At 69.1% G+C, this 46,811-nt stretch carries 46 protein-coding genes and 1 riboswitch (1 of these 47 only partly in view); of the genes, 9 read left to right on the top strand and 37 right to left on the bottom strand.

All coding sequences use genetic code 11. The annotated features are described in order from the left end of the window. The first annotated feature begins 436 nt into the window (after positions 1-436). Positions 437-1,744, top strand: coding sequence for a CoA transferase (locus tag V7Z82_RS12530; protein ID WP_334151878.1), 1,308 nt, complete (start codon positions 437-439; stop codon positions 1,742-1,744). On the opposite strand, the gene V7Z82_RS12525 is transcribed toward V7Z82_RS12530, so the two are convergent. The 4 genes from V7Z82_RS12525 to V7Z82_RS12510 are packed head-to-tail and all read right to left on the bottom strand — an operon-like array spanning position 1,729 to position 5,442. Next, a complete protein-coding gene (locus tag V7Z82_RS12525; RefSeq protein WP_334151877.1) occupies positions 1,729-2,547 on the bottom strand; it encodes a DUF4184 family protein in 819 nt (272 codons plus the stop codon). The two genes, V7Z82_RS12530 and V7Z82_RS12525, sit on opposite strands and share 16 nt — an antisense overlap. Positions 2,548-2,607: 60 nt before the next feature. After that, a complete protein-coding gene (tyrS, locus tag V7Z82_RS12520) occupies positions 2,608-3,909 on the bottom strand; it encodes a tyrosine--tRNA ligase (protein WP_334151876.1) in 1,302 nt (433 codons plus the stop codon). A 28-nt stretch (positions 3,910-3,937) separates the two neighbouring features. Further along, on the bottom strand, positions 3,938-4,801 hold the full coding sequence (locus V7Z82_RS12515; RefSeq protein ID WP_334151875.1) for a hypothetical protein: 864 nt from the start codon (positions 4,799-4,801) through the stop codon (positions 3,938-3,940). Beyond that, positions 4,798-5,442 (bottom strand): SatD family protein, encoded by a 645-nt coding sequence (locus V7Z82_RS12510; RefSeq protein WP_334151874.1) that lies wholly within the window; start codon positions 5,440-5,442, stop codon positions 4,798-4,800. The genes V7Z82_RS12515 and V7Z82_RS12510 overlap by 4 nt, the downstream gene beginning before the upstream one ends. A 59-nt stretch (positions 5,443-5,501) precedes the next feature. Here V7Z82_RS12510 and V7Z82_RS12505 point away from each other — a divergent pair, with 59 nt between their 5' ends. Beyond that, entirely contained in the window at positions 5,502-6,092 is a 591-nt protein-coding gene (locus tag V7Z82_RS12505; protein WP_334151873.1) for a DUF1349 domain-containing protein, read from the top strand. Between the two features lie 201 nt (positions 6,093-6,293). On the opposite strand, the gene argH is transcribed toward V7Z82_RS12505, so the two are convergent. The 22 genes from argH to infC all read right to left on the bottom strand — a co-directional run bounded on the left by argH (position 6,294) and on the right by infC (position 30,040). Beyond that, positions 6,294-7,724 (bottom strand): argininosuccinate lyase, encoded by a 1,431-nt coding sequence (gene argH, locus V7Z82_RS12500; protein ID WP_334151872.1) that lies wholly within the window; start codon positions 7,722-7,724, stop codon positions 6,294-6,296. Beyond that, on the bottom strand, positions 7,724-8,656 hold the full coding sequence (argF, locus tag V7Z82_RS12495; RefSeq protein ID WP_334151871.1) for an ornithine carbamoyltransferase: 933 nt from the start codon (positions 8,654-8,656) through the stop codon (positions 7,724-7,726). Before argF ends, argH begins: the two co-directional genes overlap by 1 nt. Then, the gene (locus tag V7Z82_RS12490; protein ID WP_334151870.1) at positions 8,653-9,858 is read right to left on the bottom strand and encodes an acetylornithine transaminase; all 1,206 of its coding nucleotides are present in this window, start codon (positions 9,856-9,858) and stop codon (positions 8,653-8,655) included. The genes argF and V7Z82_RS12490 overlap by 4 nt, the downstream gene beginning before the upstream one ends. After that, the gene (gene argB, locus V7Z82_RS12485; RefSeq protein ID WP_334151869.1) at positions 9,855-10,754 is read right to left on the bottom strand and encodes an acetylglutamate kinase; all 900 of its coding nucleotides are present in this window, start codon (positions 10,752-10,754) and stop codon (positions 9,855-9,857) included. The genes V7Z82_RS12490 and argB overlap by 4 nt, the downstream gene beginning before the upstream one ends. Then, complete coding sequence (gene argJ / locus V7Z82_RS12480) at positions 10,751-11,908, bottom strand: bifunctional glutamate N-acetyltransferase/amino-acid acetyltransferase ArgJ (RefSeq protein ID WP_334151868.1); 1,158 nt, start codon at positions 11,906-11,908, stop codon at positions 10,751-10,753. Before argJ ends, argB begins: the two co-directional genes overlap by 4 nt. Next, on the bottom strand, positions 11,905-13,017 hold the full coding sequence (locus V7Z82_RS12475) for an N-acetyl-gamma-glutamyl-phosphate reductase (RefSeq protein ID WP_334151867.1): 1,113 nt from the start codon (positions 13,015-13,017) through the stop codon (positions 11,905-11,907). The genes argJ and V7Z82_RS12475 overlap by 4 nt, the downstream gene beginning before the upstream one ends. 214 nt (positions 13,018-13,231) lie before the next feature. Beyond that, complete coding sequence (locus tag V7Z82_RS12470; protein ID WP_334151866.1) at positions 13,232-15,382, bottom strand: bifunctional hydroxymethylpyrimidine kinase/phosphomethylpyrimidine kinase; 2,151 nt, start codon at positions 15,380-15,382, stop codon at positions 13,232-13,234. Continuing rightward, entirely contained in the window at positions 15,379-16,224 is an 846-nt protein-coding gene (gene thiM / locus V7Z82_RS12465; protein ID WP_334151865.1) for a hydroxyethylthiazole kinase, read from the bottom strand. Before thiM ends, V7Z82_RS12470 begins: the two co-directional genes overlap by 4 nt. Next, positions 16,215-16,308, bottom strand: a riboswitch (TPP riboswitch). It overlaps the preceding gene by 10 nt. Before the next feature lie 37 nt (positions 16,309-16,345). Then, positions 16,346-17,308 (bottom strand): NAD-dependent epimerase/dehydratase family protein, encoded by a 963-nt coding sequence (locus V7Z82_RS12460; RefSeq protein WP_334151864.1) that lies wholly within the window; start codon positions 17,306-17,308, stop codon positions 16,346-16,348. A 102-nt stretch (positions 17,309-17,410) separates the two neighbouring features. Further along, the gene (pheT, locus tag V7Z82_RS12455) at positions 17,411-19,948 is read right to left on the bottom strand and encodes a phenylalanine--tRNA ligase subunit beta (RefSeq protein ID WP_334151863.1); all 2,538 of its coding nucleotides are present in this window, start codon (positions 19,946-19,948) and stop codon (positions 17,411-17,413) included. Beyond that, a complete protein-coding gene (gene pheS, locus V7Z82_RS12450; protein ID WP_334151862.1) occupies positions 19,948-20,988 on the bottom strand; it encodes a phenylalanine--tRNA ligase subunit alpha in 1,041 nt (346 codons plus the stop codon). Before pheS ends, pheT begins: the two co-directional genes overlap by 1 nt. 39 nt (positions 20,989-21,027) lie before the next feature. Beyond that, complete coding sequence (locus tag V7Z82_RS12445) at positions 21,028-21,957, bottom strand: amino acid ABC transporter permease (RefSeq protein WP_334151861.1); 930 nt, start codon at positions 21,955-21,957, stop codon at positions 21,028-21,030. Continuing rightward, a complete protein-coding gene (locus V7Z82_RS12440) occupies positions 21,954-22,601 on the bottom strand; it encodes an amino acid ABC transporter permease (protein WP_334151860.1) in 648 nt (215 codons plus the stop codon). The genes V7Z82_RS12445 and V7Z82_RS12440 overlap by 4 nt, the downstream gene beginning before the upstream one ends. A 62-nt stretch (positions 22,602-22,663) precedes the next feature. Next, positions 22,664-23,572: a glutamate ABC transporter substrate-binding protein gene (locus V7Z82_RS12435; RefSeq protein WP_334151859.1), complete on the bottom strand. Its 909-nt coding sequence runs from the start codon at positions 23,570-23,572 to the stop codon at positions 22,664-22,666. A 73-nt stretch (positions 23,573-23,645) separates the two neighbouring features. After that, the gene (locus tag V7Z82_RS12430) at positions 23,646-24,395 is read right to left on the bottom strand and encodes an amino acid ABC transporter ATP-binding protein (protein ID WP_442927632.1); all 750 of its coding nucleotides are present in this window, start codon (positions 24,393-24,395) and stop codon (positions 23,646-23,648) included. A gap of 363 nt (positions 24,396-24,758) precedes the next feature. Then, positions 24,759-25,721 (bottom strand): TAXI family TRAP transporter solute-binding subunit, encoded by a 963-nt coding sequence (locus tag V7Z82_RS12425; RefSeq protein WP_334151858.1) that lies wholly within the window; start codon positions 25,719-25,721, stop codon positions 24,759-24,761. Beyond that, entirely contained in the window at positions 25,718-27,094 is a 1,377-nt protein-coding gene (locus V7Z82_RS12420; protein WP_334151857.1) for a HAMP domain-containing sensor histidine kinase, read from the bottom strand. The genes V7Z82_RS12425 and V7Z82_RS12420 overlap by 4 nt, the downstream gene beginning before the upstream one ends. A 3-nt stretch (positions 27,095-27,097) precedes the next feature. Further along, entirely contained in the window at positions 27,098-27,754 is a 657-nt protein-coding gene (locus tag V7Z82_RS12415; protein WP_334151856.1) for a response regulator transcription factor, read from the bottom strand. Between the two features lie 39 nt (positions 27,755-27,793). Then, positions 27,794-28,603: a TrmH family RNA methyltransferase gene (locus V7Z82_RS12410; protein ID WP_334151855.1), complete on the bottom strand. Its 810-nt coding sequence runs from the start codon at positions 28,601-28,603 to the stop codon at positions 27,794-27,796. 127 nt (positions 28,604-28,730) lie between these two features. Continuing rightward, positions 28,731-29,117: a 50S ribosomal protein L20 gene (gene rplT, locus V7Z82_RS12405; RefSeq protein WP_045279802.1), complete on the bottom strand. Its 387-nt coding sequence runs from the start codon at positions 29,115-29,117 to the stop codon at positions 28,731-28,733. 32 nt (positions 29,118-29,149) lie between these two features. Beyond that, positions 29,150-29,344 (bottom strand): 50S ribosomal protein L35, encoded by a 195-nt coding sequence (gene rpmI, locus V7Z82_RS12400; RefSeq protein WP_017828564.1) that lies wholly within the window; start codon positions 29,342-29,344, stop codon positions 29,150-29,152. Between the two features lie 69 nt (positions 29,345-29,413). Continuing rightward, a complete protein-coding gene (infC, locus tag V7Z82_RS12395) occupies positions 29,414-30,040 on the bottom strand; it encodes a translation initiation factor IF-3 (RefSeq protein WP_282217461.1) in 627 nt (208 codons plus the stop codon). A 257-nt stretch (positions 30,041-30,297) separates the two neighbouring features. Between infC and V7Z82_RS12390 the strand changes: the two genes are divergently transcribed. Further along, positions 30,298-30,696, top strand: a complete 399-nt coding sequence (locus V7Z82_RS12390) for a DUF1844 domain-containing protein (protein WP_334151854.1) — start codon at positions 30,298-30,300, stop codon at positions 30,694-30,696. A 34-nt stretch (positions 30,697-30,730) separates the two neighbouring features. On the opposite strand, the gene V7Z82_RS12385 is transcribed toward V7Z82_RS12390, so the two are convergent. From V7Z82_RS12385 to V7Z82_RS12375, 3 genes are all read right to left on the bottom strand, one after another. After that, positions 30,731-31,558 (bottom strand): SseB family protein, encoded by an 828-nt coding sequence (locus V7Z82_RS12385; protein ID WP_334151853.1) that lies wholly within the window; start codon positions 31,556-31,558, stop codon positions 30,731-30,733. Continuing rightward, on the bottom strand, positions 31,539-32,288 hold the full coding sequence (gene priA, locus V7Z82_RS12380; RefSeq protein WP_045279798.1) for a bifunctional 1-(5-phosphoribosyl)-5-((5-phosphoribosylamino)methylideneamino)imidazole-4-carboxamide isomerase/phosphoribosylanthranilate isomerase PriA: 750 nt from the start codon (positions 32,286-32,288) through the stop codon (positions 31,539-31,541). The genes V7Z82_RS12385 and priA overlap by 20 nt, the downstream gene beginning before the upstream one ends. Positions 32,289-32,622: 334 nt before the next feature. Beyond that, positions 32,623-32,985, bottom strand: coding sequence for a hypothetical protein (locus V7Z82_RS12375; RefSeq protein ID WP_334151852.1), 363 nt, complete (start codon positions 32,983-32,985; stop codon positions 32,623-32,625). On the opposite strand from V7Z82_RS12375, the gene V7Z82_RS12370 reads away from it, so the two are divergent. Next, the gene (locus V7Z82_RS12370) at positions 32,972-33,928 is read left to right on the top strand and encodes a MinD/ParA family ATP-binding protein (RefSeq protein WP_334151851.1); all 957 of its coding nucleotides are present in this window, start codon (positions 32,972-32,974) and stop codon (positions 33,926-33,928) included. The genes V7Z82_RS12375 and V7Z82_RS12370 overlap by 14 nt on opposite strands. Before the next feature lie 66 nt (positions 33,929-33,994). Here the strand turns inward: V7Z82_RS12370 and hisH are convergent, their stop codons facing one another. From hisH to V7Z82_RS12350, 4 genes are read right to left on the bottom strand one after another with little or no spacing between them, the layout of a single operon-like run. Continuing rightward, positions 33,995-34,633, bottom strand: a complete 639-nt coding sequence (gene hisH, locus V7Z82_RS12365) for an imidazole glycerol phosphate synthase subunit HisH (protein WP_334151850.1) — start codon at positions 34,631-34,633, stop codon at positions 33,995-33,997. Beyond that, positions 34,630-35,247, bottom strand: coding sequence for an imidazoleglycerol-phosphate dehydratase HisB (hisB, locus tag V7Z82_RS12360; RefSeq protein ID WP_334151849.1), 618 nt, complete (start codon positions 35,245-35,247; stop codon positions 34,630-34,632). Before hisB ends, hisH begins: the two co-directional genes overlap by 4 nt. Beyond that, positions 35,244-36,338, bottom strand: a complete 1,095-nt coding sequence (locus V7Z82_RS12355) for a histidinol-phosphate transaminase (protein ID WP_334151848.1) — start codon at positions 36,336-36,338, stop codon at positions 35,244-35,246. The genes hisB and V7Z82_RS12355 overlap by 4 nt, the downstream gene beginning before the upstream one ends. Positions 36,339-36,388: 50 nt before the next feature. Then, complete coding sequence (locus V7Z82_RS12350) at positions 36,389-36,751, bottom strand: LysM peptidoglycan-binding domain-containing protein (RefSeq protein WP_334151847.1); 363 nt, start codon at positions 36,749-36,751, stop codon at positions 36,389-36,391. Positions 36,752-37,063: 312 nt separating this feature from the next. Here V7Z82_RS12350 and lexA point away from each other — a divergent pair, with 312 nt between their 5' ends. Continuing rightward, complete coding sequence (gene lexA, locus V7Z82_RS12345; protein WP_334151846.1) at positions 37,064-37,750, top strand: transcriptional repressor LexA; 687 nt, start codon at positions 37,064-37,066, stop codon at positions 37,748-37,750. 99 nt (positions 37,751-37,849) lie between these two features. Further along, complete coding sequence (locus V7Z82_RS12340) at positions 37,850-39,715, top strand: S9 family peptidase (RefSeq protein ID WP_334151845.1); 1,866 nt, start codon at positions 37,850-37,852, stop codon at positions 39,713-39,715. Positions 39,716-39,770: 55 nt separating this feature from the next. Here V7Z82_RS12340 and smpB read toward each other — a convergent pair whose 3' ends face one another. The 3 genes from smpB to ftsE all read right to left on the bottom strand — a co-directional run bounded on the left by smpB (position 39,771) and on the right by ftsE (position 42,342). Then, the gene (gene smpB, locus V7Z82_RS12335; RefSeq protein WP_045279791.1) at positions 39,771-40,247 is read right to left on the bottom strand and encodes an SsrA-binding protein SmpB; all 477 of its coding nucleotides are present in this window, start codon (positions 40,245-40,247) and stop codon (positions 39,771-39,773) included. Between the two features lie 92 nt (positions 40,248-40,339). Further along, entirely contained in the window at positions 40,340-41,254 is a 915-nt protein-coding gene (gene ftsX, locus V7Z82_RS12330) for a permease-like cell division protein FtsX (RefSeq protein ID WP_045279790.1), read from the bottom strand. Next, entirely contained in the window at positions 41,251-42,342 is a 1,092-nt protein-coding gene (ftsE, locus tag V7Z82_RS12325) for a cell division ATP-binding protein FtsE (RefSeq protein ID WP_334151844.1), read from the bottom strand. Before ftsE ends, ftsX begins: the two co-directional genes overlap by 4 nt. Before the next feature lie 186 nt (positions 42,343-42,528). Here ftsE and V7Z82_RS12320 point away from each other — a divergent pair, with 186 nt between their 5' ends. Together V7Z82_RS12320 and V7Z82_RS12315 are read left to right on the top strand one after the other, a co-directional pair. Next, the gene (locus V7Z82_RS12320) at positions 42,529-43,554 is read left to right on the top strand and encodes a DUF2510 domain-containing protein (protein ID WP_334151843.1); all 1,026 of its coding nucleotides are present in this window, start codon (positions 42,529-42,531) and stop codon (positions 43,552-43,554) included. Between the two features lie 198 nt (positions 43,555-43,752). Beyond that, positions 43,753-44,790: a DUF2510 domain-containing protein gene (locus V7Z82_RS12315; protein WP_334151842.1), complete on the top strand. Its 1,038-nt coding sequence runs from the start codon at positions 43,753-43,755 to the stop codon at positions 44,788-44,790. 64 nt (positions 44,791-44,854) lie between these two features. Here the strand turns inward: V7Z82_RS12315 and prfB are convergent, their stop codons facing one another. After that, positions 44,855-45,964, bottom strand: coding sequence for a peptide chain release factor 2 (gene prfB, locus V7Z82_RS12310; RefSeq protein ID WP_334151841.1), 1,110 nt, complete (start codon positions 45,962-45,964; stop codon positions 44,855-44,857). 143 nt (positions 45,965-46,107) lie between these two features. Here prfB and V7Z82_RS12305 point away from each other — a divergent pair, with 143 nt between their 5' ends. Next, positions 46,108-46,811, top strand: the 5' portion of a protein-coding gene (locus V7Z82_RS12305; RefSeq protein ID WP_334151886.1) for an MFS transporter. It continues 535 nt past the right edge of the window; only the first 704 of its 1,239 coding nucleotides appear in the window; it begins with the start codon at positions 46,108-46,110; its stop codon lies off the right edge, out of view.

Here is a 46,811-nt window from a genome sequence, read left to right as displayed (position 1 = left end):
CACGACCCAGTCATCACAACCAGGCCCGCAGGGCAACTTCTCTATCTTACCCACCTCCCACGCTTTGTCAAATCAACGCCGACCGGGTGAAGAACCCGGAGACGCAGTCGAACGACCGCAGAAGAGGTGGAAACTCCCATCCTAGACCCGAAGGCCCGAACACTCAACCGAGTGAAGATGAAGGAGGTGGTTCTCCGCTTGAGGGGGGTGAAGCTCTCGGCTCCTCCGCGTCCCTGTGGGGCGAACAAGTAATAAGTTACGTGGGTTCTGGGGTTCTGGCAAATCGGGCCCTACCCCCCGGGCGTGTCGTCGCGCCTCTCCAACGGACTTCCGCCGGGTCAGCACGTGTTTTCGCCCGTGATCGCCGCCAGGAGTACGATCTCGCCATGGTGACCCGCCTCGATTCCAGCCCCAGCACCGACCGCGCGTGCCTCGGATGACGTCGCCCGCTTCCGCCCTCCTGGGCCGCATCCTCACCGAGATCGGCATCCCCTCCCACACCGCCGACATGTCCACCTCCGCATCACGTGTGCCGCTCCCCTCCCGACTCGCCACCGGAGATCTGGCGTGGGCGAGCGTCAGCGCCGCGACGCTCGCGGCCCATCGTGATCCCGGCGCCCTCGACGGCGACCGCATCGCCACCGCCTACCGGAGTGACCGCTTCCTCACGATCGACGGCGCCGCCCCCTCGGTCTGGTCGCCCTACTCCGGGTTCTGGCGCACCGCCGACGGATGGATCCGCACCCACGGGAACTACGCGCACCATGCCGAACGGCTGCGCGCCGGGCTCGGATTCGACGACGTCGCCGACGCGGATGCCGTGGCTCACGCCCTCGCGCGCATGTCAGCGACCGATGCAGTCACGGCGATCACGGCATCCGGCGGTCTCGCCGTGCGCGTCTCCCCCGAACGACCGGAGGTCGATGCGGCACTCCGCGCGACCCCGCTCCTCGACATCCGTCGCCTCGGCGATGCGCCGCACTCCCCCGGACGCAACAGCACCACCGCGGCCGCACCGCTCGCCGGCATCCGCGTCCTGGATCTGACCCGCGTGATCGCGGGGCCCGTCTGCACGCGTACCCTCGCGTTCCTCGGCGCCGACGTGCTGCGGATCGATCCTCCACAGCTCGCCGAACCGGCGTGGCAGCACCTCGACACCGGGCACGGCAAGCGATCCGCACGGCTGGATGCCCGATCTTCCGAGTTCGGCGAGCTGCTCGCCGTGGCCGACGTGATCGTCCTCGGCTATCGGCCGGCGTCGCTCGCTCGGCTCGGGCTGTCTTCTGAGGCACTCATCGAACGGCATCCTGGTCTGATCGTTGCCCAGCTCAGCGCCTGGGGCATGGATCACCCCGATCGGGCGGGCTTCGACAGCCTGGTGCAGGCCGAGTCGGGGATCGCGCTCGTCGAATCGTCGGACGGCGAACGACCAGGCGCACTCCCGGCGCAGGCCCTCGACCACAGCGCCGGCTACCTTCTCGCGGCAGCGATCTCGGCACTCGTCGAGCGCCGCGCGGCGGAAGGCGGCTCCTGGCTGGTCCGCACCTCGTTGCGTCGTGTCGCGGCAGAACTCCTCTGTCTGCCGCGACAGGCCGAAGCGGCCGCCGAGTCCGCTGCCGATCCTGCCGCGCATCTGCGGCGCTTCGACGTCGGCGGCATCGAGCTGATCACCGCAGGACCCGCCCTTCCGGGCGGCGACTTCGCGGCACCCCACCCGTGGGGATCGGATCAGCCCGACTGGTGAACTCGGTCGGCGTGCCCGTTCGCGCGACCGGTCAGTGACAGCACGAGGCAGAGCAGCACGGTGATCGCTCCCCACAGCCCGCACGCGGCAGGCAGCACCCGATATGCCAGGTGCTGCACCGTGAACTCCGTCGTGAACGGGCCGTACAGTGCGTACCCGAGCACGACGGCGGCGATCAGGATCACCGGCAACGACAGCCACCACACGATGCGCACCCAGCGCGGCAGACGCTGAGTCACTGCGGCGCGAGGGTCGGCTGAGCGGAGTCGGAGCAGCGCCCAGACACCGATGCCGACCAGACCGAGCACGCTCGATCCGTGCTGCAGCCACTTGAACCCCTGCAGCGGTCCCCACATCGCGTCGAGCGCTGGGAACAGGCTCACACCCCAGCGACCATCGTGTGTGAAGAGGTCCCAGAGGATGTGCGAGATCACTCCGATGATCAACGACGCGGCGAGCAGCACGGGATACAGCGGGCGTCGCAGCCCGACCCCGACGGCCTCGCCTGCCGCAGCGATGCCGCTGGTCGACCATGCATCGGGCAGGCGGCGGGCCAGCCACGCCGGCGACAGCTCCCCGACCGCCGGGCGCAGCACGACCCGCCAGACGAGGAACAGCACGAACGCGAGCAGCGCCGTCCACACGATGTTCCCGAAGGTGTGGGTGAACGAGTAGTTCAGCCCGACGCCGCGCAGGAACAGCGGCAGGTCCGGCGTCATCGCGCCGATCGCGATCGCCGCCGGAACCAGCGGGGTGCGCACGAACGGCAGCGCGATGATCGCGTGACTCGGGGTGAACGGCATCCGCTCTCCTCAGGGGTCAGCGCGCCGGAGCGCTCAGTGCCGGTGGATCAGGACGGATGCTCAGGCGATGAAGACGCCGGCAAGGGTCTTCTTGCCGCGACGGAGCACGGAGACCCCACCAGGGAGCCCGCCCTGCACCGTCGCCGACTCGTCGTCGACACGTTCGCCGTCGAGCGAGACGCCACCCTGTCCGATCGCACGCCGTGCCTCACCGAGGCTCGACACGAGACCGGTCGAGACGAGCGCCTCGACCACCGGGGTGCCGGCAGCCACCGTCGTGTTCGGCAGCTCCTCGAGCGCGGTCCGCAGCGTCGCCGCGTCGAGCGCGGTCAGATCGCCCTGCCCGAACAGTGCATCGGATGCCGCGATCACCGCAGCGGTCGCATCGATGCCGTGCACCGTCGCCGTCACCTCGAGCGCGAGACGCTTCTGCGCCGCTCGCCGGAAGGGCTCGGACTCGACCAGCGCCGCGTACTCATCGATCTCGGCGCGGCTCAGGAAGGTGAACACCTTGAGCCGGTCGATCACGTCGGAGTCGGCGGTGCTGAGCCAGAACTGGTACATCCGGTACGGGCTGCACATCTCGGCGTCGAGCCAGATCGCGTTGCCCTCGCTCTTGCCGAACTTCGTGCCATCGCTGTTCGTGATCAGCGGGGTGCCGATCGCGTGCGCGGCCACGCCCTCGGCGCGACGGATGAGGTCGGTGCCGCTGGTGAGGTTGCCCCACTGGTCGGACCCCCCGGTCTGCAGCACGCAGCCGTACTGGCGGTACAGCTCGAGGTAGTCCATGCCCTGCAGGATCTGGTAGCTGAACTCCGTGTAGCTGATGCCCTCGTCGGAGTTCAGCCGCGCGGCGACCGCATCCTTCTTGAGCATCGTGCCGACCCGGTAGTGCTTGCCGATCTCGCGCAGGAAGTCGATCGCCGACATCGGCGCCGTCCAGTCGAGGTTGTTCACCATGCGCGCGGCGTTGTCGCCGTCGAAGCTCAGGTAGCGCTCGACCTGGGTGCGCAGACGGTCGACCCACTCCGCGACGGTCTCACGCGTGTTCAGGGTGCGCTCGGCCGTGGGGCGGGGGTCGCCGATGAGTCCTGTCGATCCGCCGACGAGCCCGAGGGGCTTGTGCCCGGCGAGCTGGAGGCGACGCATCGTGAGCAGCTGCACGAGGTTTCCCAGGTGCAGGCTCGGTGCTGTCGGATCGAAGCCGCAGTAATACGTGATCGGGTCTCCGGCGAGAAGGGCGCGCAGCGCCTCCTGGTCGGTGGACACGTGGACGAGGCCGCGCCACAGCAGTTCGTCCCAGACGTTCTCGAACGTGGGATCGATCGCCGGTGCGGCAGTCGTCAGAGCGGTTTCAGACACGCGCTCCAGGCTATCAGCGTGGGGCGGCTCAGCTGTGCGCCGACCACCACACCAGGAAGGCGGCGCCGAGTGCGATGACCCAGCTCACCAGACTGCCGACCAAGAAGTACTCGGCACGTGCGCCGGTCTCGCCGTCGCGCGAGATCTCCGGGAAGCGCACGATGCCCTTCGCCGCCAGCATCGCGGCCAGGATCGGGTACGCGGCGGCGAGCGTGAGGATGAGCACCAGCATCCGCTCGAGCGGACCGATCAGACGACCGCCCTGGAAGGCGTCGCGGCGATCGCGGGCCGGCGCTGGATCCGGCGCGGACGTCGCCGGCTCGAGGATGGACGCTTCGCTGACGGATGCTTCGGGCGCGGATTCTGCAGTCTCGGATTCCGCGGCGACGGACGACGCAGGCTCCGGCCGGGCGGCGACTGCGGGAAGATCCTCCAGCGTCTGGGCTCGCTCGACCGGTCGCCAGGTGTGCTCACCGTCGAGCGCGGCCCGAACCACCAGGTTCGCCGACTCGAGGAGGAAGGCGGTGAGGCCGAGCGTGAGGATCGCGAGGTCGAAGGAGACCTCGCCGAACGGCGAGCGCAGCTGCCACACCTCGCCGATCAGGCCCGCACTGCCGCGGTCTCCGATCCAGATCACCGCCCCGACGCTGATGAGGGCGAGCACCACGGCAGGCCAGAATCCGGCGGGTGACGGACGCCCGTCAGGCATGCACCACACCCATGCGGCACCGGCGACGAGCGCCGCGATCATCGGCAGCACGGCGTCGCTGACACTGCCGAGCAGCAGCAGGAGCACGGCTGTCGCGAGATAGCCGATCCAGCGGATCGGCGCGAACTGACGCACGAGATCGGCCGCGCCGACGGCGAGCAGGATGAATCCGGCGACGATCATGACGTCTCCCCTCGGATCGTCGACAGCCCCTCGATCAGGGCTGCCGCGCCCGCGCTGCGCAGGGACTTCGAGACGCTCGGTTGCGTGATGCCCTCCTGTTCGGCGAGTTCGCTCTGCGAACGGCCGATGAGTCGTCCATAGGTGAGGCGGCGCTCGCGTCCGCTCATCGCTCCGACCAGCTCATCGCGTGCCAGCAGGTACGCGTTGGTGGCGGCGATGACGGTCGGCATGACCTCATCCTGCCCGGGGGCTCCGACAATCCAGGTGCGGGTGCGCGGCACGGCGCGGCCTTCGCGCGCGTGCACGGTCTCGATCGCGGAACGGGCCGCCCACCATCCTGGGCCGTCGGTCAGCGCGCCGTGGGCCGAGTCGACTGCCCTGATCTCCCCCACGCCGACACCGAAGCGGAAGGAGAGCCCGTCCGGAAGCGCCAACTGGATCATGAGCAGCCCGGTGACGGCATCCTCGATGGTGCTGTAGACGCCCTGCTGCTCGTCCCCGACCGTCGGCGTGAGCGACTGCGCGGCGAGCGGGCGATCGGCTTCGACCCGTACGATCGTCTCGTCGAGGATCCCCTGCGCTGCAGTGCGATCGTCGAGCTTGCGAGAGCCCACGATGTCTGCGATCACGGCGACGACCATGACATAACCGTAACACGAATACTTCCGTTTCATGCGTTATTTGGTTATAGTTCTGGATTATGCCTGAATCAGACATCATCCCCTGGACCCAGGGCACCTGGACCACTGCCCCGCAGCACACCTCGGAGACGGACGAGCGCCATCTCGACGTCACCGCCGTCGAAGGCAGCGACGCCTGGCGGCACACCGCGTACGGCTTCGTGCACGACACCGAGCACGCGCTGCTCTCCCCGCTGGCCGTGGGCGAGGCGATGGAGGTGTCGTTCAGGGCGCCGTGGGACGACCAGTTCGATCAGGCCGGCGTCTTCGTGCGCGCCGACCACGAGCACTGGGTGAAGAGCGGCATCGAGTTCGCAGACGGACACCTCGGACTCGGCGCGGTCGTCACCGCTGTGCGCTCCGACTGGTCGGTCGGCTACGTCGACGAGTGGCTCGAGAGCGAGATCACGGTGCGCATCAGCCGGTGGGCGGATGCGCTCATCATCCGCGCGCGAGCCGATGACGGCGAGTGGCGGCTGGTCAGGGTCGCACCGTTCGACGGTGCGGCCGCAGCATCCGCCGGTCCGTTCCTCGCCGCACCGACCCACGCCGGATTCACCGTCCGCTTCACGCGCTGGGCACGCTCAGCAGCCGACGTCGACCTGCACTGACAGGCACCAACCCGGCCCCGACCCCGGCCCCGGCTCCGGTCGACCCGCGAATCGTCAGTGCAGCGAGCCACCAGTCACCCCCGGATCATCCTCGAGGCCGACGGGGATGAGAATCATTGGAGGGGATGACGATTCATGGATGCATCGTCGCGACTTCTTCCGCTGAACGTCGCTGCTTCCGCGAATCGTCCGCGCCCGCCCCTACAGCCCGAGGGCGTGAGCGGCGGCCTGGGCTCGGGTCACGAGCTCGGCCCGCTGCTCGGCCACGCGCACCGGAGCGGTGCCGCCGGCACCGGTTCGGGATGCCACTGATCCCTCGATCGTCAGCACCTCGCGCACTTCGGGCACCAGGTGCGCGGAGACCGACAGCAACAGCTCGTCGGAGGCGTCCTCCAGGCCGATGCCCTGCTCCTCGCACGCGCGGACCAGCGCGCCGGAGATCTCGTGCGCATCGCGGAACGGCACTCGACGCTTCACGAGCCACTCGGCCACATCGGTCGCAAGCGAGAAGCCCTCCGGCGCGAGCGACGCCATCCGCTCGGTGTCGAAGCGCAGGGTCGCGATCATGCCGGCGAATGCCGGAAGCACGACCTCGAGCGTCTGCACCGAGTCGAACACCGGCTCCTTGTCCTCCTGCAGGTCGCGGTTGTACGCGAGCGGCAGTCCCTTGAGCGTGGCCATGAGTCCTGACAGGTTGCCGATCAGGCGACCGGACTTCCCACGGGCGAGCTCGGCGATGTCGGGGTTCTTCTTCTGCGGCATGATGCTCGACCCGGTCGAGTAGCCGTCGTCGAGGGTGACGAAGCCGAATTCACGCGTGTTCCAGAGGATGATCTCCTCCGACAGGCGCGAGAGATCGACGCCGGTCATGGCGGTGATGAAGGCGAATTCGGCTACCACGTCGCGGGCGGCGGTGCCGTCGAGCGAGTTCTCCGCCGGGCGGTCGAGCCCAAGCTCCGAGGCCACGAGCGCTGGGTCGAGGCCGAGCGTGGATCCGGCCAGCGCTCCCCCGCCGTACGGCGAGACACCGGCGCGGCGGCGCCAGTCGACGAGACGCTCGAGCTCGCGCACGAGCGGCCAGCCGTGCGCCTGCAGGTGGTGGGCGAGCAGGACCGGCTGCGCGTGCTGCAGGTGCGTGCGTCCGGGGAGGATGGCCTCGGGATGCGCCTCGGCCTGCGCGACCAAGGCGTCGATGACCCGGAGGATGTCGCGCGCGATCACTCGCGCGTGGTCGATCAGGTACATCCGTACGAGCGTGGCGATCTGATCGTTGCGGCTCCGACCGGCACGGAGGCGTCCGCCCAGCTCCGGTCCGAGCTCGGCGATCAGCGCCTGCTCGAGTGCACCGTGCACGTCTTCATCGCTCGGCTGCGGCAGCAGGGTGCCATCGGCGACCTTGCGCGCCACGGCGTCGAGCCCGGCGTGCATCTGCTGGGCCTCGTCCGGCTCGAGGTAGCCGGCGGCCGCCAGCGCGGTGGCGTGGGCGTGCGAGCCCGCGATGTCGTACGGCGCGAGGATCCAGTCGAAATGCGTCGAGCGGCTGAGCTCGACGAGCTCCGGCGACGGTCCGGTGGCGAACCGAGCACCCCAGAGCGCGCCCTCGTTCGTGCCTTCGTGCTTGTCCGAGGTCATCACGCGTCCTTCTTGCCGAGCAGCCAGACCAGCAGCGCCTTCTGGGCGTGCAGCCGGTTCTCCGCCTCGTCCCAGACCACGCTCTGCGGGCCGTCGATGACGGTGGAGTCGACCTCGTAGCCGCGGTCGGCCGGCAGGCAGTGGATGAAGATCGCCTCGGAGTCGGCCAGCGCCATGGTCTCCGGCGTCACCTTGTAGCCGCCGAGGTCGCGGATCCGCGCGAGCTTCTCCTCCTCCTTGCCCATCGACACCCACGTGTCGGTGACGACGACGTCGGCGCCGGCTGCAGCCTCGACCGGGTCGGTGTAGAGCGTGATCGAACCGCCGGTCTCGGCAGCACGGCGGTCGGCCGCCTCGATCACGTCGGCGCGCGGTGCGTAGTCGGCGGGCGAGGCGATGCGCACGTGCATGCCGGCGGTGACGCAGGCCAGTGCGTACGAGTGCGCCATGTTGCTCTGGCCGTCGCCGAAGAAGGTCAGCGTGAGGCCCTGCAGCTCGCCCTTGTGCTCGCGGATCGTGAGCAGGTCGGCGAGCAGCTGGCAGGGGTGGAAGTCGTCGGAGAGCGCGTTGATCACCGGCACGCGGGTGCCTGCGGCCATCTCCTCGAGTCCGGACTGGGCGTAGGTGCGCCACACGATCGCCGCGACCTGGCGCTCGAGCACGCGAGCGGTGTCGGAGGGGGTCTCCTTGCCGCCGAGCTGGCTGTTGGCGGTCGAGATGATCAGCGGCGTGCCGCCGAGGTCGGCGATGCCCACCGCGAACGACACGCGCGTGCGGGTCGACGACTTGTCGAAGATCACCGCGACGGTCTGGGGACCGGCCAGGCTCTTGTTCGCCCACCGGTCCTTCTTCAGCTCGAGGGCGAGGTCGATGATCTCCGCCTGCTCTGCAGGGGTCAGGTCGTCGTCACGCAGGAGGTGGCGGGTGGTCATGCGGAAACCTTTCCGGGGAGGGATGCCTGGACGTCGGCGAGTGCGGCGGTGAACAGCTCGCGGAACTCGGCCAGCTCGGCGTCGCCGATGGTGAGGGCCGGCGCGATCCGCACCGTGTCGGGGTTCGCTGCGTTCACGATGAGGCCCCGCTCCTGGGCTGCGGCGACGACCTCGCCCGCGACGGGCTCGGCGAGCGCGACGCCGATCAGCAGGCCGCGTCCGCGCACTGCGGTGATCAGCGGGGAGTCGATGTCGAGCAGGATCTCACGCAGCTCGGTGCCACGACGTGCGGCGTTCTCGACCAGTCCGGCGTTCTCGATCTCGGTGAGCACCGCATCGGCGACGGCAGTCGCGAGCGGGTTGCCGCCGAAGGTCGAGCCGTGCGAGCCGGGGGTGAACAGGTCGCTTGCGTCGCCGTAGGTGACGAGCGCCCCGATCGGGAATCCGCCGCCGATGCCCTTGGCGAGCGTGATCGCGTCCGGGGTGATGCCTTCGTGGCTGAACCCGAACCACTCGCCGGTGCGGCCGGCGCCGGTCTGGATCTCGTCGACGATCAGCAGCGCACCGTGCTTCAGCGTGAGCGAGCGCGCCGCGGCGAGATACCCCTCCGGAAGCTCGACCACGCCTGCCTCGCCCTGGATGGGCTCGACGATCACTGCGGCGACGCGGTCGTCGATCGCGGCCTCGAGTGCCTCGATCGTCGCGGGGATGTGCTCGACGCCGCCGGGCATCGGCTCGAACGGTGCACGCATTGCCGCCTTCGCGGTCAGCGCGAGTGAGCCCATCGTGCGACCGTGGAAGCCGTTCTCGAGTGCCAGGATGCGGGGGCGCTCGGTGCCGCCGTGCAGACGGGCGAGCTTGAACGCGGCTTCATTCGCCTCCGCACCCGAGTTCGAGAAGTACACCCGTCCTCCGACCCCGGCACCGGCGAGGCGCTTCAGGCGAGCAGCGAGCGCGAGCTGCGGCGGTGTCGCGAAGTAGTTCGAGACGTGCGAGAGCGTGGCTGCCTGGCGGGAGACCGCTTCGACGAACACCGGGTGCGCGTGACCGAGGGAGGTGACGGCGATGCCGGCGAGGAAGTCGAGATGGCGTCGCCCCTCGGAGTCCCACAGGTAGGAGCCCTCGCCGCGGGTGATCAGCGCGAGGCGAGGCCCCGCGTTGAGCACCAGGTCGCGGCCTGCGTCGTCCTGCCAGATGGTCATCCTGCCACCACTTCCGTTCCGATTCCTTTGTTGGTGAAGAGTTCGACGAGCACCGAGTGCGGCACCCGTCCGTCGATGATCGCGGCAGCGTCCACGCCACCCTCGACCGCCTCGAGGCACGCGCGCATCTTCGGGATCATGCCTGTCTCGAGCTTCGGCAGCATCTCGATGAGCGCCGTCGACGTGAGGTGCGAGACCAGCGAGTCGCGGTTCGGCCAGTCGGCGTACAGCCCTGGCACGTCGGTGAGGATCACGAGCTTGCGCGCATTCAGCGCGACGGCGAGCGCGGACGCAGCGGCATCCGCGTTCACGTTCAGGGAGTGACCGGGGTGGTCGAGGTCCGGCGCGATGCTGGAGACCACCGGGATGCGTCCGGCGGCCAGGTGATCGAGCACCGGGGTCGGGTCGACCTCCACGACGTCGCCGACGCGGCCGAGGTCGACCTCTTCGCCGTCGATCATGACACCGCGGCGGCGTCCGCCGAACAGACCGGCATCCTCACCGCTCAGACCGGTCGCGATGGGGCCGTGCGAGTTGATCTTCGTGACCAGCTGCGGGTTCACCTGGCCGGTGAGCACCATCCGCACGACGCTGATCGCCTCGGTGTTCGTGACGCGGTAGCCGCCCTTGAACTCGCTGGGGATGTCGAGGCGCTGCAGCATGTCGGAGATCTGCGGACCGCCGCCGTGCACGACGACCGGCTGCACGCCGACATAGCGCAGGTACGCGATGTCCTGCGCGAACGCGTCCTGCAGCTCCTCGGAGACCATGGCGTTGCCGCCGTACTTGATGACCACGATCTGATCGCGGAACTTCTTCAGCCACGGCAGCGACTCGATGAGCGTGGTGGCCTTCTGCGCCGCGACCTCGGCGGGCGTGTCCTGGATGTCGGTCATGACGCGTACGCGCTGTTCTCGTGCACGTAGTCGTGCGTGAGGTCGTTCGTCAGGATCGTCGCGGTGTCGTCGCCGACCCGCAGGTCGATCACGAGGTGCGTCGCACGCGGGGTGAGGTCGACCTCCTCACGAGGACGATCAGGTCCGCCGGCCGTGCACACGCGCACGCCGTTCATCCAGACATCGACGTCGTACGGATCGAAGCGGGCTCCCGTTGTGCCGATCGCCGCAAGCACTCGGCCCCAGTTCGGGTCGTTGCCGAAGATCGCGGCCTTGAAGAGGTTGTTCCGCGCAACGGAGCGACCGACCTCGACCGCGTCCTGCTCGGATGCGGCACCGCGGACCTCGATCGTGATGTCGTGGCTCGCACCCTCGGCGTCGCCCTGCAGCTTGACCGCGAGGGCCTGCGAGAGCTCGATCAGCGCGGCCGTGAACTCCTCGAGATCGGGCGCGATGCCGCTCGCGCCGTTGGCGAGCAGCGTCACCTGGTCGTTGGTCGACATACAGCCGTCGGAGTCGAGCCGGTCGAACGTGCGACCGGTGGCCGCACGGAGCGCGGCATCGGCGTCGAGCGGTTCGAGGTCGGCATCCGTCGTGATCACGACGAGCATCGTCGCGAGGCCGGGCGCCAGCATGCCGGCGCCCTTCGCCATCCCGCCGATCGACCAGCCGTCGCGCTGCACCACGGCCGTCTTCGACACCGAGTCGGTGGTCATGATCGCCTGCGCGGCGATGTCGCCGCCGTCGGCGCTGAGCTCGGCGATCGCCTGCGCAGTGCCCTCGAGCACCTTGCCGCGGAAGACCTCGTCGCCGGTGCCGATCAGCCCGGTGGAGCACACGAGCACATCGCCGGCGCTGATGCCGAGGAGCTCGGCGGCCTTCTCCGCGGTCTGGTGCGTGGTCTGGAATCCGAAGCTGCCGGTGAAGCAGTTCGCTCCACCGGAGTTCAGCACGACCGCTTCGACCACCCGGTCGGCGACGGCCTGCTGCGACCAGATGATCGGGTTGGCCTTGGCGCGGTTGCTGGTGAACACCGCGGCGCCGACCTTGCGGGGGCCGCGGTTGACGACCACGGCGACATCGGGCTTGCCGGTGGACTTCAGGCCGACCGCGACTCCTGCCGCCTCGAAACCTGCGGGGGCAGTGACGCTCATGGTGCGACTCCGTTGATCGAGAGGGCGCGGTCCTCGGGAAGCCCGAGCGCGATGTTCATGGATTGGATGGCGGCGCCTGCCGTGCCCTTGACGAGGTTGTCGACGGCGGCGACGACCGTGACGCGGTTCGCGGCCCGGTCGATCGCGAGGCCGATCAGCGCGGTGTTGGCGCCCAGCACATCTGCAGTGCGCGGGAAGCTGCCCTCGGGGAGCAGATGCACGAAGGTCTCGTCGGCATAGGCGCTCTCCCACGCCTCGCGGATCTGCGCATCGGTCACACCGTCGACGATCGGCGCGCTCGACGTGGCAAGGATCCCGCGGGACATCGGTACGAGGACCGGCGTGAAGGAGATGCGGATGCCTGCACCCTGGATCCCTGAGCCTGCACCCTGGGTCCCTGAGCCTGCACCCTGGGTCCCTGAGCCTGTCGAAGGGCCGGATGCCGCGGCGAGCGCCTGACGGATCTCGGGGATGTGCCGGTGCGTGCCGCCGACGGCGTAGGGGTTGGCGCTGCCGAGGATCTCGCTCGCGAGCAGGTTGGTCTTCAAGCTCTTGCCTGCACCGGACGGGCCGACGGCGAGCACCGAGACGATGTCGTCCGCGACGATCACGCCGGCAGCGACGCCTGGCACGAGGCTGAGGCTGACGGTGGAGGCGTTGCAGCCGGGGGCCGCGATCCGGGTGGCGCCGCGAAGGTGCTCTCGCTGCTTGACCCCGCCGGCGAGCAGCTCGGGCACACCGTAGGTCCACGGCTCGTGGAATGCTCCGCCGTAGAACGCGTCCCACGCGCTCTCGGAGGTCAGGCGGTGGTCGGCGCCAGCGTCGATCACGAGCGGGGTGGAGCCGAGCGCGTCGGTGTACTGCCCCGACTGCCCGTGCGGGAGTGCGAGGAAGACGATGTCGTGACCGGCGAGGATCTCCGGCGTGGTGTCCTGCAGCGTCAGTCCGGCGAGCGAGCGAAGGTGCGGCTGGTGCTGGATGAGGGGCTGCCCTGCGTTCGAGTGCGCGGTGACCGTGCGGATCTCGATGTCTGGGTGACCGGCGAGGAGGCGCAGGATCTCGCCGCCCGCATAGCCGGATGCGCCGGAAACGGCGACGGTGTACGTCATGGTTCTACCTTAACGGTCGGGGGTCGGATGGCCGAGGCGGCGACACCGGCACTCGACCGCCGTCAGGCAGGAGCGCAGGGTCGCCTAGAGTCGGCGGTCGGTCCGGCGTCGGCGCACCACGAGGACGCTCGGAGCGAGCGTCGAGGAAGCGGATGCAGCCGAAGGCATGTCGCGACGATAGCGCGCTGTCGGCGGCATCCGCAAATCCGTGACGTCACCCGGCGACGTGCACTTCCCAGGGTGCGCGGAAGAAGTCCCGCTCGAGTGTGCTCGACGCCTCGAAGGCGCGTCGCATCCGTCCACGGGTCTCCTCGTCTGCGACGGCTGCAGCCTGCGTGACGTAGGCGACTGCCTGCACCGTGGCGGCGGAGAATGCCGGGTCGGCGTAGGTGGCGAGCCAGGACGCGTACGGATGCTCGGCATCCCGCGCGTACGCGCCGAACTCCCCCGCGTGCAGCCGCTCCCCGAGATCGGTGTACAGCCAGAAGCACGGCAGGATCGCCGCGACGAGCTCGGCGTATCCCCCACCGAACGCGACCGAGCGCAGATGGTCGAGGTAGGCGGTGGTCACCGGACCCGGCTGCGCGGCGAAGGTCGCGTCGGTGATGCCCTGCGTCGGGTCGAGCCAGGACGCGTGCAGCTCGAGCTCGCCGACGATGGACCCGTGGGCCGAGTCCGCCCAGAACGCCTGCTCCGCCGAGGTCGGCGCCAGTCGCGAGGCCTCGGCCAGCACTCGGGCGTACTCGCGGAGATACAGCGCGTCCTGCTCGAGGTAGCACAGGAACGGAGCCCTCGGCAGCGTGCCGTCGGCGAGCGCGCGGATGAACGGGAGCGCATCGATCTCGGCCCTGGTGTGGGCGATCCCGTCCCACCACTCGGCGGCGACCTCGGCCGCGCTCGCTCGTGTGGTCAGCCCGCCGCGGTCCCAGAGACCGGCGAAGTGGTTGATCGGACCGTGTCCGCGCCCGACCTGGAGCGTCCCGCTCTCGCGCAACGACTCCCGCAGCCAGGTGCGCGAGGCAGCGACGGCCGCCACCGCATCCTCTCCGCGCGCCAGCCGCGTTGCGATCGCGGACGACAGCGAGCAGCCGGTGCCGTGCGTGTTCTCGGTCGCGATGCGGTCGCCGGTGAACACCTGTCGCACGCCGGTTGCAGCGTCGATGAGCGCATCGGGCGCCTGATCCCCTGGCAGATGCCCGCCCTTCACGAGCACGGCGGCACCGGTGCGCTTGGACAGGTCGTCGGCCACCAGGAGTGCATCGTCCCATCCGTCGACCTGGCGACCCGCCAGCACCGCGAGCTCAGCGAGGTTCGGCGTGATCAGGTGCGCACGGGTGAGCAGCTCCTGCAGCGCCGCCTCGGCCGAGGGATCGAGCAGGCGGTCGCCGCTGGTGGCCACCATCACCGGGTCGAGCACGACGATCGGCGGTCGCACCCGGTCGAGCCAGTCGACGACTGCGTTCACGACCTCGGCATCCGCCAGCATCCCGATCTTCACCGCGTCGATCACGATGTCCTCGGCGAGCGCATCCAGCTGCGCCCGCAGGACGTCGACCGGCGGCACGTGCACGCCGCTCACCCCCTGCGTGCTCTGCGCCGTGAGCGCGGTGATCGCCGCCATGCCGTACCCCCCGCTCGCGGCGATCGACTTCAGGTCGGCCTGGATGCCGGCACCGCCGGAGGGATCGCTGCCGGCGATGCTCAGCACTCGGGGGGTGCCGCTGCGGCGCCAGCGTCGGATGAACGCCGCCGCATCCGCACGCGGGTCCTCGGCCGCGCACAGCGCCGAGACGACGGCCAGGCCGGCCGCTCCGGCAGCACGAAGCGTCTCGGTGTCAGCGATCCCGACGCCGCCGATCGCGACGCAGGGCAGCGGACTCGCAGTCACGAACGACCGGAACCCGTCGACACCGAGTGCCGGCGGGTGGTCGGGCTTGGTGCTGGTCGGGCGGATGACTCCGACGCCGAGGTAGTCGACAGTGCCCGGCGGCAGAGCGCGGACGGCGTCGAGGTGCGCATCGCTGTTCGCGGTGAGGCCGATCAGGGCAGTCGCACCGAGGAGTTCGCGAGCACGGACTACCGAGGTGTCGCCCTGACCGAGGTGCACACCGTCGACACGGGCTCCGCGTTCGCGAGCTGTCAGCGCGGCATCCAGCCGGTCGTTGACGACCAGCAGCGCGCGTCCGTCGATCACCCGCGAGAGGTCGAGGAGCTGCTCGACGATCTCCTCGTCGCTCGCATGCTTGTCGCGGAGCTGCACGATGCGCACTCCTCCGTCGACGGCCTGGCGAACGGTCTCGATCACACCGCGGTCCCCGCACAACGCGCGATCGGTGACGAGGTAGAGCGAGAGATCGGCGATCATCGGGTCGTCTCCTCGACGCGCGCGGCAGCGGCCAGCTCAAGCGGCTGCACTGCGGCGAGGGCATCGAGCAGCGCGACGGCGAAGCTGCCAGGGCCGGATGACACTGCTGCCGCCCGTTCGGCGGCGACCGTGTAGACGAAGGATGCCGCGGCCACCGCATCGAGCGGGCGGATCGGTGTGCTGCGGGCGGCACCGAGGAACGCAGCCATGACGGCGCCGAGCGCACATCCACCACCGGTGACGAGGGTCAGCAGCGGGTCGCCGTTGGCGATGCGGATCACGCGTTCACCGTCGGTGAGCAGGTCGACCGGTCCGGACACCGCGACCACGCTGCCGTGGCGCTCGGCGAGCAGGAAGGCGGCCTCGGCCGCGGCATCCGTGCTGTCGGTGGTGTCCACACCGCGTCCACCGCCGCTGAGCCCGGCGAGTGCGAGGATCTCGGAGGCGTTGCCGCGGATCGCGGTCGGCCGCAGGGCAGCCAGCTCGTGCGCGAGCCCGGTTCGCACCGGCAGCGCTCCGATCGCGACCGGATCGAGCACCCATGGGGTGCCCGCCCCTGCCGCGCCCTCCGCGGCCTCGAGGCTCGCGAGCCGCTGCTCGGGCGTCGGCGTGCCGAGGTTCACGAGCAGGCCTGACGCGACGCCGGCGAACAGTCCGGCCTCCCCGGAGATGTCGACCATGGCGGGTGCGGCGCCGACCGCGAGCAGCACGTTCGCGGTGAAGCCGGTGACGACCGCGTTCGTGATGCAGTGCGTGAGCGGCGGCGTCTCGCGCAGCACCTGCAGCAGGCTCGCGGCCTCGGCCACGGTGGAATCGGACGATGGACGCAGACGATCGCTCATTGCGACATCCCTTCGCTAGTACGAACTAGATCAGGTTCGACGGGTCTGTTCTCAGCCGCGGATGCGGCACCCCGTGTCACTCGTGTCGAAGTCTAGCGAGACATCCCACGGCGCCAGGGCGTCAGGCCAGCGCGTCCAGCAGCGCGAGCTCGTCCGGTCGGGTGAGGCCGGCGCGTCGCTCGCGGTCGATGCCACGGGCGCGCTCATCCGCCAGCACGCTGGCGATCGTCTCCGTGATCGGACGCAGCGTGCCCCCGCTGCGGAGATACGCAGCGTTCGACCGCGCCATGAAGCCGGCCATCTCAGCCGGGAGCCACAACGGCAGCGATCGCTCCCCTGCCCAGTACTCGACGCCGTGGTCGAGCAGCCACGGCTCCGCCGCCTCGACCACGCTGCCGGTGTGTCCGGCCGCTTCGCGGATGCCGGCGAGCACCTCGTCGAGCGGATGCCTGTCGCCGATCGCGTCGACGACGCCGGTCAGAGACGTCTCGACGAGGAAGGCTGCAAGATCATCGACATCGATCACCTGGCAGTTCCGCGCTGCGCGCGGTGGCACGAGAACGGGGCCGTCGCCGGCGCGAGCGAATGCCGCGGCCCAGTAGCCGAACCGATCGCTCGGATCACCGTCGCCGACGATGAGCCCCGGCCGTACGATCAGCGCGCGATCGCCGAGCCGACGGACGTGGTCCTCGGCCGCGACCTTCTCGGCGGCGTAGTCGTACTCGTCGCCTGGGCGCGCCGGGGCATGCAGCGGCGCTGACTCGTCCGCGCCGACCGTCGCGTCATCGGCATAGACCGACATCGAGGAGATGAACACCCAGCGGGCAGCCCGCTCCCCCAGCACATCGACCGCGTCGCCGACGTGCGAGGCCCGCGAGGAGATGTCGACGACGACGTCCCAGCCTCCGGCAATGTCGGCATAGGCATCAGCTCGATCACGGTCGCCCTGCACGAGCACCGCGCCGTCGGGAACCGACCGCGTGCCTCGAGCGAGGCACGTCACCGCCGCCCCGGCATCCAGCCATCTCCGGGCGATCCGCCCGGAGAGCCAACCCGTCCCACCGAGGATGAGTACGTTCGTCATGACTCCATGTCACCAGGATCCGCCTCGCGACGGAAGCGCGCTCTACTGACAGCGGAGACGAGCGCGATGCTCATCCGCCGGAGGGCTCGGCCAGTGATCGCGTCAGTCGCGGAGCGCGGCACCGAACCGCTCGGCGGCGACCGCGACACCGGCGAGCTTCGCCTCGGTGGCTTCGGCGGCCGTGAGCGTGCGATCCGGAGCGCGGAAGCGCAACGCGAACGTCAGGCTCTTCGTGCCCTCGGCCACACCCTCTCCGCGGTAGTCGTCGACCAGGCGCACGGACTCGAGCAGCGCACCGGTGCCCTCGACCAGGGCGGCCCGGACGTCGGCAGCCGGGATGTCGGCGGGCAGCGTCAGCGACACATCCTGGGTCGCTGCCGGGAAGGTCGAGAGCGACTCGGCCACGATCCGGTTGCCCGCGAGCGACAGGATCAGGTCGAGGTCGAGCTCGAGCACCACGGCGCGACCGGGGAGATCGGCGCCCTCGGCGACCACCGGGTGCAGTTCGCCGACGTAGCCGACCTCATCAGCGCCCACGCTGAGCACACCGGTGCGCCCGGGGTGCAGGGCGGCACGCTGCGACTGCGCGACATCGATCTCGACGCCTGCGGCCGCGGCGATCACGCGTACGGCATCGAGTGCCTCGGTGAGACCCGCTGCCTCGGCGGGGCGGCCGGGCTGGCGAGCGACGGCGTTCCCGGTCAGCAGCGCGGCCACGTGACGGTGCTGCGGCGGGATCGAGGCGTTCAGTTCGGCGAGCGTCTCATCCGACGGACGTACGCCGAGCGGCGGCACCTCGTCGGTGCCGTACGTGACACCGGGTTCCGGGAGGAAGACGACACCGGTCTCGAAGATCGCGAGATCCGTGCGGCCGCGCGAGATGTTGCGGTGCGCGGTCTGCAGCAGTCCCGGCACCAGCGAGCGACGCAGGAAGGGCGCCTGGCCGTCGAGCGGGTTCGCCAGACGGATGCCGGGGAGCTTCTCCCCCGTCGCGGATCCGTGCAGGTCGTTCTGCGCCTCGGTCGTGAACGGGAACGCCGGCGTCTCGACGAAGCCCGCTGCGGCCAGCGCGTCGGACACCCGGCGGCGGCCCTGCTGCAGCACGGTCAGACCGCGGCCGGAGGGCGGCGTCGGCAGCACGGAGGGGATGCGGTCGAGCCCGTGGATCCGGGCGACCTCCTCCGCGAGCGTCCACTTGTCGGTGAGGTCGGGGCGCCAGGTCGGCGGGATGACCGTCCACCCCTGGGTCCCTGAGTCTGCCTCCCCCTGGGTCCCTGAGCCTGTCGCAGGGGCCGTGACCTCGGCACCGATCGTGGTCAGCGCACCGGCGATCTCGTCGTCGGTGTAATCGACGCCGATCAGACCCTCGACGAATCCTGCCGGCAGCTCGATCTCGGCCACGAAGACCTCTGCGAAGAGCGCGCCGCCCTCCTCGGTCAGCGTGCCGCCGGCGAGCTCGACCATCAGGTCGGCGGCGCGACGAGCTGCGACGAACGGGATCAGCGGGTCGACACCGCGCTCGAAGCGCTTGGACGCCTCACTGGGCAGCTTGTGGCGACGAGCGGTGCGGGCGATCGTGATGGGGTCGAAGCTCGCGGCCTCGATCAGCACGTTCTTCGTCGTCTCGCTCATCTCGGTGGTTCCGCCGCCCATGACGCCGGCGAGGCCGATCGGGCCCGAGCCGTCGGTGATGAGCAGGTCCTCGACGTGGAGCGCGCGCTCCTGGCCGTCGAGCGTCGTCATCTTCTCGCCCGTCGTCGCACGACGAACCGTGATGCCGCCGTCGAGCGTGTCGAGGTCGTAGCCGTGCAGCGGCTGGCCGAGCTCGAGCATGACGTAGTTGGTGATGTCGATCAGCACGCCGAGCGAGCGCATGCCGGCGAGGCTGAGCCGCGCGATCATCCACGGCGGGGTCGGACGCGAGGGGTCGACGCCGCGCACGACGCGCGTGACGAACTCGCTCGCACCGACGCGGCCGCGAACCGGCGCCGCGTCGTCAACGATCGCGGTGTGTCCACTGCCAGGCTGCAGGTCGGCGAAGTCGCGCTCCGCTGGGTCGCGGAACGTCGCGCCGGTGGCGTGCGAGTACTCGCGCGCCACGCCGCGCAGCGAGAACGCGTAGCCGCGGTCGGGCGTCACGTTGATCTCGACCGCGACATCGTCGAGGCCCAGCAGCGCGATCGCATCGGTGCCGACGGGGGCGTCGATGCCGAGGTCCGACAGCACGACGATGCCGTTGTGCTCGTCACCGAGGCCGAGCTCACGGGCCGAGGCGATCATGCCATCGGACACGTGACCGTAGGTCTTGCGGGCGGCGATCGGGAACGGACCGGGCAGCACGGCACCGGGCAGGGTCACGACGACCTTGTCACCGACGACGAAGTTGTGCGCGCCGCAGACGATGCCTCGTGGCTCTGCCTCGCCGACATCGACCTGGCACCAGTTGATGGTCTTGCCGTTCGACTGCGGCTCGGGCTCGAGCGAGACGACCTGTCCGACGACCACGGGACCCGTGATCTCGAAGCGGTGCACGTCCTCCTCTTCGAAGCCGACGGTCACCAACGCCGCGAGGACATCCTCGGGTGTGGCATCCGCTGCCAGATCGACGTACTCACGCAACCACGAAAGCGGGACGCGCATCACACCACCATCCCGTACTGCTCGCTGAATCGGACATCGCCCTCGGCCATGTCGCGCATGTCCTGCACATCGCTGCGGAACATGAGTCCTCGCTCGATGCCCATGCCGAACGCGAAGCCGCTGTACACCTCCGGGTCGATCCCGGCCGCGCGCAGCACATTCGGGTTGACCATGCCGCAGCCGCCCCACTCGATCCAGCGCGCGCCGCCCTTGAAGGTCGGGTGCCACAGGTCGAGTTCGGCTGACGGCTCGGTGAAGGGGAAGTAGTTCGTGCGGAAGCGCATCTTGGCCTCTGCACCGAAGAGCTGCTTCGCGAAGTGATCGAGGGTGCCCTTGAGGTGCGCCATCGTGATGCCCTTGTCGATCACGAGACCTTCGAACTGCGTGAACACCGGCAGGTGCGTCGCGTCGAACTCATCGGTCCGGTAGACGCGGCCGGGGCACAGCACGTAGATCGGCACCTCGCGGTCGAGCATCGACCGCACCTGCACCGGGCTCGTGTGCGTGCGCATCACGAGGTGACGGGAGGTCGGGTCGACGTAGAAGGTGTCCTGCTCCTGGCGGGCGGGGTGGTCCACGTCGAAGTTCAGCGCGTCGAAATTGAACCACTCGTGCTCGAGCTCAGGGCCCTCCGCGATCTCCCAGCCCATGCCGACGAAGATGTCGGAGACCTGGTCCTGCAGCAGGGTGAGCGGATGCCGTGCGCCGGCGCGCGTGCGCGACGGCACCGCGGTGATGTCGACCCGCTCGGCCTCGAGGCGTGCTTCGACCTCGGCCGCTGCGAGCTCGGCCTCCTTCGCAGCCAGCGCCTGCGTGACCTGGCCACGCCCCTGGCCGACGAGCTTGCCGAACGCGGCCTTGTTCTCGGGGGCGACCTGGCGCATCGAGGCGTTGAGCACCGCGAGCGGCGAACCCTCCGCGACATGCGCGGCACGGGCCGCCTTCAGCTCGGCGGTGTCGGCGGCTGCGCCGATCGCGTCGAGGGCTGCGGCGACCGCCGCTTCGACTGCTTCTGGGGTGATCTCTGGAGATTCAGACACGAGAAACGAGTCTACCGGCGCAGGACGTCGGGCTCGGACTCAACCGGTGCTCGTTCCGTCGAACTTCCCGGCGCCTCGTTGCATCGCGATCAGCTCCGTGTCGGTGCCGCCGCCGTGCAGGCGCGGGTCGAGACCGTCTCCGGCCAGCGGAGCTGCTCCGCCCCTCGTGCGCGGCGAGCGGCGCGTGCGGATCTCGAGCCACCGCGCGACTCCCGACAGGATCAGGCACATGACGATGTAGATGCCGCCGATCACGAACGCGGACTGCAGCACGGGGCGACCCTGCTGCGAGGTGAGCTGCTTCGCGAAGTAGAGCAGTTCGGGGTAGGTGATGATGAAGCCGAGCGCGGTGTCCTTCAGCGTCACCACGAGCTGCGCCACGATCACCGGGAGCATGGCGCGGATCGCCTGCGGCAGGAGGATCAGCCGCATCACACCGCTCTTGCGCAGACCGATCGCGAACCCGGCCTCCTTCTGGCCGCGCGGCAGCGACTCGACGCCGGCGCGGAGCACCTCAGCGAGCACGGAGCCGTTGTAGACCATGAGCGCGAGCACGACTGCCCAGTACGGCTCCATCTTGACGCCGAGCACGGGGAGTCCGTAGTAGAGCAGCATCATGAGCACCAGCACGGGGACCGCGCGGAAGAACTCGGTGATCGCGGTGACCGGGATGCGGACCCACGCGTGGTCGGACATCCGGCCGATCGCGAGCACGAACCCGAGCACGAGCGCGAGCAGCGCTGCGAGCCCGAATGCGGCGAGCGTTCGCCCGAGTGCGCCGAAGATCTGGGTCCACACGGCGCTGAAGGTGAAGACGTACCAGCGCGAGGCGTCGAACTGGCCGCTCTCGAAGAAGCGGTAGCCGATGAAGCCCAGCAGGGCGAGCACGACGACGACGGTCGCGACACCGATCAGCCGGTTTCGGAGGATGGCCTTGGGACCGGGGACGTCGTACAGGACGGAAGTCATCGCGCGATCCTCCACTTGTTCTCGAGATAGCGCTGCAGCCAGCTGAGCAGCAGGACGAGGGCGACGAAGATGACGGCGACCCAGAGCAGGACGACGAGTGCGTTCTCGCCGCGCTCACTGAGGTAGGAACGGATCGCACCGAGTTCGAGCACCGAGAAGCCGGCGGCCACCGTGGTGTTCTTCAGCAGGGCGATGAACACGCTCATCATCGGTGGCACGACAGAGCGGAAGGCCTGCGGCAGGATCACCAGCGTCATGACCTGACCGAACGGAAGTCCGATCGCGCGTGCGGCCTCGGCCTGCCCGACCGGGACCGTGTTGATGCCGGCTCGGATCACCTCCGCGACGTAGGTCGCGGTGTAGATGCCGATGGCGAGGATGCCGAGCACCGTGGTGCTCAGCTTCGGCAGCCCGAGCTGGGGGTAGCCGAAGATGAAGAAGAAGAAGACGAGCGTGAGCGGGGTGTTCCGGATGAGGTTCACGTAGAGCGTCCCGACCGCCCGCGCGATCGGCACCGGTGCGACTCGCATCGCTCCGACGATGAACCCGAGGATGAGCGCCAGCACCGCGCCGCCGAAGAAGATCAGCAGGGTGTTGCGAAGCGCCTCACCCCACAGATCGAGGTTTCCGAAGATGACGTCCACGCCGTCCTCCCCTTCAGGGTTGTGAGGAGGGGGTGGCCGCGGACGGCCACCCCCTCGATCGGTCAGTCGACGGCCGGCTGGCTGACTTCGATACCGGAGGAACCGAGGTTCTTGTCGAAGATCGCCTGCCAGATGTCGCCGCCGTCGGTGAACATCGTGTTGATGAACTCCTGCAGTGCCGCGTCATCCTTGGCGAGACCCACGCCGTAGCGCTCCTCGGTGAACGGCTCGCCGACGACCTTCAGGTTGTCGGGGTCCTGCGCCGCGTAGCCGATCAGGATCGCCTGGTCGGTGGTCACGGCCTGGACCTCGCCGGAGAGCAGCGCCTCGACGCATGCGGAGTACAGGTCGAACTCCTTGGTCGGGACGTCCGGGTAGTTGTCGCGGATGTTCTGGATGGGGGTGGAGCCCGTCGCCGAGCACACCGTGGTGTCAGCCGTCAGGTCGGCCTCGCTCTTGATGTCCTCGTTGTCCGCGGCCACCAGCAGGCCCTGGCCCGTGATGAAGTACGGACCTGCGAAGGCGATCTGCTCCTTGCGCTTGTCGGTGATCGAGTAGGTGCCGACGTAGTAGTCGATGTCACCGTTGACGATCGCCTGCTCGCGGTTCGCGGAGGCGATCGCCTTGAACTCGATCTTGTCCTCGTCGTAGCCGAGCGATGCGGCGATCCAGCGCGCGATGTCGACGTCGAAACCGGTGCGCTCGTTCGTCGTCACGTCGAGGTAGCCGAGACCCGGCTGGTCCTCCTTGACGCCGACGATGACCTTGTCGCGCTCCTTGATCGCGTCGAAGGTGGGGCTGCCCTCGAGGTCGACGTCGGTCGCGACCTCGAACCAGGTGCTGTCGCCTCCCTCTTCCTCGCCACCGGTGCCTGCTCCGGGGCTCGACGGGCTGCCGCTGTTGCAGGCGGTCAGCGCGAGCAGCGCCACCGCTGCGATCCCGATGCCTGCCAGTGTCCGTGTGCGTCGCATGTGCGTCTCCTTCGTGTGCTGTGTGTGCAGGGTCTGTGAAGTGCGTGGGTGCTGAAGTGCGTCGTGCCGAGCGTCAGTGCGTGAGGAGCTTCGAGAGGAAGTCCTTGGCGCGGTCGCTCTTCGGGTTCGTGAAGAACTCCTCGGGAGTCGCCTCCTCCACGATCCGCCCGTCGGCCATGAAGACCACCCGGTCGGCGGCCTTGCGGGCGAAGCCCATCTCGTGGGTGACGACGATCATCGTCATGCCCTCGTGCGCGAGGTCGACCATGACGTCGAGCACCTCGTTGATCATCTCGGGGTCGAGCGCGCTGGTCGGCTCGTCGAACAGCATCACCTTGGGGTGCATCGCGAGGGCGCGGGCGATCGCCACGCGCTGCTGCTGTCCGCCGGAGAGCTGCGCCGGGAGCTTGGATGCCTGCTGCGCGATGCCGACGCGTTCGAGGAGCTGCATGGCCTCCTTCTCTGCGGCGGCCTTCTTGAGCCCACGGACCTTGATCGGGCCGAGCGTCACGTTCTCGAGGATCGTGAGATGCGCGAACAGGTTGAACGACTGGAACACCATGCCGACGTCGGCGCGCAGATGTGCGAGTCCCTTGCCCTCGGCCGGGAGCTCCTTGCCGTCGATGCGGATGCTGCCGCTCGTGATCGTCTCGAGCCGGTTGATCGTGCGACACAGCGTCGACTTGCCGGATCCGGACGGACCGATCACGACCACGACCTCACCCGAGTTGACGGTGAGGTCGATGTCGGTCAGCGCCTGGAAGTCGCCGTAGTGCTTCTGGACGTTCTCGACCACGACGAGTTCAGTACCTGAGGTCATCATTTCTCCAAACTAGCCACGCGGTCAGCGTCATGGTGCACGATCTGTGCGAGATTTACACGTTCGTAATGCCCGTGCCGTGCGGTGGGCGCGACACAGCGCCGGCACCCCACGGCCGGCCCCCGCCGAGCCGTGGGGACGCCTCGCACGACATCGCCGTCCCCGCGACGACGTCGATCCATGAGCACCCCTCCGGGGGTGATCACGACGTCATCGGGGTATGGAGAGCGTCCTCGCCTGTCAGTGCGGCACCAGCTCGAAGGCATCCGGATTCTCCATCGAATCGATCGTGATCGACATCACATTGGCAGAGGCCGAAGCACGACGGAGAATTCTTGAGGATTTCTTGAGCGACCGTGCGGTGCCTCAGCGCCGGCTGTCGCGGTAGTAGTCCACGGCGCCGGGATGCAGCTCCACCGGGGCGGTGAAGATGGCCTGCCTGCGGTTGAGGAGCGCGACGGCCGGCACCTCGCTGCCCATCCGAGAGCGGGCGTCGAACAGCACCTCGAGCACATCGCGCACCATCGCATCGGGCGTGGACGCTGCGGCGAGGAGGTAGTTGGGCACCGCCATCGTCGGCGTCGAGTCGGAGAGCCCGTAGATGCCGGCAGGGAAGTCCGCCGGACGATAGGCATCCGAGTACCGGGCGTTGACGGTGTTCACCCACTCCAGCTCGATCGGCAGCAGCCGCACCGGGAGGTGCTCCGCGAGTTCCCGGATGCCCGGCGTCGGCAGACCTCCCACCCAGAAGAATCCGTCGATCTCGCCGCGCTCCATCGCGGCGATGGAGTCGCTCAGATCGAGCTGCGCATCGCGCACTGCGGAACGGTCCATGCCTGCGGCATCGAGCACGCGCCCTGCGATGACGGTGACGCCGGAGTTCTCAGCGCCGAGCGACACGGTTCTGCCGTCGAGCTCCGGAATGCTCTCGACCTCCGAGTCGGCCCGCACGACCACGTGCACGTACTCGTCGTAGAGCCGCGCCACGGCTCGCACCTGGAGCGGCTCCTCGAACGCGCCGACGCCGGCGACTGCATCCGCCGCCGCATCGCCCTGTGCGAACCCCAGCAGGGCGTCACCCTCGGCGACCCGCAGGAGGTTGTCGACCGAGCCGTTCGTCTCCTCCCCGACGACGTCGACCCCGAGCGCGTCGGAGAGCTCTTCGGCGAGATGACTGCCGTATTCGTAGTAGACACCGGTCGTGCCGCCGCCGGCGATCGCATAGGTCTGATCCGTCCACTCGCCGGCCCTCGACGTGCAGGCGCTCAGACCGAGCACCATCGCGACGGCGATGACGACCGCGAGGACGGGTCTCCGCAGCCGGCTCATCCGGATGCTCCGTCCGGCAGGCGCAACGCGATCAGCAGACCGCCGTCGTCAGGCGACGAGACCGAGAGCTCGCCGCCGATCGATGTCAGCAGGTCCGTCGCGATGGCCAGCCCGAGCCCGGTGCCCGGGACATCCCCGCTGTCAGCACTGCGCCAGAACCGGCCGGTGGCCGAGTCGACCTGGTCAGGCGGGAGCCCCGGCCCATGATCGCGCACCTCGATCATGCCGGCCTCTCCGTCGCGTCGCGCACCGACATCGATCATCGAGCCGCCCGGCGAGAACTTCACCGCATTGTCGATCACGGCGTCGAGCGCACTCTCCACGATCGTCCGATCGGTGACGCTCATCACGGCGCCCTCCGCCTGCGCCTCGAACCCGATCCCCCGCTGGGCGGCCACGTCGCGCCAGGCATCGACGCGGTCGGCGGCGAGGGCCGAGAGGTCGACGGCAGAGAACATCGAATCGGCGCGACCTCGGCGCGCGAGTCCGAGCAGCGTCTCGAGGATGCGCGCCATCCGCCGTCCCTCCTCTCGTGTCTCCTCCACGTCGCCCTGCCACTCGGGACCGAGGCCGGTGGCGAGATGCTCGACGCGGAGCAGCAGCGCGTTCAGGGGGTTCCGAAGCTCATGCGACGCGTTCATCGCGAACTCCTGCTGACGGGTGAGCACCCGCTCGATCTCCTCCGCCATGTCGTTGAACACCCGGGTCATGCGGCGCAGCTCGGGTGGCCCGGTGTCCTCCGCGACACGGGCATGCATCTCGCCGCGCTCGATCGCGATCATCGCGTCGTCCAGGCGGCGCACCGGCGACAGCACCCATCGCGCGAGCTGCACGACGAGCAGCACACCGAGCGCGATCGACACCACCGCGACGGCAGACAGCACCAGCAGCTGCCGGAAGATCTCCGCCCGAGGCGCCTCGACATCGGCGGTGATCATCACGGCGCCGATCACATCGCCGTCGTCGAACACCGGCTCGACGGCCGCAGCATCCGAGATGATCCAGGGGAAGGGCGGATCCGGAGCCTCCGCCCGTCTGCCGGACAGCGCGAGCTGCACCCGCTCGGCGTCTTCGTCCGGGAGCACATCCTGGCCGGGGTCACTGGTCGCCCAGACGCCGCCGGAGAGATCGAACACGGTGACATCGATCCCGTAGACCTCCTGGAATCGCTGCGCCTCCCCCTCGATGACGGTCTCGCTCCCTGATCGCAGCGCCTGCCGTGCGCTGCTGACGAAGTACCCGAGGTCGCCGAGCTGCTCCGTGTACAGCGCCTGCTGGATGCTGCGCGCCGCGCTCCACCCGGTCGCACCGGCCAGGGAGAGCAGGATCGCGATCACCGGCACCAGGAAGACGACGACGAGCCGGGTGCGCATGGATCAGGCACCCGCGAGCCGGTAGCCGACTCCCCGAACGGTCTCGATGAGCGTGCGGTCGCCGGTCTTGCGCCGGATCGCGCCCACGTGCACCTCGAGCGAATGCCCGAAGCCGCGCCAGTCGGTGTTCCACACCTCGCGGATCAGCCGCTCCTTCGGCACCGCGACCCCGGGATAGCGGGCGAGGACGGCGACGATGTCGAATTCCTTGCGAGTGAGGTCGATCGCGGCGCCCTCGACCAGGAGCTGCCGTGCGACGAGATCGATCTGCACCTCGCCATCGAGGACCGAGACCTGGGTCTCGGACGCGGCGCGCACCGGCCGGGACCGTCGCGTCACCGCCTCGATCCGGGCCAGCAGCTCGTGCACGTCGTAGGGCTTCACGACGAAGTCATCGGCGCCGGCGCGAAGCCCCTTGATGCGCTCGGTGACCTGGTTGCGCGCCGTCACCACGACGATCGGGACATCGGAGCGACCGCGGATGCGTCGGCAGAGATCGATCCCGTCGACGTCGGGCAGTCCGAGGTCGAGCAGCACCACCTCGGTGTCGGCACCCAGCAGATCCAGCGCCTGCGCGCCGTCGGCTGCGCGCACCGTGGCGTAGCCGGAACGGGCGAGGAAGGCATCGAGAGCGGCGGCGACGCGTTCGTCGTCCTCCACGATAAGAATCCTCATCGACTCCGTCCCCCACCCAGCGGGTCAGCCCGCGGCTGCGCGCTGCGAGAACGCGCTCTCGTACAGGCACACGCTCGCCGCCGTGGCGAGGTTCAGGGACTCGGCTCGCCCGAAGATCGGCAGCTTGAGCACGCGGTCGGCGAGGTCGAGCGCTTCATCCTCGAGCCCGCGGGCCTCGTTGCCGAACAGCCACGCGGTCGGCTCGGCGAGCAGTCCCTCGGCACGCGCCGCGAGCAGGTCGTCGCCCTTGACGTCGGCGGCGAGGATGCGGAGCCCCGCGGCGTGCGCGCGCTCGACGACATCCGAGAGCTCGCCGGCGATCGCCACCGGCAGGTGGAAGAGCGAGCCGGTGGTGGCGCGGACGACCTTGGGGTTGTACGGGTCGACGGTGCGACCGGTCAGCACGACGGCATCCGCCCCGGCGGCATCCGCTGCCCGGATGATCGTGCCGAGGTTGCCCGGGTCACGCACCTCCTGGCAGATCGCGACCAGACGCGGGTTCGCGGCGAAGATGTCGCGCACAGACGTCGGCGATTGGCGCACCACGGCGACGAGCCCCTGCGGGGTGACCGTGTCGGCCATCGCGTTCAGGACGTACTCGGTGACGAACTCGACATCGATATCGGCATCCGTCGCCTTCGACCGGATGTCGGGATGCCTCTCCCACCCGTTCGGCGTCGCGAAGAGCTCGACGATCGAATCGGGCAGGTAGGTGAGCGCCTCTCGGACGGCCTGCGGTCCTTCGAGGAGGAACAGGCCTGTCTCGGTGCGCGCGCTGCGCTTCGTCAGCTTCGCGACAGCACGGACTCGGGGGGACCGCGGGTTCTCCAGCACGATGACAGTCTAGGAGGCGCAGCACTCCCGCTTGTGCCATTCCGCGCTGACGACCGCGTCCGGTACGCCGCAGACAACGCACGAGGGCGCCCTCCCGAAGGAGAGCGCCCTCTGCGGCGTCTGAGACTTACGCAGCCGACTTCGGCGCGTTGACGTCCGAAGGCAGCGCCTTCTTGGCCGTCTCGATCAGCGTGGTGAACGTCGCTGCGTCGTTGACCGCGAGGTCGGCGAGCATACGACGGTCGACCGTGACACCCGCGAGGCCGAGGCCCTGGATGAAGCGGTTGTAGGTCATGCCGTTCTGACGTGCAGCCGCGTTGATGCGCTGGATCCAGAGGCGACGGAAGTCACCCTTGCGCTTGCGACGGTCACGGTACGAGTAGACCAGGGAGTGGATGACCTGCTCTTTGGCCTTGCGGTAGAGGCGCGAACGCTGACCGCGGTAACCCTTTGCGCGCTCGAGGATGACCCGGCGCTTCTTGTGGGCGTTTACTGCCCGCTTGACTCTTGCCATTTTCCTGTGTTCCTATTCGTGCGTCGGGCGCGTCAGCGGCCGAGAAGCTTCTTCGCGACCTTGGTGTCAGCCTTCGAGAGCACCTGGTCCTGGTTCAGACGACGGGTGCGACGGCTCGACTTGTGCTCGAGGTTGTGGCGCATCCCGGCCTGCTGCTTCTTCAGCTTGCCGCTGCCGGTGATCTTGAAGCGCTTCTTAGCACCCGAGTGGGTCTTCTGCTTCGGCATCTTCTCTTCCTTCGTATTGCGCCTTTTCAGGCGACGTTGTCAACCCGCGGTGCGGGAGTTCTGGGGGCGTTACTCCGCCGAAGCCTCGGCCGGGACATCCGTCTCGGTCTTCGCCTCGCGGGCAGCCTGCTTGTTCGCGGCGCGCTGCGCGTCGCGGACGGCGTTCTGCTCCTGCTTCGCCTCGGACTTGCTCTTGAGCGGAGCCACGATCATGACCATGTTGCGGCCATCGATGGTCGGGTTCGACTCGACCGTGCCGAGCTCGGCGACGTCTTCCGCGAACTTGCGGAGGAGGCGCACACCCTGCTCGGGGCGAGACTGCTCGCGACCGCGGAACAGGATCATGGCCTTGACCTTGTCGCCGGCCTTGAGGAAGCCCTCGGCGCGCTTGAGCTTGGTGATGTAGTCGTGCGCCTCGATCTTCAGACGGAAGCGGACTTCCTTGAGGATGGTGTTCGCCTGGTTGCGGCGAGCTTCCTTCTCCTTCTGGGCGGCCTCGTACTTGAACTTGCCGTAGTCCATGATCTTGACCACGGGCGGCTTCGAGTTGGGGGCCACCTCGACGAGATCGAGGTCGGCTTCCTGTGCCAGGCGCAGTGCCGCCTCGATGCGGACAACACCGATCTGCTCACCCGCGGGGCCGACGAGGCGGACCTCGGGGACGCGGATGCGCTCATTGGTACGGGGATCGCTGATGCGGAACTCCTTAGACGATGTGATTCGGCCACCGCGATGCGAGGTGCATCCCGGGCGAAATCGGAGTCGTCTCCCCACCCACCGGCATTCAGACGCCGGCTCTGCACCCTGCCTGCCGGCCCAGTCGTGCGGACGGAACCAGTGGAGTGCAAGACCCGGTAGCCTTGAACGGCAAGCGCGGGTGGGAAGTGAATCCTCTTTCGTTCCAGAGCATGACGCTCCGGAGCCCGCCAAAGTCTAACAGAAAGCAAGGCGAAGTGACGACTCCGGGCCAGCACGAGGCAGACCACGAACGCGAACAGCGCTGGGCGCGACAGGAGGAGGCCGCGTCATCCGCCACCCGGGACATCGCGGACGTCCCCGCCGTCGAGGTCATCACGACCGCCGCCGTGCACCTGATGAGCGCCGCGGCCGTGAAGCTCGGCCTGGCCGACGACCCGGATGCCGCAGCACAGCTCGACCTCGATGAGGCGCGCAAGCTGATCAACTCGCTCGCAGGGCTCATCACGGCCGGCGCCCCGGAGATCAGCGACATGCACGCTCGCTCGCTGCGCGACGGTCTCCGCTCCCTGCAGCTCGCGTTCCGCGAGGCATCCGTCATCCCCGACCCGATCGGCAAGGGGCCGGGCGAGAAGTGGACAGGGCCGGTCAACTAGGTCGCTGCGGGGCGCCCGCCGCAGCACTGCGCTCTCAGGCGCTGCGGCGGAGCTTCACGGTGAGGGAGTCGGCGAGCACCGCGATGCGGTCGTCGGCCGCCCAGCGCTGAGCGAGGCGGGCCAGCACGGCGTCGAGGACCTCGCGCTCGAGGCCGTCCACGAGCTCGAGCACCACGACCAGCTCTGGGCCGCGCAGACGCGCATCCGGATCGCCGGGGGCGACGGCGACATCGATCACGGCGAGCTCGTGCGCGACGCTCGCCTGCAGTGCGCCGAACACCTCGGGCGAGAGGAAGCTCGGCTCCCAGGCGTGCCCCTGGGCGATCGCCCAGACAGCCGGGCGACGGATGACGAACTCGGTGTCAGACGTCGGGTCGAGCACGATCAGGTCGGTCTCCTCGGCGGATGCAGCGAGGGCTGCGCGCACCGCCTCGACCGGGATCGGACGCGCCGCGGCATCCCACCGGCCCATCGCCTCGACCGAGGAGAAGACCGGCTGCACACGACGTCCGTCAGGTGCGGCGACCGTCACGATCGACAGCTCCTGCGTCTTGTCCACCGCGAGGCCACTCGGGGCGACGCCCTCCTCGCCCTTCTCCGCGATCAGCGGGATGAGCACGCGCGCGCTGCGGAAGGCGTCGACGACCTCGACCTGACTGCCCTCACCGGCGCGGAAGCGCAGCAGCGCAGCGAGCAGCGCGGGGTCGGCCGAGCCGTCGTCCCCGGCATGCGGATTCGATTCGAAGCTGCGACCTTCCCAGGGCACGCCCGCGGAATCGCCGTGACCGGCGGCCGCAGAATCGTGGTCGGCGTGACCGTGATCCCCGTGACCGCACGAGTCGTCAGTCGTCGCCGGCGACATCCAGCGCCTCGGCCAGCGTGAACGCACCGGCATACAGGGCCTTGCCGACGATGGCGCCCTCGACGCCCAGCGGCACGAGCTCGCGCAGCGCGGCGATGTCGTCCAGGCTCGAGATACCGCCGGAGGCGACGACCGGCTTCGGGGTACGCGAGGCGACCTCGCGCAGCAGTTCGAGGTTCGGACCGCGGAGCGTGCCGTCCTTGGTGACGTCGGTGAGCACGTAGCGGCTGCAGCCGGCATCCTCGAGGCGCTCGAGGACCTCCCAGAGGTCACCGCCCTCCTGGGTCCAGCCTCGAGCTGCGAGCGTGGTGCCTCGCACGTCGAGTCCGACCGCGATCGCCTCGCCGTAGCGGCCGATCACGTCGGCGGCCCACTCCGGGTTCTCCAGCGCGGCGGTGCCGAGGTTGATACGGGTCGCGCCGCTCTCGAGCGCAGCCTCCAGCGTCGCGTCATCGCGGATGCCGCCGGAGAGCTCCACGTTCACGTGGCGGTACTGCTTGATGACCTTGCGCAGGATCGGCGCGTTGCTGCCGCGACCGAAGGCTGCGTCGAGGTCGACGAGGTGGATCCACTTCGCGCCCTGCGCGACCCACTCCCCTGCGGCGTCCAGCGGGTCGCCGTAGTTCGTCTCGGTGCCGGCCTCACCCTGGGTGAGCCGCACCGCCTTGCCGCCGGCGACATCGACGGCCGGGAGAAGCGTGAGCGAGGGAGACTGCGCGAAGTCGTTCATGGGTTCCTAAGGTGAGGATTCAGATCAGCGGTCCGAGCACACCCGTCACGGACGCACGAGAACCGAGGGTATCGCGACCCAGGTCGCCCTCCAAATGCAGGAGAAACGCAGGAGAAATGCACGAGATAGGCTGAGGCATGATGTCCGGACCGCACGATGAAGCCACACCGCGTGCAGACGCGCGCGGACGCAGCGATCAGCAGCCGCTCGTCGAGTCGGTCCCGCTGTTCCCCGACGACGTTCCTGCCGTCCCGCCGCGGCCGGCAGCGGCGCCTGCTCTGCCTGGGCAGCCGCCGTACCGTCGAACCCGTGCCGAGGCTCGCGAAGACCGCGCTCAGGACGTCTCAGCACCGCCTCGTCCGACGCCACCAGCGCCCACCGCAGCGCCGGCCACGGCGAGGTCGGCACCGCCTGCGGGCTCTCCGTTCGAGGAGTTCGAGACCGCGCCCACTGACACCGTGCCGCGGCATCCCGCCGCGCGCCCGGCACCGACGCCTGCGGCGCCGGTCGCGCCCGTCACTCCCGTGGATGCGGAACCGACCGTGCCCGCTGCTCCAGCGCGCACTGCGCCGGCGGCGCCACCAGTTCCGGCACCGCCGGCATCCACGGCCCCAGTGACGCCAGCGTCCTCGGCACCTGGACCTGCACCTGCACCTGCACCTGCACCTGCACCTGCGAACGTGATGCCCGCATTCATCGAGCCCGTGTCTCGACGCGAGCAGCGTGAGCGGCACTCCTTCCTGCAGACGGAGCGGCCGGAAGAGCCGGCACGCGAGGGCGCCCGTGGCACGCTGAATCGAATGGGCTTCCGCCTGCGACCGTCCGCAGAGGAGCAGTCCGCCCGCGACGACGAACTCGCAGTGAGCCAGCATTGGCCTGGTCCGCGCACGATCGCGGTCGTGAACGGCAAGGGCGGTGCCGGCAAGACACCCACGACGATCCTGCTGTCGGCGGTGTTCGCCCGCTACGGCGGTGCCGGCGTGCTCGCGTGGGACAACAACCAGACGCGCGGCACCCTCGGCTGGCGCACCGACACCGGAGCGCACGACCGCACACTCCTCGAGCTGCTGCCGGAAGCTGGCCGCCTGCTCGGCACCGGCGCGCAGTCCGCAGATCTTGCGCACTTCATGCACCATCAGCCCCGCGAGAAGTACGACGTGCTGCGCTCGAAGCCGATCAGGCTCGCGCACGAGAACCGGCTGAGTCCGAAGGATGTCGACGCGATCCACTCGGTGGCTGCGAAGTTCTACCGGCTGATCATCATCGACTCTGGCAATGACGAGTCTGACCCGATGTGGCTCCGGATGATCGACCAGGCGGATCAACTCGTGATCGCGACGACGACCCGTGCCGATCATGCCGAGGCGGGCGCGCTCCTCATCGAGGCGCTCGAGGAGCGCGACGAACGATCAGCCCGGCTCGCCCAGCGGTCGGTCGCCGTGGTCTCCCAGGCAGACCCGAAGGCGACTGCCAGCGAGATCGAACACGTCATGGACGGATACCGCTCGTTGTCGCGCGAGGTCGTCAGCGTGCCGTTCGATCACGAGATGGTCGACGGACCACTCCGCTACGGCGCGCTCGGCAAGCGCACGCAGCGGGCCTGGCTGTCGGCCGCAGCAGCGGTCGCCCGCGGTTTCTGAGGTCTCCGAACGCTCGGAGGCACCGAACGCCCCGTCCGAACGACCTGCGCGATCAGTGGAGCTCGGTCAGCGGAGCGAGCCGATCCAGTTCCGCAGCAGCTGGATGCCGGCCTCGCCCGACTTCTCGGGGTGGAACTGCGTCGCCGACAGCGGTCCGTTCTCGACGGCTGCGAGGAACGGGTCGCCGTACGTGGTCCAGGTCAGCGCGGGCTGCGGGAACGGCGGGATGACGTCGAGTTCCCACGACTGCGCGGCGTAGGAGTGCACGAAGTAGAAGCGTTCGTCCTCGATGCCGCGGAACAGCACGCTGCCGTCGCCGGGTTCGACGGTGTTCCAGCCCATGTGCGGCAGAACGGGGGCGTTGAGCTCCGTGACGGCTCCCGGCCACTCCCCCAGGCCCTCGGTGTCGAGACCGCGCTCGACCCCGTGCGAGAAGAGCACCTGCATCCCGACACAGATTCCGAGCACTGGACGACCGCCGGCAAGTCGTCGGTCGATGATCTCGTCGCCGCCGTGCGCATGCAGCGCCTCCCGGACGGCTGCGAACGCACCGACGCCCGGGACCAGCAGCCCGTCGGCCTCCTGGGCGACCTTCCGGTCGCGCGTGAGCACGGCATCCGCGCCCGCCGCGACCAACGCCTTCACCGCGGAGTGGACGTTGCCGGAGTCGTAGTCGAAGACCGCGACGGTGGGCGTGCGGGTCACAGTGCGCCCTTGGTCGACGGGATGCCGTCCACCAGCGGGTCGAGCGACTTCGCCTGACGGAACGCGCGAGCGAACGCCTTGTACTCTGCTTCGGCGATGTGGTGCGGGTCGCGGCCGCCGAGCACGCGGACGTGCACGGTCAGCGCCGCGTTGAACGCGATCGCCTCGAACGAGTGGCGCACCAGCGAGCCGGTGAAGTGACCGCCGATCAGGTGGTGCTCGAAACCTGCGGGCTCTCCCTCGTGCACGAGGTACGGGCGACCGGAGATGTCGACGACGGCCTGCGCGAGCGCCTCGTCCAGCGGGACGAGGGCATCGCCGTACCGCGAGATGCCGGCCTTGTCACCCAGCGCCTCGAGGATCGCCTGGCCGAGCACGATCGAGACGTCCTCGACCGTGTGGTGGGCGTCGATGTGGGTGTCGCCGGAGGCCCGCACCGTGAGGTCGGTGAGCGAGTGCTTCGCGAATGCCGTGAGCATGTGGTCGAAGAACGGCACCGAGGTGTCGATGTGGCTCGCACCGGTGCCATCGAGGTTCAGTTCGAGCTCGACGGTGGACTCCGACGTGCTGCGCACTCGGCTGGCGGTGCGCGGGGTCAGGGCGAGAGTGCTCATGAGGCCGATTCTATCGAGGCGAGGGCGTCGAGGAACGCCGTCGTCTCGGCCTCCGTGCCGGCGGTCACACGCAGGTGACCGGGGATGCCGACATCGCGGATCAGCACACCGCGGTCGTAGAGCCGCTGCCAGGTCGCCTTCGGATCGGCGACGCCCCCGAACAGGACGAAGTTCGACCAGGACTCGTGCGGCGAATAGCCCAGCGCCTCGAGTGTCGCGGTGATGCGGTCGCGCTGCTCGACGATCTCGTCGACCATGCCGAGCATGACGTCGGCGTTGCGCAGCGCCGCGACCGCGGCGGCCTGCGTGAGGGCGCTCAGGTGATACGGCAGACGAACGAGTCGCAGCGCATCGATGAAGCCGGCGTCAGCGGCGAGGTACCCCACTCGCGCGCCGGCGAAGGCGAACGCCTTGCTCATGGTGCGCGAGACCGCGAGACGCGGGCGGCCCTCCAGCAGCGACAGCGCCGATGGCGCCTCGCGAGGCGCGAACTCCCAGTACGCCTCGTCGACGACGACGATGCCGCGAGCAGCCTCGTACACGGCTTCGATGACGTCGAGATCCAGCGGCGTGCCGGTCGGGTTGTTCGGTGAGCAGAGCAGGATGACGTCGGGGTCGACCTCGCGCACCTGGGCTGCGGCCTCGTCAGGCGTGATCGTGTAGTCGGGCTGGCGGACGCCAGGCACCCACCGTGCCCCGGTGCCCTGGGCGATGAGCGGATACATGGAATACGTCGGCGCGAAGCCGAACGCGGTGCGTCCTGGGCCGCCGAAGGCCTGCAGGATGTGCTGCAGCACTTCGTTCGAGCCGTTGCCCGCCCAGATCTGGTCAGCCTGCAGTCCGTGGCCGAGGTACTCGGCGAAGCCTTCGCGGAGAGCGGTGAACTCCCGGTCCGGATACCGGTTCACGTCTCGGATCGCGACGGCGATCTCGTCGAGGATGTCGCTGGCGACCTCATCAGGGATCGGATGGGTGTTCTCGTTGACGTTGAGGGCGATCGGCAGCGGAGCCTGCGGAGCGCCGTACGGGGTCAACCCGCGGAGATCGTCACGAAGCGGCAGATCATCGAGTGAGGCAGTCACCCTTCCCATGCTAGAACGCTCGGGGTGAGTGCGGACAATCGTGACGCTCCGAGAAGCGCTCAGCCCTCGTACTGCGACGGGATCGCGAGCTCCTGGCCGATCTGCAGCTCGCCAGTGGGCAGCGCGTTCAAGCGGGTGATGTCGCCGATGACGTCGCGCGGGTCGGCCCCGGGAGCGATCTCACTCGCGATCGACCAGAGCGTATCGCCCGGCATCACGGTGACGGTCGAGAAGGTCACCGTGCCGGCATCCTCGCCGGAGGCGAGGGCGCTGCCACCGCTGATCGCCGCGAAGGCGATGCCGAACGCGAGCGGCAGCGCTGCGAGTGCGAGCAGCACGCGGCGCCCGCGCACCGTCAGCCGGAGCTTCGTCGCCGGACGTGCCGGGATGACTGCTGCAGTGCTGAAGGTGATGGTGCTCATGTCGTGCTCCTCTGCGTCGCCCTCCGTTGCCCGGAGGTCCAGCCACCTGCCCGTCGGGCCGGTGGAAGTTGGCGTAGCGTTCGCATTCACCACTCGGCCGGGAGTGCTGGATGCGAAGCTACGTTCCGAAGATATCTTCGAGTTCGAATATCTGTCAAGCATTCTTCGAAACCTGAGCCGCGAATCAGCCGACACGCTCGAACAGATCTTCCAGATTCGATCGATTCTCGGATACGGTTTCGATAGGAACACCCCACCACGGGCCACCGACATTCGAAGAGCGACGTCGGGAACGCGTACCGAAGGAGCATCATGAGCGAGAACTCAGCCCTCGAAGCCGAGGCACCGCGTACTCGTCGTCGCAAGAGCCTCAGCCCCAAGCAGCTGGCGATCCTCGAGGTCATCCAGACCTCGATCGCGCAGCAGGGCTATCCGCCGAGCATGCGCGAGATCGGCGACGCCGTCGGACTCAAGTCGCTCTCGAGCGTCACGCACCAGCTCGGGCAGCTCGAGCTCAGCGGCTACCTGCGCCGCGACCCCGGCAAGACCAGGGCGATGGAAGTGCTCATCGACCTGCCGGGCACGAGCGGCGAGAACCCGGCCGACACGGCCACCCCGGTGGGAGACGCGGCCATGGTGCCCCTGGTCGGGCGCATCGCGGCCGGCGTTCCGATCACGGCTGAGCAGCAGATCGAGGAGATCTTCCCGCTCCCCCGTCAGCTCGTCGGCAAGGGCGACCTGTTCATGCTCAAGGTCTCCGGCGAGTCGATGATCGACGCCGCGATCTGCGACGGCGACTGGGTCGTCGTGCGCTCCCAGAACAGCGCGGAGAACGGGGAGATCGTGGCTGCCATGCTTGACGACGAGGCGACGGTCAAGACGTTCCGCCGCCGCGACGGCCACACCTGGCTGCTCCCCCGCAACTCGGCGTTCGAACCGATCCTGGGCGACGAGGCGACGGTGCTCGGCAAGGTCGTGGCGGTCCTTCGCTCCGTCTGAGCATCCGCTCTCCACACACCACCCCGACGAAACCGCCCTCCCATGATCAGGGAAGGGCGGTTCTTCGTGTGTGCCCAGAGGTGCGCATAGGCTCAGTGCATGACTGCGCCATTCGGGTCCTGGGCCTCACCGTTCTCGCCGGCCTCGGTCGCCTCCTCCTCGCCGCGCATCGACGGGGCGAAGTTCGTCGGTGACGAGGTCTGGTGGGGCGAGTCGGTTCCGGCGCAGGGCGGCCGTCTCACGGTGCGCAGCTCGAGCGGCTCGGATATCCTTCCCGCACCATGGAGTGCCCGCTCCCGAGTGCACGAGTACGGCGGCGGGGCTTGGACGGCGGATGCCGACGGCATCCTCTACTTCGTCGGCGCGGCCGACCAGCGTGTGTACCGTCTCTCTCCCGGCGGTGAGCCGGCGCCGCTCACGGCGGAGGGCCCAGCGCACGGCGGTCTCCGGATGCAGCAGGGTCGTCTCTTCGCCGTGCGCGAGGACCTCACGGTCGAGCCGCATGTCCGCGGGATCGTCGAGATCCCGACCGACGGCTCTGCCGCTGACGATGCCTCGGTGGTCCGCGTCCATGCGCAGGGCGAGGGCTTCTTCGCCCACCCCGCACTGTCCCCCGACGGCACGCGCCTGGCCTGGGTCGCATGGGGTGGACGACGGATGCCGTGGCAGAGCGCGCAGCTGCGCATCCTGTCCATCGCCGATGGCAGCCTCGGCGAGCTCCCGGCCAGCACCGCGCTGCAGCCGGAGTGGCAGGACGATGCGCATCTGCTCTTCACCGACGATCTCGGAGGCCGCTGGGCGCTGCATCGCGCAGCGCTCGACGGCGTCGTGCTCGCTGCTCCTGCGAGCCCGATCGCGCCGGCCGATGCCGACACCGGCTACGGCCTCTGGGTGCTCGGCAACCGCTGGTATCAGCCGCTCGAGGACGGGCGCATCGTCGCGGTGCGCACGAACGGCCGCGATGCGATCGACGCCATCTCGCAGCACGGCATCCGTCGACCGCTCGATGTACCGGCCGACGGGCACGTGAGCGTGGACGCCGCTGAGGGCACTCGGGTGCTGCTCAGCGGCAACGGCTCTCGAGTCGCGCCAGGCGTCTGGAGCGTCGATGTGGACTCGGGTGAGGTCGTGACCATCGCGGGCGGCGCCCCCGTCGACCCGAGCTGGATGCCGTCAGCGCAGCCGATCATGGTGGACGGCGAGCACGGCCCTGTCCACGCCTTCGTCTACCCGCCGCTGAACCCGACGGTCGCGGCGCGTGACGGCGAACTCCCGCCGTACCTCGTGTTCGTGCACGGCGGACCGACCGCGCACGTGACGGGCGCGGCATCCTCGGCGATCGCGTTCTACACGAGTCGCGGCATCGGCGTGCTCGACGTGAACTACGGCGGCTCCACCGGCTACGGCCGCCCCTACCGCGAACGCCTCGACGGTCAGTGGGGCGTGGTCGACGTCGATGACGTGATCGCAGCAGCCCGAGGCCTCGCCGACACAGGTCTCGCCGACCCTGCCAGGATCGCGATCCGCGGCAGCTCGGCCGGCGGCTGGACCGTCCTGTCCGCCCTCGTGCGCGGCGGGGTCTTCGCCGCCGGGATCAGCCGCTACGCCGTGACCGACCTGCGGATGCTCGACGAGCACTCGCACGACTTCGAGCAGCACTACATCGCCGGGCTCGTCGGTCCGCTCCCCGAGGCAGAGGCGCTGTACGTCGAACGCTCGCCGCTCACGAACGTCGAGCGCATCGACGTTCCGGTGCTGCTCCTGCAGGGCGCAGACGATCGCGTCGTGCCGCCGTCGCAGTCCGAGGCAGTGCGAGACGCCCTGGCCGCACGCGGCATCGACCACGAGTATGTGCTGTACCAGGGCGAAGGCCACGGCTTCCGCCGCGAGGAGACGATCGTCGACGCGCTGGAGCGCGAGCTTCGATTCCTCGGTCGCGTGTTCGGCTTCGAGCCGAGCCTCTGAGCAGCCGAGACGCTGAGCAGCAGAGCTTCCGAGCCTCTGCGCCCGACGGCGCGAGCTACTCGCCGACGCGGTTGCGCAGGCGCATCGCGCGATCAGCCTCGCGCGTGTCCTGACGTTCTCGCAGGGTCTGGCGCTTGTCGAACTCGCGCTTTCCCTTCGCGAGGGCGATCTCGATCTTGGCGCGGCCGTCCGAGAAGTAGAGCTTCAACGGGATCAGCGTGTAGCCGCCGGCCGACACTGCGTGGGCGATCTTCGTGATCTCCTCGCGGTGCAGCAGCAGCTTCCGGATGCGCTTCGCCGAATGATTGGTCCAGTGCCCCTGCGAGTACTCCGGGATGTGCACGGAGTCGAGGAACACCTCGTTGCCCTTCACGAACGCATACCCGTCGCTCAGGTTGGCCCGCCCCTGGCGCAACGACTTCACCTCGGTGCCGGTGAGCACCATCCCCGCCTCGTACGACTTCTCGATGTTGTAGTCGTGACGTGCGCGACGATTGGTCGCGACGACCTTCTCCCCGCGTTCCCTGGGCATGTTGCACTCCTGTGATTCGACGAGCCCAGCACTCCGATGCGGCTGAGCAGCCTTTCAGTCTACCTGCAGACCGGCGCCGTGATCCACCCGCGTCAGGCGCGCAGCCAGCGCCGGATCGCGAATCCGGCTGACAGCGCGGCCAGGATCACCCCGATGCCGATCAGCACCGGCACGACCAGGAGCGCATCCTGCATCGTCACCCAGGTGGTGATGAACGGCACCCGTCCGCGCAGATAGCCGTTCACGCCGAAGTGCAGCCCTGCGACGACCGCGGCACTCGCCAGCGCTGACCCGAGGAATGCCGCGAAGACGCCCTCGAGCACGAACGGCGTCTGGATGAAGCGGTTCGAGGCGCCGACCAGCCGCATGATGCCGATCTCCTTGCGTCTCGCATACGCCGACAATCGGATCGTCGTCGCGATCAGCAGGGTCGCGGCGATCAGCATCAGCACGGCGATGCCGACCGCGATGTAGGTGGCCACGGTCAGCGCTGAGAACAGCGGTTCGAGGTACTGCAGCTGGTCCTTCACCTGCTCGACCCCTGCTTGGCCGCTGAACGCCTCGGAGAGCACGCTCGACTGCCCCGGGTCCTTCATGGTCACGAAGAACACCTCGAACGCCTGGTCTGGGGTCAGCACGCTGGCCTGGTCGGCCCCGAGCTGGTCGACGAGCTTGGCGTAGGTGTCTTCCTTCGTGTCGAAGGTCATCGAGCTGATCAGCGGCGAGAGCGCATCGCCCTCGAGCTGGGCACGGACGGCCTCCACCTGTTCCTCGCTGGCCGAGCCGTCGACGCAGGTGTCGGATTGGGAGACCGCGGAGCACATGTAGACGGCGACCTGGGCACGTTCGGCCCAGTAGCCGCGCATCACGCCGATCTGGCCCTGCATGAGGATCGCAGCGCCGACGAAGGTCAGCGAGACGAAGGTGACGAGCACGACGGAGATCACCATCGAGATGTTGCGGCGCAGGCCGCCGAGCGCTTCGGCGAGGATCAGACCGATTCTCATGAGGTCGGTCCCACTTCCTCGTCATCGGCATCCGACAGGCCGAGGCGATCGGCGACGCCGAGCTCGGCGACATCGACCTGGGGCAGCACGATCGGATGCGTGCGGGGGCCGGGGGCGACCGGCTGGTCGGCGGGAGCCGGACCGGGTGCCACCGGCTCCGGCGGCACGACCTCCTCCTGCGGATCGACCGCGACCGGGGTGTCGGCAGGTGCGACAGGTGCAGGCTGCGGTGCTGCGACGGGGGCTGATGCCGCTGCCTTGCGCTGCGAGCTGAGCTCCTCGGTGAGCGCTGCGCGCACGATCGAGAGGTCGGCGGTCTGCCGCTGCACCTCCTGCACGGCGGTGAGCGCGGCCGCGGCTGCCGCCCCGCGGACCTCTGCAGGCACCAGGCGCGGGATGTTCGAGGTGTCGCCGTAGCCGCCGTGCACCTCGTCGCGGACCATGACGCCGTCGCTGAGCTCGATCACTCGGCGCTGCATCTGGTCGACGAAGCCCGCCTCATGCGTTGCCATCAGCACGGTCGTCCCACCGGCGTTGATCCGCGCGAGCAGCTGCATGATGTCGACCGACGTCGCCGGGTCGAGGTTTCCGGTCGGCTCATCGGCCAGCAGCACCTGCGGACGGTTGACGAGCGCGCGCGCGATCGCGACGCGCTGCTGTTCGCCACCGGAGAGCTCGTGCGGCATCCGCTTCTGCTTGCCGTCCAGACCGACCAGCGCGAGCGCCTCGGGCACAGCCTGCTGGATGAATCCGCGCGAGGAGCCGGTGACCTGCAGGGTGAACGCGACGTTCTGGAAGACGGTCTTCGACGGCAGCAGCCGGAAATCCTGGAAGACGGAGCCGATGTGGCGCCGGAAGTACGGCACCTTGCGGTTCGCGAGCGAGCGCAGGTCTCGGCCGAGCACGGCGACGCGACCCGATGTGGGCACGTCCTCGCGCAGGATGAGGCGCAGGCAGGACGACTTGCCGGAGCCCGAGGCGCCGACGAGGAAGACGAACTCCCCGCGCTGCACTTCGAAGTCGACGTTGGAAAGGGCGGGCTTCGACGTCCCCCGGTAGCGTTTCGTGACGTTCTCGAACCGAATCATGGCGCTACGAGCCTAAGTGCGGCTTCTCCCCTGGCCGCGAGCGACACCCCGGGCAGCGAGTCCCGACTCGAACGGCATGGGGACTTCTCCCCTGCCGGGGGCCGGAAGTCTGTCGTCGGGCACTGCTATACATGAAGGTGCCATCGCGCCGCTCGCGCATGCGCCGAGATCTTCTAGGGGGAAACCATGACGACACCTGCAGGCTGGTACGACGACGGATCCGGTCGTCAGCGCTGGTGGGACGGCCAGCAGTGGACCGAGCACTTCGCACCGGAGGCCGCAGCGCCCGTCGAGGACGCAGCTCCCGCGGAGTCCTCGCCTTCTGAGACCGACGTCTCGGCAGTCGAAGAGCCCTCGCTCGACGATACGGTGGTCCGCGTCGACGAGACGGTGATCAACCCGGATGCCGGACATGACGTGGTCCCGCAGCCCGACTCCTCGCAGCCCGCGACCACCTCGTTCGCGGCACCAGCTGCGCCGCCGTACGGAGCGCCGACCGCACCGCAGTATCCCGGGAGCGCACCGGCGCAGCCGACCGGCGGCTACCCCGGCTCGTACACGCCCGGTGCCGGCGGCTACCCGGCCGCAGACCCGTATGCGGTCAGCGCACCGACAGAGCCGAAGAAGGTCTCCATCCTCGGGCTGGTCGGTCTCGGCCTCTCGGTGATCGGTACGATCCTCGTCTTCATCCCGGTGATCGGGCTCATCGGATTCTTCGTCCTGGCGGCCGGCTTCATCGTCTCGCTCATCTCGGTGTTCCTCAAGGGCAAGAAGTGGCCGGGGATCACGGGCCTCAGCCTAGCTGTGGTCGGCACGATCCTCGGCGTCATCATGTCGTTCGTCTACCTCTTCGCCTTCGCGCAGGGTGTGAGCGAGGAGTACAACGGGCCGTCCAGCTCCGCCACCGCCGAGGCCACGCCCGCTCCCGAGAGCTCCGCCACTCCTGACGACGGCACCGTCAGCGGCACCCGTCCGACCGCGGAAGAGGTCGCTGTCGGTTTGAAGGCCATCTTCAACACGACCGCCGGTGGCGCGTACACCGACGCGCAGATGCTCTGCCTCGCTGACGCGTTCGTCGTCTCCGACCTCTCTGACGAGACGCTGCGCGCGGTCGCCGACAGCGACGGAACGCTCACCGACATGGCCGCAGCATCCGGGGTGGCCGAGGTGCTCAGCGACACCGACACGGTCGCGTCCTGCCTCGTCGGCTGATCCGCAGCACATGATCCGGAAGACCCCGGGAGCGTCGGCTCCCGGGGCCTTCGGCATCCGTGACCGTGTCGTGACCCATCGCGCTGGGCCGTCCCGATAGCTTCATGATGATCGATGAATCCGGAGTCTTCGCCCGAGTGGCCGCCGAGGGTTCGTCACATCGATCATCGACCCCAGGACAGACGACGAGGACGCCCGATGACAACACCTGCAGGCTGGTACGACGACGGCTCAGGAAACCGGCGATGGTGGGACGGGGAGCAGTGGACGGCGCATGTCGTCGCGGGTCCGCAGCCGGCCGCTGACGAGCCGACAGGGAATCCGGCTGTCACCGCCGGAGAGGCCGCAGAGCCGGCCGCGCCCGCCGCCCCCGCCGCACCGACCGAGGTGTTCGCGCCGCCCTTCGTGCTCGACACCCTGACCGCGCACCCCATCTCACAGATGGGCACGTATCCAGGAACGAACGCCGGCGGGTATCCCGCTGCGGGTCAGCCCGTCGCCCCGGCACCCACGCCTGCACCGACCGCACCACGCAGGATCTCGGTGCTCGGACTCATCGGCCTCATCGCTGCAGCGGTGGGCGTCGTCCTCGCCTGCATCCCGCCGATCTCCGCCGTCGGATGGATCGTGCTCGGCGTGGCGTTCGTGACCTCGATCGTCTCGCTGTTCCTGCGCGGCGCGAAGTGGCCAGGAATCACCGGCGTCGGCGTGACCGTCATCGGCGCGATCCTGGCGCTCGCCGTCTCGCTCGTCTCCCTCGGGTTCAGCTCCATCGTGGAGGCCGGCGGCGTTCAGGCGACTCCGAGCGAGCGCCCGTCGGTCGACGACGGCGCTGCGGACCCCGCCGAGGACCCGTCTGAGATCGAAGGCGCCAGGATGGTGCCCTTCGATCGACTTGCAGTGGGCGACTGCATCCCCCTGGTGGAGTACGAGGACGAGATCTTCGAGGTGCCGGTGGTCCCCTGCGATCGACCGCACACCGACGAGGTCTATTTCATCTACCAGTTCGACGACGGCGAGTACCCGGGCGACGACGTCCTGTACCAGGAGGCCGAGGAACGCTGCCTCGCCGAGTTCGAGGGGTTCGTCGGCATGTCCTACGAGCAGTCCGAACTCGACTTCTACACCTACTGGCCGACCCAGATGTCGTGGAACCGAATGGACGACCGCACTGTCCACTGCATCGTCTTCAGCTACGACGACGTGACCGGCACCCTCGAGGGCGCGGATCGCTGAATCCCACCGAACGAGAAGGCCCCGGGAGTTCAACGCTCCCGGGGCCTTCTGCATCGCACGACGATCAGTCGTCGGTCGGACGCTTGCGCCAGCGGATGCCGGCGGAGATGAAGTCGTCGAGGTCGCCGTCGAACACGGCAGCCGGGTTCCCCGACTCCTGGCCCGTGCGCAGGTCCTTCACCAGCTGCTGTCCATAGAGGAAGTACGAGCGCATCTGGTCGCCCCAACTCGCGGTGATGTTCCCCGCGAGTTCCTTCTTCTTCGCGGCTTCCTGCTCCTTCTGCAGCAGCAGGAGGCGGGTCTGGAGCACGCGCATCGCGGCTGCGCGGTTCTGGATCTGCGACTTCTCGTTCTGCATCGAGACGACGATGCCGGTCGGGAGGTGCGTGAGGCGGACGGCCGAGTCGGTCGTGTTGACCGACTGCCCACCGGGGCCCGAGGAGCGGAAGACGTCGACGCGGATGTCGTTCTCCGGAATGTCGACCTCGGTCGCCTCCTCCATCAGCGGGATGACCTCGACGGCGGCGAACGACGTCTGGCGCTTGTCGGCGGAGCCGAACGGGCTGATGCGGGCGAGACGGTGCGTGCCGGCCTCGACCGAGATCGTGCCGAACGCGTACGGGGCGTCGATCTCGAACGTCGCGGACTTGATGCCGGCGCCTTCGGCGTAGGACGTGTCCATGACCTTGACCGGGTACTTGTGGCGCTCGGCCCAGCGCAGGTACATGCGCATGAGCATCTCGGCGAAGTCGGTCGCGTCGTCGCCGCCGGCTCCGGAGCGGATCGTGATGATCGCTGAACGCTCGTCGTACTCGCCGTCGAGCAGGGTCTGCACCTCGAGCTGGTTGATCAGATCGGTGAGCGCCGTGAGCTCGGCACGCGCCTCGACCGCGGAGTCCTCGTCGCCCATCTCGTTCGCGAGACCGATCAGCACCTCGAGGTCGTCGAGACGCTGGGCGATGCCGGTGATGCGGGCGAGCTCGGACTGCCGGTGGCTGAGGGCGCTGGTCACCTTCTGCGCGTTCTCGGTGTCGTCCCAGAGGTCGGGGGCACCGGCTTCCTCGCTGAGTCGCGCGATGTCCTCGCGCAGTCGGTTGACGTCGACGACCTCGCTGATGTCGCCGAAGGTGTGCCTGAGCGCCTGGATTTCGGCGGAAAGATCAAGTTCGAGCATGATATCCGAGCCTATCCTGCCCGGCGGCCGGGTGCTGCCTGCGTTCTCAGACGGCACGCGACCGGCCGGACAGGACATGCCGGACGCGGGGGTAGCCTCGAAGCGTGAGTGGCGCATCGACGGTTCTGAGACAGTTCGGGCCGATGGTGTATCTGCCGACGGTCCTGTTCTCCCTCGGCGAGGGCGCGGTGATCCCGCTCATCCCGGTGATCGCCTCGCGGATGGGCGCCGACGTGGCGGCTGCCGCACTCGTGGCCTCGGCGCTCGTCGTCGGCCAGCTGTGCGGCAATCTGCCGGCCGGCTGGGCGGTCGCCCGCATCGGTGAGCGCTTCACGATGGTCATCGCCGGCGTGATCTCGATGGCCGCAGCCGCGGGGATGCTGGTGGCTCCGTCCATCGGCGTGCTTGCGGCATCCGTCTTCCTGCTCGGGTTCTGCGCTGCGGCCTTCGGCCTCGCCCGGCATGCGTTCATGACGACGCGCGTGCCGCTCGTGGTGCGCGCCCGTGCCCTGTCGCTGCTGGGCGGCAGCTTCCGCCTCGGCATCTTCATCGGACCGTTCGTGGCCGCCGGCCTCCTGCAGCTGTTCGGCGCGGAGGCCGCGGCGATCTGGTTCTTCCTCGGCTGCCTGGTCGTGATGGTGCTGCTCGTGCTGTTCGGCCCCGACCCCGAGAAGAAGAACCCGCCGATCACGCGTCCGTCGACCAGGCCGTTCCTCGAGGACTCCGGCGAACCCGTCAGCGGATCGATCTCGACGATCGAGCGCATCGGCGTCTTCCGCACGATGTGGCAGCAGCGCTCGGTGCTCGGCAGACTGGGCCTCGCTGCCGCCTCGCTGTCGGCCATGCG

The sequence above is a fragment of the Microbacterium sp. genome, from assembly GCF_036823965.1.
In the GTDB taxonomy this organism is placed as follows: Bacteria; Actinomycetota; Actinomycetes; order Actinomycetales; family Microbacteriaceae; genus Microbacterium.
Note: the sequence above shows the minus strand (reverse complement) of the source record. Positions and strands in the feature narration are given on the sequence as shown.

Bases quoted from the DNA above. Each gene is read 5' to 3' on its own strand.
- smpB (WP_045279791.1), bottom strand. From the start codon at position 40,247: ATGCCCAGGGAACGCGGGGAGAAGGTCGTCGCGACCAATCGTCGCGCA.
- argJ (WP_334151868.1), bottom strand. From the start codon at position 11,908: ATGAGCGTCACTGCCCCCGCAGGTTTCGAGGCGGCAGGAGTCGCGGTC.
- V7Z82_RS12460 (WP_334151864.1), bottom strand. From the start codon at position 17,308: ATGACGAACGTACTCATCCTCGGTGGGACGGGTTGGCTCTCCGGGCGG.
- V7Z82_RS12475 (WP_334151867.1), bottom strand. From the start codon at position 13,017: ATGACGTACACCGTCGCCGTTTCCGGCGCATCCGGCTATGCGGGCGGC.
- thiM (WP_334151865.1), bottom strand. From the start codon at position 16,224: ATGAGCGATCGTCTGCGTCCATCGTCCGATTCCACCGTGGCCGAGGCC.
- V7Z82_RS12420 (WP_334151857.1), bottom strand. From the start codon at position 27,094: ATGCGCACCCGGCTCGTCGTCGTCTTCCTGGTGCCGGTGATCGCGATC.
- rpmI (WP_017828564.1), bottom strand. From the start codon at position 29,344: ATGCCGAAGCAGAAGACCCACTCGGGTGCTAAGAAGCGCTTCAAGATC.
- V7Z82_RS12470 (WP_334151866.1), bottom strand. From the start codon at position 15,382: ATGATCGCCGATCTCTCGCTCTACCTCGTCACCGATCGCGCGTTGTGC.
- ftsX (WP_045279790.1), bottom strand. From the start codon at position 41,254: ATGAGAATCGGTCTGATCCTCGCCGAAGCGCTCGGCGGCCTGCGCCGC.
- priA (WP_045279798.1), bottom strand. From the start codon at position 32,288: ATGAACGACTTCGCGCAGTCTCCCTCGCTCACGCTTCTCCCGGCCGTC.
- argB (WP_334151869.1), bottom strand. From the start codon at position 10,754: ATGACCGACATCCAGGACACGCCCGCCGAGGTCGCGGCGCAGAAGGCC.
- V7Z82_RS12530 (WP_334151878.1), top strand. From the start codon at position 437: ATGACGTCGCCCGCTTCCGCCCTCCTGGGCCGCATCCTCACCGAGATC.
- V7Z82_RS12385 (WP_334151853.1), bottom strand. From the start codon at position 31,558: ATGTCGCCGGCGACGACTGACGACTCGTGCGGTCACGGGGATCACGGT.
- V7Z82_RS12355 (WP_334151848.1), bottom strand. From the start codon at position 36,338: ATGGGAAGGGTGACTGCCTCACTCGATGATCTGCCGCTTCGTGACGAT.
- V7Z82_RS12350 (WP_334151847.1), bottom strand. From the start codon at position 36,751: ATGAGCACCATCACCTTCAGCACTGCAGCAGTCATCCCGGCACGTCCG.
- V7Z82_RS12315 (WP_334151842.1), top strand. From the start codon at position 43,753: ATGACAACACCTGCAGGCTGGTACGACGACGGCTCAGGAAACCGGCGA.
- V7Z82_RS12490 (WP_334151870.1), bottom strand. From the start codon at position 9,858: ATGACCATCTGGCAGGACGACGCAGGCCGCGACCTGGTGCTCAACGCG.
- V7Z82_RS12435 (WP_334151859.1), bottom strand. From the start codon at position 23,572: ATGCGACGCACACGGACACTGGCAGGCATCGGGATCGCAGCGGTGGCG.
- rplT (WP_045279802.1), bottom strand. From the start codon at position 29,117: ATGGCAAGAGTCAAGCGGGCAGTAAACGCCCACAAGAAGCGCCGGGTC.
- prfB (WP_334151841.1), bottom strand. From the start codon at position 45,964: ATGCTCGAACTTGATCTTTCCGCCGAAATCCAGGCGCTCAGGCACACC.
- argF (WP_334151871.1), bottom strand. From the start codon at position 8,656: ATGACCACCCGCCACCTCCTGCGTGACGACGACCTGACCCCTGCAGAG.
- V7Z82_RS12515 (WP_334151875.1), bottom strand. From the start codon at position 4,801: ATGATCGTCGCCGGATTCATCCTGCTCGCCGTCGGCGCGGCCGATCTC.
- V7Z82_RS12510 (WP_334151874.1), bottom strand. From the start codon at position 5,442: ATGGTCGTCGCCGTGATCGCAGACATCGTGGGCTCTCGCAAGCTCGAC.
- V7Z82_RS12370 (WP_334151851.1), top strand. From the start codon at position 32,972: ATGCCCGCATTCATCGAGCCCGTGTCTCGACGCGAGCAGCGTGAGCGG.
- pheT (WP_334151863.1), bottom strand. From the start codon at position 19,948: ATGCGCGTCCCGCTTTCGTGGTTGCGTGAGTACGTCGATCTGGCAGCG.
- V7Z82_RS12375 (WP_334151852.1), bottom strand. From the start codon at position 32,985: ATGAATGCGGGCATCACGTTCGCAGGTGCAGGTGCAGGTGCAGGTGCA.
- V7Z82_RS12340 (WP_334151845.1), top strand. From the start codon at position 37,850: ATGACTGCGCCATTCGGGTCCTGGGCCTCACCGTTCTCGCCGGCCTCG.
- V7Z82_RS12505 (WP_334151873.1), top strand. From the start codon at position 5,502: ATGCCTGAATCAGACATCATCCCCTGGACCCAGGGCACCTGGACCACT.
- V7Z82_RS12320 (WP_334151843.1), top strand. From the start codon at position 42,529: ATGACGACACCTGCAGGCTGGTACGACGACGGATCCGGTCGTCAGCGC.
- V7Z82_RS12425 (WP_334151858.1), bottom strand. From the start codon at position 25,721: ATGAGCCGGCTGCGGAGACCCGTCCTCGCGGTCGTCATCGCCGTCGCG.
- V7Z82_RS12445 (WP_334151861.1), bottom strand. From the start codon at position 21,957: ATGACTTCCGTCCTGTACGACGTCCCCGGTCCCAAGGCCATCCTCCGA.
- argH (WP_334151872.1), bottom strand. From the start codon at position 7,724: ATGACCTCGGACAAGCACGAAGGCACGAACGAGGGCGCGCTCTGGGGT.
- lexA (WP_334151846.1), top strand. From the start codon at position 37,064: ATGAGCGAGAACTCAGCCCTCGAAGCCGAGGCACCGCGTACTCGTCGT.
- V7Z82_RS12430 (WP_442927632.1), bottom strand. From the start codon at position 24,395: ATGATGACCTCAGGTACTGAACTCGTCGTGGTCGAGAACGTCCAGAAG.
- ftsE (WP_334151844.1), bottom strand. From the start codon at position 42,342: ATGATTCGGTTCGAGAACGTCACGAAACGCTACCGGGGGACGTCGAAG.
- hisB (WP_334151849.1), bottom strand. From the start codon at position 35,247: ATGAGCACTCTCGCCCTGACCCCGCGCACCGCCAGCCGAGTGCGCAGC.
- V7Z82_RS12525 (WP_334151877.1), bottom strand. From the start codon at position 2,547: ATGCCGTTCACCCCGAGTCACGCGATCATCGCGCTGCCGTTCGTGCGC.